Genomic DNA, 55,355 nt, shown 5'->3' on the forward strand with positions numbered 1-55,355 from the left:
ATGGCATCGATTTCGCGTCGGATGTCCTCCATGCCCGCACACTCTGCGGGTTGCAACTGATTAATGACTTCCATGTAGGTGACTCCGTTTGTTAAAAAAATGGTGAACCTTCGGAAGAGGAATCGCCGAGGCATCTTCCGTGCGTGATACAGCCCGAATACCATAACATCCGTTGTCCGCAGCACCAGGAGCAGTCTTTGACTAAGGCAGATCGGCGAACTATTTAAGCCACGTTACTTGATAAGATCGTAGGTAACTGTGTCAGCTCGTTGGGTGACTACTTCTGCCCGATTGTGCCCGTTGCGAATGCCTGCAATTGGGTTGTTGAATTATCTTTTAGAACGCCGCCGCATCGTTGATAGCTGCCTCATATGCATGCTTCTCAAATGTGAAGGGGCCAACACCGTCTATGATTTGAGGCTCTTCATAGCCGTTCTCGTAAGCAAAGGAATCCCACGTGAAACAGTCATCGTTTTGGCGAACATATACTGAGTAGGCGCCACACCCGATGTCGCCGCACTCGGGGCAGATGTAAAGGAGGATACGACCACTTTCTGTTTCAGCGTGTTCGCGTAAAAGTAGGCGAGAGTTAGATAGGCTGTTTGGCTCCGGGAAGCCCTTGACGAAACAGCCCATGAAATCTGAATGACCACCATCAGCTAAGACGAGAGCATTGAGCAACGAACGTTCGTCAATCAGAAAATCGATGGAGAATCGTTCGGCCACGGTGCAGCCATTTGAGGAGCTTCCCGGACGAAACAACTGTTGAAATGTGAGGGAACTAGTGTCCATCCTGCGAACCATTTAATGCACTGAATCTGCGGGGGATTACATACAACATTGAAGGGAGGGGCAAGGCAAATTTCATCGGGTGATTGACCGCTCTTGGCCGATTACAGCCTGTCGCGAAGGGCAGCAACCGACCCATGGCTGCCGGTCAGCAACCGCAGAATTCGGCCAGCAACCGCCTTGTCAGCTTTCATGCCGCTCAGAGCGACCGCCATACTCTCAACTGATCGTGCCGTAACCACAGAGCGGCCTCTCGGTGAGCAAATCATGACTTTGAAATAGGCCGCCTCTGGTCCAGAGGGCTGCGTCCGTTTCGCCCGCGAACTGCTCCAGTGATTCGAATCAATGCTATCTGGCTCTCCACTGAGCCGATGGACCTGCGTGCCGGTACCGAGACGGCATTGGGCCGGGTGATCGCATTCTTCGGTCGCAAGGAGGCGATCGGCAAGTGAATACAGTATTGGCGCAATTGCTAAAAGCCAACGCTGAATCGGACTTGTGCAGTGGTCTGGTTGGCTAGCGTCACCGATGAGTGTAATGCTGCTGTATGAAGTCGTGATCGACTTCGACCAGTCGAGGGTATCTGCTTTCGTCAAGCGTTTCGCGAAGTCGCCTAGAGTAGCTTGCCTGCTCAAAGGCAACTTGGCACCTGGCGCTGTCAAAGAATGACCGGAGATGGGCGAGTGCCTGATCAAATGCAGGGCTTTCAATACGCAGAAATAGACCTGTCAAATCTTGCTGGTCCGTGAGTTCTCGATACAAGTCGATTGCGAAAATACTGCCTCCGTTATTTTGAGCATGATACACATGCACGTCGCCGTAGCCGTTGTAAAGGTGGGCGAAATACAACTCGTGGAGTTCGATAATGTTGACGGGAATTTCAAGGGTGGTAAATACCGCCTGCAGGTCGGCGCTGGGAGCCTTCTGGTCACCTTCCCAGGTTACTAAATCTGACATCGAAACACAGATGTCGAATTCTTTGGCATAGATGGTTTTTTTGGACATTCTCATTCCATCGCTGAGTGTTGGAATTTTTAAGGGTGGAGCTTCATAAGGCATCGACTACGGGTTATGCCTGATATCGACCGGACGAAGCATCAGCTCATCACAGAAAGAACCAGCGGTCGCTATTCTATCTCCGCGAGAGGCCGGAAATGACCTATTGCTGCCTCACAAGAGGATCCCCTACGCTTGCAAAAATCGATCGGGCCGACATGGGCAAAGGGAACTGGACGCCTTGTCATCGATGATCTCCTCGCTGGCCAGACGTCCCACTATCGCCGCCAAAGTAATTCCGGGGTGCATTGCACAAACATAGACGCCACCTACTTTGGGTAGATAACCGATGATGGGGATGCCATCGGCAGGCATGGGCCTGAGTCCGACACAAGCCCATTCCGGAGCTATGGAAACAACACCATGGAGTTCGTTCTGGATTGTCTTGGCAGTTCGAAGCGCTATCGCTGCCGGCTGATTTTCCATGGCGTCGTCCAGGTAATCTTCTGCCGCCAGCAACGCACCATCCGAACTTTGCCTCACTTCCATTTCAGGGCTGGAGATGAGGGTGTGCACGAGGTTGGGTTGTGACTTGTAACGGATGAAAATGGCAGGCGAGGCCTCTATCGGCAGGGACACTCCAAGCATGTCTGTCAGCTTCGTGATGCCTGTCCCGGCTGCCAATACGACAATATCGGCATCGATGATGCCTATTGTTGTTTCGACTCCGGTCACCGTTGCACTCTGGGTTACAAAACCGAGCACTCGCGTCTGAGTGAGAATCTTCGCCCCATACGCCTGGGCACCTGCGATCAACGCATGCGTAGCTGCCACTGCGTCCAGCGCTCCTTCTTCAGCCGCATATAGAGCAGACTGGGGAGGGTTCTTGAGATTTGGTTCAAGGTCGAGAATCTGCGATCGAGACACCAGATTTGCCGAAGCCTGGTGACCTGGGATCGGCAGCGCTCCAATCGCCATCACGCTGTAAGACAAGGCACCTGTCCATCGTATCTCCAGACCAGGCAGCTGCGTTTCGAGTCGGCGGTACTCCTTGATGGCAGAACCGCGCAGTTGCGCAATTGGGTCAGGTTCGGGGTGTGAGGTATTGAGCCAAGCGAATGAGCTGCCAGTCACTCCCGAAGCTATATCTTCAGCCTCTACCAAGGTGACATTCGCGCCTTTACCGGCCAAGTGATACGCCAATGACGCGCCAACGATGCCTGCACCAATGACAACGATTCGTCTGCCCTGACCATTTCCCATATCAACCTCCGTTCTGTCGATGTGACGATGGTACGACAGCTGGATGATTTCATGACATGAGAACCTGATCGTTCAGGACGCTTTTGAGTGTCTGCTTTTGGTCGATAACAGGCTGATTCAAGAGACCACGTTGCTATCACACTTGCGACGGTCATCTTGTAAATACGGCAGTGGCAGCCTGAATTTTTTCGAAGCTTTCACCGCCTGTAGGAAACGCGTATCAGCTTTTTCAACAACCTTTGAGCGAGCATGTTTAAACGCCCTCAAGGTTACGTCCTGAAAGCTACAAAACCTTGCGCCGTTGCCTACGGCTGCACCAGAATCCGCCGGCTTGTGCGCTTTTGGGCTGCTCGGTAACTTGATTCCCGTCACTGCCCTTCAGTGATCGGGTTTAGCAGCCCGGGGTTACAAGCAAGCTGCACGAGCTCTTGTCAGTCAGGCATTCCCACGCCTGCACTTGATGGTGGTTGTGCGCAGGGCGCCTTCGGGCGCGCCGGCTTTGCTAGCTTCCCCGGTCTGCTAACCTGCGTACAGCTGCCTCCCTCTCGTTTAGCAGCAAGAAGGTTGGCGCTCAATTTGAGAAGCGAGCTTATGTTCAAAATTACACCCAACCCACCGGACACCGATCCAGTGTCCCCCTACGAACCCGATTCAAAAAAACTCAACGAAGCCGCCGAACGCGCCCTCGATTTCCACTTCCCATCAAGCGCGGATATCAAAGCCGCCCCGCGTACCTCCAGCAAACTGTTTTCCGTAGACCCGGAGGCCACAGCCGAAACCCTGGCGGTTTTTTTGGTCGAGACGTTGGCGTCGGTCGACGTGATGGTCCATCAGTTGGTGGATCATCTGGAGGGGGAGTCGCGCTATGCCTTGCTGGGCATTTCAAACAGCATCATGGTGGCGGAGATTACGGCGAACCGGGTGTTGGATAGGGTTGAGCCGTCTAAGTAGTTGCTGACCTGTGGTGAGGGAGCTTGCTTCCAATGGGTGGCGAGGCGGCCTTAACAGATGGGCCTGCTGCGCAGGCCAGCGGGAGCGAGCTCCCTCGCCACAGGTTGTTTGTTGTTTGTAATATTTGTGTTTGTAAAAACGGGACGCTTGGCGTCCCGTTTTTTAGGGGGGGTATCAGCCTCCGGCGCGTTTATTTAACGCCTCTGCCGCTGCAGCGATTCCAGCCTGGCGCCTGCGCGAGCCAGCAGTCAAGCAGCGGCAAGCCCGCCATCAATCAGGTAGATCGCAAAGGAGAACGTCACGATCGACAGCACGGTGCTGACCAGAATGGAGGTCGCGGCTTCGCTTTGATAGGCGCCGGTCTGGTTCGCAAACATCGCCGGGATCGTCGCCGATGGAAGGGCGCAAAGCAGGATCATCTGTTGTGCGTACAGGCCATGAGTGCCGAGCAGTACCGTGGCGCCGAACATTAACACCGGGTGAATGAGCAGCTTGAGCCCAAGGTTGCCCCAGACTTCACCGGACATTTTCAGTTTCTCCGACGACATGATCAGTCCCAGGCACAGCAGGGATACACCGGGCGTGGCCTTGCCGAGAAGGGTGAAAGACTCCGCTGCAAGCGCAGGCAACTCGACCTGCAGCACGGACAGTAGAATCCCCAGGGCCGGCGCCCACATCAGCGGACGACGTACCGCCCCTGAAAGGCTCGACAAAAACGCCTGGCCGCCACTGGCCTTTCCATCGGCGATGGTGAGCAACATGGTCGTCAGCGGGATCATCACCAAGCTCGCGACCAGGTTAAGTACCAGCACCGAGTAGATGCTGCCCGCGCCGAACATTGCACCCAGGATAGGGATGCCCATGAAGGCGGCGTCTGGATAACCGTTCACGAAGCCCTTGAGCGTTGCCACCTTGAGATCGCGAGTGCTGAACCAGCCGATTGCCAGCGCTATCGTGTACATGCCCATGATGCCGATGAACGTCGCCACGATGAACTTGAAGTCGAAGAGCTGTTCACGGGGCGTGCTCGCCATCCCGACAAAAAGCAGCGCCGGGAATATCCAGCCCAGCACCAGGCGGCTGATCAGCAGGCTGTCCGAATGGGTCAGCCGTCCGCGCTTGCCGGCGATATAGCCCAGCGCGATCACAAAGGCGACGGGCAAGATGGGTCCTACGATCCTGTCTAACATGTCATCAATCCTCGTATTTATTTTTATCAAGAATGTCGTCATGGCTGATCGAGGCCGACACGTCGGCGTCGATCAACGTTGCAATGAGCCAGCGGCTTATGGGGTCAAGGTTTGAAGCGGTAATCCCGGATGACGTCCTGGTCAGGCTCGATGCCGAGTCCCGGCCTTTGCGGTACGTCGATGCGTCCGTTACGCGGGATGATGGCGTCGCCATAGAGTTGCGCTTCGAGGTCGAAGTAACGCCATTCGACCAGTGACTTGGCGCCGCCCAGGGCTGCACTTCCATGCACCGCCGCCAGCAGGCCGGGGCCGTCATAAAAGGCGTGGACCATCACGGTGACGCCATGGGCGTTGGCCAGTGCATAGACTTTTTGCAGTTCGGTGATGCCGCCCATTTTGGCGGGGCTTGGCTGCACGAAATCCACCGCGCCGGCCTCAAGCAGGTGCTGGAAGTCCATGAGCGTCGAGGCATTTTCGCCAGCCGCAACCGGGATGCCGCCGTGCGCGCGCACCCTTGCCAGCCCTGAATAGTCTTCCGGCGGCCACACCGGTTCTTCGATCCAGCGCAGGTTCAACGGGCGAAGTTTCTCGGTCATGTCCAGCGCTTCGCGCACCGTCCACGGAGCGTTGACGTCGAGGGTGATTTCCACGCCGGGGCCAGCGGCTTCGCACGCAGCGCAGATGACGTCGATATCCACTTCGTGCAGCTTGAGGTGGCGGAAACCGCTGTTGACTGCGCGCTGCACATTGACGCGGATGAGTTCGGGGTCTGCATACCGGATCAGGCTTGCGTACGCCGCAAGAGACGTGGCCTCACTGCCGCCCAGCAACTGGTAAATCGGTTTTTCGGCGGCTTTGCCCGCGATATCCCACAGCGCGATGTCAATCGCCGAGAGGCCATAGATGAACGCGCCGCTGCGACCGAAAACGTGAAACTTCCTCTGCAGATCGCCCTGTAATTTCTCCCGTCGAGTGACATCGCTGCCAATCAGTTCAGGCGCAAGGATGGTGTCGATCACCACTTTTACCGCCGGGATTGCGGTGAAGCCGAAGGTTTCGCCCCAGCCAACGATCCCGTCGTCGGTGGTGATCTTGACCAAGAGAGAGTCGACCATTTGCAGGTCTTTCGGCCCCCAGACCCCGCCGGCCGACGGGCCGCCCGTGGTGAAGGGAATACGAAGCGGAATGGTTTCAATGCTGGCAATTTTCATAGGATTGCGCCTCAAGCGGGTTGCGAAGCTGACACGGCAATTTTTTATTCGTCCGTATCAGGTTGAGGGCAACGTACATCACATCCTGTTGTCCTTCAACAGAACAACAGCGGCATTTCAGCAGGCTTTAACCTATTTGTTAGGTAAGACATTGTTTTAATTGAAATAAGTGTTTGATGTGTTTTGCGAATTTCAGTTTCAACTGTCAGGAACAAGTCTTCTGATGTAGATTAAGTAGACAAGTGAGGGGAGAAAAAAGAATGAGTGAAATGAATGTGCAACCCGTAACCCGCCGACCTCATCTGGCCGAGCACATCGCCCGCTCGCTGAGCGATGAGATTGCTTCCGGGCGGCTGCGGCCGGGAGACCGTTTGCCCACTGAACAGTTTCTCTCGCAGAACTTCGGCGTCAGCCGCAACGTGGTGCGCGAGGGCATCGCCACGCTGCGGGCGCAGGGGCTGATTCAGTCTCGCCAGGGCGTAGGCGTCTTCGTCTCCGCCGCCTCCCAAGCGTCAGAGCCTTTGGCACCGCAGGCGAGTGCGCCGATTCTGGACGGTGACAACACCATCCGAAACATGTTTGAAGTGAGGGCCGTCCTGGAAAGCCAGGCCGCCGCACTCACCGCCTCGCACATGACCCCAGCCAAGTTGAAAGTCATTCAGGCCGCGGTCCTGCGCATGCAATACGAAGGCGAACCGACCCTGGAAACGGTCAACGCCGACCTCGATTTTCACAGGGCCGTTGCGGCAGCGTCGGGCAACGACTATCTCGAGACGATGATTCGCACAGTGCTCGAGCCAATGCGCGCACTGATCACCATGAACTTCGCGCGGCGCGGCCCGGTGTTCAGCAACATTCCTCACGCGGCGCGCGGGGAGCATGAAGAACTCGTGCAGGCTTTTATCGATCGAAATGCGACGGCCGCACGCCAGATCATGGGGGAACATATCGTCAACGCAGCCTCGCGATTCGGCTACGAGATCACATTTTTCTGATGGTTTGAGCCGAGCGGATCTTGTTTCGTTGTTCTACAACCTGGGCAGGTTGTTCCTTTGGCCTTCCGAGCATCTCGAACGCGTCTGTTCCATCAGGAGAGAAGGCGAGGGAATAGGGATGACTTGTCTCTGGTCAGGCACTCGGCACTCCCGTATCAGATGCAAACATCGGCAAGCGCTGCAACATCCAGTTCAGTAGCTCTTGAGCAGGGGCGGCCAACGGTCGGCCGGATTTCACCAACAGTTTTGCTTCAACCCCAAGAAACAACGGATGGTCGATCGACACCGCCGCCAGACTGCCGTTGGCGATTTCCCGATAGGCCGCGAATTCGCCGAGCAACGAAGCAAAACCGCCGTCCTCCACCATGCGCTTGAGTGCCGCGAGGGAGTTGCTGACGAGTACCGGGCGGATCTCGATTTTCTCGGCATACTCGAGCATCTTGATCGCATGACCGATACCGAACGTCGTGGGTGTCAGGACCAGTTGGCAGGCGAGGATATCCTCGACGGTTGCCGCCGCGCCCCGCGATGCCAACGGATGATCCGGGCGAACCAGCAGCATCACCGGTTGCGAAAACGTCGCGCGGTAGTCGATGTGCGGATGCGGCGGCGGATTGTACGCAAGGCCGATGTGCGCACGATTTTCGGCGACTTCGTTGAGAACATCGTCGACGGGCAGAATGTCCAGCCGCACATCGAGCTTGGGGTACTGCTTGCAGAACGGCGCGAGCACGTTGTCGACCAACGCGTCGACATAGCCCTCGCTGATGACGACGCGCACATGGCCTTGCTGCAGGCCCTTGATCGCTTGCAACTGATCTTCGAGTTTCTCCTGGTGCGATCGATAGCCGCGCCAGAACTCCAGCAAGTGCGCCGCGGCCTCGGTGGGCTGAACGCCGCGTGCCTGGCGCTCGAATAGTTTGGCGCCTATTTCCTCTTCCAGCAGCTTGATCTGGCGCGTGATCACTGAGGGCGACGTATTGATGCTGTCGGCCGCGCCACGGATCGATCCGTGAGTCAGCACCTCATGAAAATACCGAAGCCGTTGTTGATTGATTTCGCGCATGCCGGGAACTCTCTCCAGAGATGTTGCGTTGCCTGTAGAGCAACACTACACGAACTTAGTTGCTCTTGCTGGTCATGAGGTGCCGGTGCAACATTCTCTGACACGAACTCGGACCAACAAGAATAACGGGAGATTCGCATGTCAATTCTTCAGGCGCCGGCACGAAGTGATGCCATTTCAGCCCTATACCGCAAGCTCAACTGGCGGCTGCTGCCGCTGCTGTTCATCTGTTACGTATTTGCGTATCTGGACCGGATCAACGTCGGCTTTGCCAAACTGCAGATGCAAAATGACCTTGGGCTTTCCGATGCGGCCTATGGCGCGGGCGCCGGTATTTTCTTTCTGGGGTACGTATTGTTCGAGTTGCCGAGCAACCTGATGCTGCCGAAGGTCGGCGCGAGGAAAACCTTCAGCCGTATTCTGGTGTGTTGGGGCATCACCTCGGCCTGCATGTTGTTCGTGCGCAACGTGCCGATGTTTTACGCCATGCGCTTTCTGCTGGGTGTGTTCGAAGCCGGTTTTGCACCGGGCATGATTTATTACCTGTCCTGCTGGTACGGTCCCAAGCGTATGGCGCGGGCCATTGCGATCGTGTTTATCGCCGGCCCCATTGGCGGCATTGTGGGCGGCCCACTGTCTGCGTGGTTGATCACCACATTCGAAGGCGTTGGTGGTCTGGCCGGCTGGCAGTGGATGTTTTTGATTGAAGGCTTGCCGTGCGTTTTCCTCGGTGTGCTGACTTTTTTCATCCTTTCCAATCGACCCGCTGAGGCGCGCTGGCTGAGCCAGGAAGAAAAGGCCTTGCTGGCCAGTGAGCTGGGTGAATCGACCGGGCGCGTCCATTCGTTCCGTGCAGTGTTGCGCGACCCGAAAATCTACATTCTCGCCAGCGCCTATTTCTGCATCATCTTCTCGATCTACGCCATGAGTTTCTGGCTGCCGGCAATCCTCAAGGCCCAGGGCGTCAACGACACCATGCAACTGGGTTGGTACGCCGCGATTCCCTATGTCGCCGCCGCTTGCGGCATGTACTGGATAGGGCGCCGGTCCGACCGTGTCGGTGAAAGACGCTATCACTGCGCAGTGCCGGCGGGGATCGGCGCGATCCTGCTCCTTATGTACCCTTTTGCCGACGGCAACCTGACGGCCGCGCTGGCACTGCTGACCGTGGCAACCGCCATGATGTTCATGGCCTACACCGTGTTGTGGGCGATGCCCTCCGAACACATCAAGGGCGAGGCAGCGGCAGGGGGCATTGCCTTGATTAATACCATCGGTCTTTCCGGCGGCTTCTGGGGGCCGGCCATAATCGGCTGGGCAAAAACCGCAACCGGCAGCGCGAATCTTGGCATCGTTATCGTGGGTTGCGTATTTCTGTGCGCAGCATTGGTGATCCTGTCGACCAAGCCGAAAACGCGTGACGGCGCGATTCCGGAATACAGTGCGGGTTGATCTGTTGCCACCCGCGTCCTTTGTCATGTTCCGCAAGGAACCCTTTAAAAGAGAGAACTCAAATGCTTTTACACCTGTCGACCTGGGCCGAGATCGGCCAATTTCTTCAACGCAGCCGCACCATCGTGATCCCGATCGGTTCGAACGAACAACACGGTCCTACCGGTCTTCTGGGGACCGACTGGATGTGCCCGGAAATCATTGCCGGTGAAGCGCAAAAAAACGCAGACATCCTGATTGCACCGACCTTCAATATTGGCATGGCCCAGCACCATCTTGGGTTCCCTGGAACCATCTCGCTGCGTCCGTCGACCTTCATTGCGGCGATTGGCGATTGGGTGCGCTCGCTGGCCGCTCACGGGTTTGAAAAAATCCTCTTCCTCAATGGCCACGGTGGCAACGTTGCATCGATTGAGGCGGCGTTCTCTGAGCTCTACGCCGAAGCCAGCTTCGCTCGACGCCCAGCAGGGTTCGCGCTGAAGTTGTGCAATTGGTGGGACCTTGAGGGGGTAGGGGAGCTTGCGCGCGAGCAGTTTCCTACGGGGCACGGCGTTCATGCCACGCCGTCCGAGATTGCGGTCACACAATGGGCCTACCCGGATTCGATCAAATCGGCTGAATACTCGCCGCAGATCGCCCCTTGGGGCCCGATCCGCGAAGCGATGGACTTTCGCGCACGCCATCCCGATGGCCGCATGGGCTCGGACCCGGCGCTGGCGACGCCAGACAAAGGTCGTGAACTGGTCATGCTGGCAGCACAGAGCCTGGTGCGGGAGCTGGATGCTTTCAGCCGCGAATCAATGCCCGGCTGAACAATCACATCAAGTCTTTTCAATTGGCCAACGCCCGGTATTTCCAGGCGTTGGCACGTCCTGTTTGAGGAAATCACTACGATCGTTGATACAGAGGGTTATCCATGCCCCGGAGTTTTCACCGAGAAAATTTCAACCGCAGGCCTAGCACTTCAGCGACAGCAAGCCCCAACTATTCATTACCCAGTGTAATAATTGAAATTCAATTCAGGGGCTCTATCACTCTCTGCTCTAGTAATAAGATGGCGCCAACAAACCATTGCTACTGGAGAATCGCGTGAAAAAAACCATTATTGCCGCCCTGCTAACCGCTGCCGCTAACTATGCCAACGCCGGCACGGTATTGGTTGTACTGTCGGATCAGGCTCAACTGGACCTGAAAGACGGCAAGGTCATGCAAACAGGCTTCTTCCTGAACGAATTAATGCAACCGGTGCAGACCTTCATCGAGGCGGGTCAAACCGTCGTATTTGCCACCCCTAGCGGCAAGGCGCCAACCGCAGACCAGAAATCCAATGATGTGAGTTTCTGGGGCGGCGATGAAAAGGCCCGTCAAGAAAGTCTTGCGCTGCTGGACACGCTGAAGCTGACCTCGAAGAGCGGCTCGCCGGCAATCAGCTTCGCGCAGGTTCAGAAAATCGGCTACGACAAGTTCGATGCCGTATTCGTGCCTGGCGGTCATATCCCGATGCAGGATCTGCTGAAGGACAAGCAACTGGGCCAACTGCTGACCAACTTCCATGAAAAAGGCAAGATCACCGGCTTCACCTGCCATGGCACCATAGCCATGTTGTCGGCGATCCCGGATGCGCACGGTTTTGTCTCCGCACTGGAATCGGGCAAACAGCCGGCAGCGCCAGCCAATTGGATTTACAAGGGCTACAAAGTCACCGCCTTCACCGACGCGGAAGAGGAGCAGGCCAAAGGTTTCCTCGGCGGCGGCCATATGAAACTGTTCCCGCAGGATGGCCTGACGGCAGCCGGTGCTAACTTCTCCGAAGCCAAGCCATGGAGCGAGAACGTGATCGAAGATCGCGAAGTCATTTCCGGCCAGAACCCACAGTCGGCCAAGGCAGTCGCCGTGGCCATGCTGGCGAAACTGAAGTAATCCTGGGCGGCCGTTCCGGGCAAACCGGGCCGTAGGTGCTGGGGTCGATCTGCTTTGGCTCCAGCGCCACCGTCTATCCCGACACGCTGCACGCTAATGTGTCGGAAGACGATACCCGCACATTTCGTCCAAGCCCAAGGGCGGCTCGTAATGCCCTCGTTTAGAGATTTACCGCCCGATAGTTGTTGTTTCCGCCTTCCAATGCCCTGCATCAAAGGCGGTAACCGCATTCGGTTCAAAGCCCCCCATCCCATCCGCCGCGTTAATAGAAAGCCTCACCGCGTAGAGCATTCAGAACGAGCGAGAAGGCTGGAGTCGGCAAACGACGGCTTGGGTAGTACAGGTGATAACCCGGGAATAAAGGGCACCAGTCTTCCAGTACCCGCACCAAGCGGCCCTCTTCAATGTGCGGTGCAAATTCTTCCTCCGGTAAATAGGCAATGCCTAAGCCATTAACTGCCGCTGCCGGGACATGTGCGCTGGTATTCACAATGACCTGGCCCACGACACGCACGTTGATCTTTCGACCACGCTTTTCGAATTCCCAGGCGTCAACTCCGCCAAGGGTTGGATAGCGTATGTCGATGCATGTGTGATTCACCAGATCCTGCGGTTTCTTGGGCATGCTGTTGCGTGCGAAATACGAAGGCGATGCCACCGCAGCCATCCGTACTTCAGGTCCGATAGGCGCGGCGATCATATCTTTATCGACGGTGTCGCCGAATCTGATGCCCGCATCGAAGCGATCAGCAACGATGTCCCGGAAGCCATAGTTGATATCAAACTCAACCTTGATGTCAGGGTATTCGAGGAGCAAAGGCGTGAGTCGCGGAAGGAGAATTGTCTTCAGGACAAAATCACCGCAAGTAATGCGCACCGTGCCCGCCGGCTTGTCACGAAGCTCGGTCAAAGCATCCAGTTCGGCCTCGATCTCGTCAAAACGATGACCAATGGCTTGCATCAGGCGTTCCCCCGCGCTCGTCGGCGAAACGCTGCGAGTGGTACGCGTCAGTAGGCGAATTTTCAGGCGCTTTTCAAGCCCGGAAACTGTCTGGCTCAGGGCGGATTGCGTGACACCCAAGAGGGCGGCCGCTCGGGTGAAGCTGCCTTCCCTGGCGACCGTCACAAAGGCCAGAAGGTCGTTCAAATTATGTCGTGGCATCGGAGCCTGCCTATCGCAATTGATTAGCTGTGCTTATAACTTCAACAAGCTTTCATTAGATTATCAAGCATGACGTATTCCCGGAGAATGGGGGCAAGCCTCACCTGTAATTACAGGCATGGCTCATACCACTCGCTGATCCAGAGCCAATAATCCGGCCGGTCAGCCCCTATTCACTGATGGGAGCACCTCATGAGAACACTCGTTATCTTGCTCGGCCTTCTGATGGCGTCGCTCTCTGCACTGGGAGCCGACATGTCTAACGGAGCCGATAACTTTTACAAAAGTGAGAAGGTCACGATGAAGAAGGTGACCTTCAACAATCAGTACCAGATGAAAACTGCAGGGAATCTGTTTGTTCCTAAAGATTTGAAACCAGGCAGCAAAAGCGCAGCGATCATCGTTGGCCATCCAATGGGCGCGGTCAAAGAGCAGAGTTCGAACCTGTATGCCCAGAAACTGGCGGAGCAAGGTTTCGTGACCCTTGCCATCGATCTGTCGTTCTGGGGCGAAAGTGATGGGCAACCGCGCAACGCGGTCTCGTCAGAAATTTATGCTGAGGACTTCAGTGCCGCTGTTGATTACCTTGGCACACAGACGTTCATTGATCGGAACCGGATTGGTGTCCTGGGCATTTGCGGTAGCGGCAGCTTCGTCATCAGCGCTGCCAAGATCGACCCTCGGATGAAGGCCATTGCCACGGTCAGCATGTACGACATGGGCGCGGCCAATCGAAATGGCCTGAAGCATTCCGTCACTGTCGAGCAGAGGAAACAAGCGATCGCCGCTGCTGCCGAGCAGCGCTATGTCGAGTTCATCGGGGGCGAAACCCAGTACACCAGCGGAACTGTCCACGAGCTGACGGACAAGTCCAACGCTATCGAGCGCGAGTTCTACGATTTTTACCGCACGCCACGCGGTGAGTTCACCCCCCAAGGCCAGTCGCCGTTACTGACCACTCACCCGACGCTGGCCAGCAATACCAAGTTCATGAATTTCTATCCGTTCAACGATATCGAGACGATCTCGCCACGTCCGATGCTGTTTATCGCCGGTGAAAACGCTCACTCCCGTGAGTTCAGTGAAGAGGCCGATCGTCTGGCTGGTCAACCCAAAGAGCTTGTCATCATTCCAGGTGCGGGCCACGTGGATCTCTATGATCGGGTCGATCTTATCCCGTTTGCCAAGCTGACCTCGTTCTTCCAAACCAACCTTAAGTGACACTGATCGTTGGGCTATCAGCCCATGCGCTCTCAACAGGCATTGGCGCTTTACGTATTGAAGGAAATCAGATGAGCAGCATTGCCTTACCTATTCAAGCCGCGAGCCGACAGGTATGGGGCGCCGTCCTGGCGATGTCGCTGTGCGCCTTTGCGTTGGTGACATCGGAGTTTCTGCCGGTGAGCTTGCTCACACCGATTGCGACCGATCTCGCGCTGACAGAGGGGCAGGCCGGACAAGCGATTTCAGTTTCCGGCCTCTTCGCGGTCGCCACCAGCCTTTTCATTTCTTCAGTCATTCGCCGGCTCGACCGAAGACCCGTTTTGCTTTTCCTGACGGCCTTGATGATTGCCTCTGGCACGCTCGTCGCTTTTGCCCCGAACTACTCGACACTGATGGTGGGTCGAGCCATTTTGGGGATCGCCATTGGTGGCAGTTGGTCAATGTCGACCGCCGTCATGATACGGATTGCTCCCGAAAGTTTTGTACCTAAAGCCATCGCTTTGATTCAGGGCGGTACCGCACTCGCCACTGCAGTCGCAGCCCCCATTGGCAGTTTCATGGGCGGGCTGATCGGCTGGCGAGGTGCATTCTTCTGCGTGGTTCCGCTCGCCGCTCTGGCGCTCTGTTGGCAAGCATTCACGCTGCCGAAAATGCCTGGGCAAATTGAGTCTGGATCTGCACTTGATGTGTTTCGGCTGTTAGGTAGCGCCAACGTCTCGCTGGGTATGGCCGCAGTGGCATTTTTGTTTATGGGGCAGTTCGCGTTATTCACCTATCTGCGTCCGTTTCTAGAGTCGGTGACCCGCGTTGATGTGTCTGGACTGTCACTGCTATTGCTGATTATCGGAATGGCCGGATTGGTGGGCACCATGGTGATCGGCCCGGTGTTGAACAGAAGCCTTAATCGAGTGCTGATGATCATTCCACTGCTGATGTCGGGATTGCTGTGGCTCTACTCGTCTTCGGCAACTCGATGTGGGCGACAGCCGTTTTGCTGGGGGTGTGGGGCCTGATTGCTACGTGCGCGCCTGTGGGCTGGTTCACATGGCTATCACGCACGCTTCCCCGTGATGCCGAAACCGGAGGCGGTTTGATGGTGGCGGTTATTCAGTTGGCTATCACACTCGGCGCGACGCTGGGTGGGCTGCTTTATGACGGAGCTGGCTACCAGGCTACGTTCATCGCGAGTGGACTGTTTCTTCTGGTGGCTGCCGTGCTTGCACTGTTCGTATCACGATCGGATCTGCCCCCATTACGATGACAATGCCGCTGTTGCGTGAGGGGAAGTGTGAGAGGAAAAAAAGGAAAAAAGGAAAAAGAAAAAAAGGAGACGGATTTATTTTTCCATCGAACGCCCGGTAGATCCGGGCGTTGGCACATCTGCTTGAAGGCATCCCATCACTGAACGCTTTTCCCGTCGCTGCATTGATTTTTGTCAGAAATGCCAATGCCATCTGGTGTTAGCGTTTTGATGAAAAATGGCTACGGCCTTGCCCTGATATGGCTCATTACAACCGTGGTTGACTCAATGGTGCCCCAGAGAACAAAGGAGCGGACATGTCTCGCAACAAGCAGAGTCCTATCAAAGGTACGTTGAAGGACGCAAAAGGCATGGAGAACGATGAACCGATATTTCGCTCGCGCAAAGAACGACTGGAAGCAGGTGAGCGTTTATCCGAGAGCGTGCCGCACGCACTTCACGCCGTTTGGAAACCGAAGCGTAAACACCGCGACCCTATTGAAATCCTGGAAGCGTCTAACCGATATCGCCTGCCCAATCTGATTCCGGTTCGCTACGGGCGCATGTTACGCAGCCCGTTTACCTTTTTGCGTGGCTCTGCCGGGGTGATGGCGCATGACTTGGCTAATACGCCGAACACAGGCATTCAAGTCCAAGCCTGCGGGGATTGTCATCTTTTGAACTTCGGACTTTTTGCCACTCCTGAACGCAACCTGATTTTTGACATTAACGATTTCGACGAAACGCTTCCAGCCCCCTGGGAATGGGATGTAAAACGCCTCGCAATCAGTTTCGTCGTGGCTGCCCGTGACAACCGGCTCAGCGACAAAGACGCCCAGGCGATAGCGGTCCAGTGTGTTCGTGCTTACCGCGAGCGCCTGCGCAAACTGTCGAAGATGAGCCCGCTGGACGTCTGGTATGACCGCCTGGACGCTCAAACGATCATCGACATGGCCCCCAACGCGAAAATCAAAAAGAACCGAGTTCAGCTGATTGCCAAGGCCAAAGCACGCATCGGCGAATACCTTTATCCGACAATCAGCAGCGTAGTAGCGGGACGTCGACGCCTGCTCGATCAGCCACCGATACTGTTTCATATCTATGAAAAGGACTTTGCACAACGTGTGCAGGTGGCGCTGCAAGACTATCGATTATCGCTACCGCTTGAACGGCGTGTGCTGTTCGATCGTTACCGTCTCGAAGACTTTGTCGTCAAGGCTGTCGGGATCGGAAGCGTCGGCACCTATTGTTTTGTCGGCCTGTTCTTTTCTGCTGAAAATCACCCGTTGCTCCTTCAATTCAAGGAAGCCTGTCCTTCGGTGTTGGCTCCTTTTGCGGGCAAGAGTGACTTTGAGAATCAAGGTGAGCGCGTGGTCACCGGGCAACGCCTGATGCAGGCCTCCAGCGATATTTTCCTGGGCTGGACACAGGGGGAAAATGGCCGGCATTTCTTCGTACGGCAGTTGCGAGACATGAAAATGGCGGCCCCTGTCGAAGGCGCGACGGTCGATCAGATGAAGCTGTATGCCGAGTTGTGCGGTCTCACACTGGCCCGTGCCCACGCCAAATCCGGGGATGCTGCGCTCATCAGCGGCTATTTGGGCAAGTCGGACACCTTCGATCTGGCTATTGGCGAATTTGCCCAGAGCTACGCCAAGCAAAACGCGAAAGACCATGCCTCGTTGGTGGCCGCTGAAAAATCAGGGCGCATCAAAGTGTTGATAGAAGAAGACTTATGAAACCGATCCAGTGCGCAGTCATTACCTCGCGTGCTGAACCCGATTGCCCAGTGCAACAGAACAATACGTTGTGAGGCAAGGTCATGGATCACGATCTTTCAACGGCGAAGACCAGGCTATTGCCGGGCCGTACTCGTCAAGTAGCGCTCTTCTTCGTTGCCTGCTGCGTGACCGGGTGCACAACGATGGGACCGAACTCGATTCAGCGTGACCGTACAGATTACAGTGCAGTTATTGCCTCGACCTGGAAAGAACAGACACTGCTCAATATCGTCAAATTACGCTACGCAGATGCGCCCGTGTTCCTCGAGGTTTCCTCGGTCATTGCCTCCAGCGCGATGCAGAGCCAGGTCACCCTCGCAGCGAGTTGGTATTCTGGACTTCCCAGCGATGGAAACAGCCAGGCCATAGGGGCATCCGGGGTGTACACGGATCGTCCGACGATCAGCTACACCCCGCTTTCCGGGGAGAGATTCTCTCGTTATTTATTGCAGCCCCTATCGCCGGCTGCCGTGTTCTCCCTGATTCAGGCCGGCTATCCTATAGATCGCGTCCTGCAATTGACCACCAGCGCCGTTAATGGTGTCTATAACCGATCCACATCCCCCTCGCGTTTTCGAGCAGCAGATCCGCGTTTCTACGAGTTACTGGAGGCCTTCAGACGGATCCAGCGCTCTGAGTCGCTGGGGATGCGCATCAATCAACGAAGCAACGATGAAAGCATGCTCGTCCTGATCTCGCGGGACGTCTCCGACGACATCGAGAAAGATCGCCGAAAGGTGCGCGAACTCCTTCACTTGAGCCCCGATGCCAGCGAGCTGAATCTAAAGTTCGGCATGGTGCAGCAGGATGATACCGAGGTCGTGCTACTCACTCGTTCCATGTCGGAAATCTTCGTGGAGCTGGCCGCTACCATCGAGGTTCCACCTGCCCATGTGCAAGAAGGCCGTGCAAACCCGGCGCCTGCCGCGCCTGAGCATCCAAGCCCATGGGACGAACCATTAGTGCGCATTCACTCAAGCAGGGAGCGGCCAATCGATGCCTATGCAGCCGTTCGCTATCGCGACTATTGGTTCTGGATCGATGACCGTGACATGAAATCCAAATCGGAGTTCTTGTTTATTCTTGTCCTGTTTTCGCTGGCCGAAACGGGCGTGGCGCCACAAACGCCTGTGATCACCGTGCCCGCAAACTGAGCGACTAAGGGGGTAGCCTCAAGCCGCTTTTCCATAACGATGGTGTGCTCAGCCCCATGGAACTCGTCGCGGATGTTCTGATAACCCAACGCAGCGTAAAACTCCTCTGCTGTAATCGACGACGGTACCCGCACAGCGCCAACACACCTCGGGATTGCTGCCGGGGAACAGGCTCAGGCGGTAGTGGCTTTGTGGGCGTTGTCGAAGCTATCAGTGCCTGTAGGAAGTGAATGTCAGTTCATTAAACAACTCCTGATCTATCTGTTTTCATAAAACGGGACGCTTGGCGTCCCGTTTTTATGGTGGTGGTATCAGTCTCCGAAACGTTTGTTCAGCGCCTCTTCCGCCGCAGCGATTTCGGCCTGACGCCTGATGATCACGTCGCCCACCGGCGGCCCCTGGAAGCGGCGGGCTTCAAAACCGAACCAGACAATCGCCGTCAGCACCAGGAAGCCGATGGTGATGTACAGCGCCCAATCGTTCGGTGGCTGGATGCCGATGACGAAGATGATCACCATCGACAGGATCGAGAGGAGGGCGAACACGGTGAACCAGAATCGTCCCATGTTCCACGGTCCCATGGTTGGCCATCTCGAGGTCCCGTAGGTGAACAGGCCGAGCACGATAGGGATGATGAAGGAGAAGAACAGGAAGATCACCGTGCAAGACACGACGATGGTGTAGACCGGTGTTTCACCGATCGAGATCACCGACGAGCCCCAGACGAACAACACCGCGAGGGTAGCGCCGGTCCAGATTGCCGCCACCGGGCTGCGCAGGGTTGGCGAGACCGATGACAATGCTCTGGAGAAGGGCAGGCCTCCGTCGCGGGAGAAGGCGAAGATCATGCGCGAGACCGAGGTCACGGTCGCCAGTCCGCAGAGGAATTGCGAGATGAAAATGGCCACGTACAGCGCCGTTTTTACCGTCGGGTTCACTTGCGTGTCCATCGCCCAGAAAAACACGGTCCAGCCATGCTTCGCCGCTTCGTCCATGCTAGGCAGCATCAGCACGAACGAGCTGAGCATCACCCAGCCGAACAGCATCGACCAGACCACCGACATGACCATGCCCCGTGGCACGGACAGGGCGGCATTGCGGGTTTCTTCGGAGGTGTGCGCGGAGGCGTCATAACCGGTGATGGTGTAGATCGGCAAGAGCAGGCCGAGCATGAAGATCCAGCCGTTCGAGACCTGCGGCCAGACGTTGCCGCCTGCTTCGCCGGAGTAGTTGCTGAAGGTCCATAACCGGGCAAACTCATAACTGGGCGCCGAGATCAGGCAGACGATGGTCAGCGCCAGTGCAGTGGCGAAGATCAGATAGCCCGAGAAATCGGTGAGCTTCGCGGTCAGGCCAATCCCCAGGTGGTTAAACAAGGCCTGCAACCCCGTGAGCATCGCCAGGAAAATCATCCGTGTCGTGATGGTGTCTTCCATCCCCAATGCGGGTCCGAAAGCACCAAAAAAGAAGTAGTAAGTGCCGACGTTGATCGCGCCGAGTACGGTCACCAGCCCCAACAAGTTGAACCAGGCCGTCAGCCACCCGGTAAAGCGGTTCCCGAGAATCGAGCCCCAGTGATAGAGGCCGCCAGCGGTTGGGTAGGCTGATGAGATCTGCGCCATGGCCATGGCGAAGACTCCGGAGATCAGGCAACCGACCGGCCAGCCGATGCCGATGGACGCACCACCCGCGCCCGAGGTGCCCTGGGCGAGTGAGTTGATGCCACCCGAGAGGATGCAGATGATCGAAAAGGAAATGGCAAAGTTGGAGAAAACGCCCATTCGTCGCGAGAGTTGCTGGGCATAGCCCATGCTGTGCAGCACCTTGACGTCATCGTCGTGCGACGCGTTGGTGCCGGCTTGGCTTGCTGGCTTCATGTTGTGTGCCCCTTCAGGTTTTGATACGCATCCATCCGTGTCCCGGATGGGCTGGCTTTCAACCCCTTGTCGTACTGCTCCTTTTTCAACCGGTACACCCTGTCCATGCCCATGTCTGGACAGACAACTGCTCTAGATACGGCCGTGATAAGCCGCGTCGAAAATGCTTGCCGCGCCAGCCCGGGTCAATGGCAGCGGGTTACCACCGGCAGAGGGGTCGACAATGGCCATGTCCGCGATCAGGTCGGCCTGTTGGTCATCCACGCCCAACTCGACCAGCGTGTGCGGCACGCCGATGTCTTTGCGCAGTTTGAGGATGAAGGCCAGAAAGCTGTCGAAGCCGGGCGAGGGCAGGCGCAGATAAGCCGCCAGGCGCGTGATGCGTTCTTCGATGGCGGGGCGATTGAATTGCAGTACGTAGGGCATGAAGGTGGCGTTGGTCATGCCGTGATGGGTGTCGTACAGCGCGCCGACCGGATGCGAGAGGGCGTGCATGCCGCCCAGGCCTTTCTGGAATGCGGTGGCGCCCATCGCGGCGGCGGCGAGCATTTGCGCGCGCGCATCGAGATCGGACGGGGTGTGGACTGCCCGCACCAGCGCGTTGGCCACCAAGCGGATGCCTTCCACTGCGATGCCATCGGCCAGCGGGTGAAAACCAGGCGCGCAGTAGGCTTCCAGGCAGTGCGCCAAGGCGTCCATGCCGGTGCCGGCGGTGACTTTGGCCGGCATGCCGACGGTCAGGGCCGGGTCACTGATGACCACGCGCGGCATCATTTTCGGGTGGAAGATGATGCGTTTGGTGTGGGTGCGTTCATCGATAATCACCGCTGCGCGGCCTACTTCCGAACCGGTGCCCGCCGTCGTCGGCACCGCGATAACCGGAGCGATTTGGCTCTCGTTGGCGCGTGTCCAGTAGTCGCCGATGTCTTCGAAATCCCAGACCGGCCGGGTCTGGCCGCTCATGAAAGCGATGAGCTTGCCCATGTCCAGGCCGCTGCCGCCGCCAAAAGCCACCACGCCATCGTGTTTGCCGGCGCGCCAGGCATCGAGTCCGCCTGCGAGGTTGGCTTCGACAGGATTGGGCTTGAGGTCGCAAAACAGCGCGACGCCGAGGCCGGCGGCACGCAAGGAATCCAACGCCGCCGTGGTGATCGGCGCGCGCCCCAGGCCGCTGTCGGTGACCAGCAACGGTCGCTGGATACCCTGGCTGCGACAGACCTCGGCCAGCTCGCCGATGCGACCGACACCGAAGCGGATGCTCGTGGGGTAGTTCCAGTTTCCGGTCAGGCTCATGGCTCAGATCTCATGGCGCAAATGGAAGGATTTTGCTCGGGTCAGATGCTCGTAGCCCAGGCGCGATAGCGTCACGCCGCGACCGCTGTTCTTGACGCCGGTCCAGGCCAGGGACGGGTCCAGGTAATCGCAGCGGTTCATGAACACGGTGCCGGTGTCGATCGCGTTGCCCAAGCGTTCGGCGGCGGCGAGGTCCTGAGTCCAGACGGAAGCGCTGAGCCCGAACTCGCTGTCGTTCATCAAGGAAATGGCCTGGTCATTGCTGGTCACCGGCATGATGCCGACCACTGGACCAAAACTTTCTTCGCGCATCACCGACATGTGATGGCTGACATCGACCAGCACCTGGGGCGCGAGGTAGGCGCTGCCGGGTGCGTCGAGGGGAAAGGCCTTCGGATCGATCAGCGCTGTTGCGCCCTTGGCCAGCGCATCGGCGATCTGCCCGCGCACAAATTCAGCCGCGCCCGGATTGACCAGCGGACCGAGTGTGGTGGCTTCGTCCAATGGATTGCCCAGTACGTATTGATTCGTCAGCGCGACGAATCGCTCGACAAACGCCGGGTAGATTTTTTCATCGACATAGATGCGCTCGACGGCGCAGCAGCTTTGCCCGGAGTTGAAGAAGCTGCCGTCCACCAGGTTTTCCACCGCGTGGTCGAGGTTGGCGTCTGCGCGGACGTAGGCCGGGTCCTTGCCGCCGAGTTCCAGGCCCAGGCCGAGGAAGTGGCCTGACGCTGCGCTTTCCATCGTTCTGCCACCGCCGACCGAGCCGGTGAAGTTCACCTGCTGCACGCGGCCAGAGGCAATGATTGCGGCGGTCTGGTCATGATTGAGCAGCAGGTTATGGAACAGGCCTTCGGGTAGATTGGCGCGGCGAAACGCTTCGGCGAACCGTTCGCCCACCAGCAGCGTTTGTGAGGCGTGTTTGAGGATGACGCTGTTGCCGGCCATCAGTGCCGGAATGATCGTATTCACTGCCGTCAGATAGGGGTAATTCCAAGGAGCGACGACCAGCACCGTACCCATCGGCTCGCGCTTGATACAGCGGCGGAAACCGGTGACAGGCGTGGGTTCAATGGCTGCCAACGCTTCGGGTGCAATGGCGATCATATGCCGGGCGCGCTCTTCGAAACCGCGCAGTTCGCCCGCGCCAAAGCGCACGGGGCGGCCCATTTGCCAGGCCAGTTCCGGGACGATTTCGTCCTTCATGGCCAGCATCGCGTCAACGGCGGCACCGCAAAAGTCGGCGCGCTCGTTCAGCGGTCGGTGCTTCCATTGCGCCTGGGCCGCTGCGGCAGCCGCCAGCGCCTGCTCGATCTGCGCAGCATCGGCGCAGCGACGTTCGGCATAGACCCGGCCATCGACCGGTGAAATGAGTTGAATCGTTGCAGTCATGATGACGGTCTCAATAGCGCTCGAAACCGCGCTGCAATTCCCAGTCGGTGATGCGCCGGTCGTACTCTTTCTGCTCCCACTCGGCGGTGTGCACGTAGTGGTCGATCACTTCATCACCGAATGACTCGCGCAACATGGTGGAGCCCTGAAGGGCGGCGCAGGCTTCGCGCAGTGTCTTCGACACTTCAGGCAAGTGTTCGTCAACGTAGGCATCGCCTTCAAAGGGCGGCGTGAGGTTGAGCTTCTCGTCGATACCGGCCAGCCCCGCAGCGATCAACGCGGCAAAGGCCAGATAAGGGTTGAGGTCGGCGCCGCCGATGCGGCATTCGATGCGGATGGATTTGCTGCTTTCTGCACACAGACGAAAGCCCGCGGTGCGATTGTCGCGGCTCCAGACCGCCCGGGTCGGCGCAAAGGTGCCGGCCTGAAAGCGCTTGTAGGAGTTGATGTACGGCGCGAGAAAGCAGGTGATGTCGTTGGCGTATTTGAGCTGCCCGGCCACCCAGGCACGCATCAACTTCGACATGCCGAACTCGGCCTTGGCATCGAAAAACAGCGGCTTCTTGGCGTTTTTGTCCCACAGCGAATTGTGAATATGGCTGCTGGAACCGGCGGCGTCATACCGCCACTTGGCCATGAACGTGATCGCCTTGCCTTGCAACTGCGCGATCTCTTTGCAGGCGTGCTTGATGATGACGTGGTGGTCGGCCATGGTCAGCGCATCGGCGTAACGAATGTTGATCTCTTCCTGGCCCGGGCCCCATTCACCCTTGGAGTTTTCCACGGGAATGCCGGACGCTTGCAGATGCTTGCGAATCGCCCGCAGCACCGGCTCCTCGCGGGTGGTCTGGAGGATGTTGTAATCCTCGATGTAGTGGCCGGCGGTTTTTGGTTTGAGGTAGTTGCGCTTGTGGATGGCCTCGTAGCTCTCGTCGAACAGATAGAACTCCAGTTCCGAGGCGAACATGCCGGTGTAGCCGCGTTCGCGCAGTCGCTCGATCTGCTTTTTCAGAATCGCCCGCGGGCTGTGCGGCAGGTCCCGCCGATGGTGGTGATCGAGGACATCACACAGTACCAGCGCCGTGCATTCCAGCCAGGGCACCCGTCGCAAAGTGGACATGTCGGGTTTGAGGACGAAGTCGCCGTAGCCTTTGCTCCAACTGGCGGCGGCGTACCCCGGCACGGGTTCCATGTCAATGTCGTCGGCCAGCAGGTAATTGCAGCAGTGGGTTTCTTCGTGGCCGCTGTCGATGAAAAACTCGACCTGGAATCGCTTGCCGACCAGTCGGCCTTGCATGTCGACCATGCAAACCAGAACAGTATCAATCTCGCCGGAGGCGGCAGCACGTTTGAGTTGATCAAAACTGAGGAGGGGCTCGGTCATCACGTAGTCCTGCGTGAATAGGTTGGGCCTGTCTGAAATAGCTGTTGCAGACGCTCTCCAGAACAACCCCAAACCTGCAGACGCGAGCATCGTGTGCAATAAGCTGCTCTAAGCTTAGCTTACGGTTGCTGAACGCAAGTTTTGTTGATCGACGCCGGGTAGAGGGCATTGCCGTGCATGTCCTCGGTGCAGGCTAATTCACTGCCGACCAGAGTTGGCGGTACGCGGCCACCAGTTGGTCAAGGGTGAAGGCGAGATTTCGCCCGCTCGGGTTGGGCAGGACCCAGACCTGGGCATTACCAAAGGTGTGTGCCTGAAGCCCCCAGGCAATGGTTCGCTGGCCGGATAGCGCGCTGTACGCCGACTTGCCGAGAAACGCGACGTAGCGTGGCGCATAGCGAGCGATCTTCTGTTCAAAACTCGCGGCGGCGGCGGTGAATTCGTGCAGGGATAACTGATCCGCCCGCGCCGTGGGCCGATCAACCACGGCGGTTAATCCGCAGTGATAATTCAAAATTGTCCGGTCGTTTTCCGGGCGCACCTGTTCAGACGTGAAGCCTGCAAGATGTAGCGTGCGCCAGAAACGATTGCCTCTGCCGGCAAAGTGGTGACCTTCAGCGGCGGCCAACATGCCCGGGTTGATGCCGCAGAAAATCACCGACAGATGTTCAGCCAGAATGTCTTCGAGTCCTTCACGCACCGCAAATCACACCGACCGCATTGCGTGCCAGCTCCGTCAGTTCTTCTCGGGATTTGCCCGCCCGCGCGCGGATTGAAATGCTGTGCAGCAGGGAGGACGCGAGGACGGCGAGGGCGGCGGCGTCGACATCGCTTTTTAGCTCGCCGGAGTCGATGGCGGTTCGCAGGCGTGTTTCCAGATCGGCATCGAGCCTGCTGAGCCGGTCCGACAGCACTTCGCGTATTTCCGAATCCTCGACCGCTTCGGTGGTCGCCGTGCCGATCGCAAAGCAGCCGCGCGGTTGGCCGTCGCCGGAGAAGTAAATCGACAATTGCCCTTCGTAGAAGCGCATCAACGCATCGCGCAAGGTCAGGTTGCTGTCCGTCAGCGCTTCGTGCATCGCCGCCGCTGCAAATTCCCAATATTGCTCAAGCGCTTTTATGTAGAGCGCGTGTTTGTCGCCGAATGCCGCATAGAGGCTTGGGCGATTCATGCCTGCTGCGGTGGCGATGCTGTCCAGCGACGCGCCGGAATAACCGGTGCTCCAAAACACACCAAGCGCTTGCTGCAGCGCTGTCTGCGGGTCGTAAGCGCGTGGACGGCCGCGGCCTTTTGCTTCGGTAATCTTTTTTTGTGCCATGTCGTATAAAAACCTTGATGGAGGGTTTGTGTGGGGATATTCTTACACCATCGCACAAAATTAAGGAACCAGAAATTCCTTGGTTTACGGTTTGTTGAAGCGGAACTCGAACTGAGTGTTGCGGCGACGAAACAGGTGCGGCGGAGCGATCCTCCAGTCCGTGCTCGGGCTTGATTCCTCACAGCAACTATTGACGTCGGGGCCGCCGCATTGTTTGCCGGCCCGATGTCCCGGTGAAAGGTGTATTCGATCATGACTAAACAGTTCGACATCCCGGCTTCGCAGAGCTTCGAGCACCCCGCGCCGAACCTTGGCGATACGCCTATCAAAAAACCCTTCAAACAGAAACTGCGGCCATTGCTGATCATCGGTCTGCCGCTGATTGTCGCCGCGGTTGGCTATGCCCACCATCAAGCGGGCGCGGCGATTGTTTCGACCGATAACGCCTACGCCCGAGTGGCCAAGGCCTCGATCAATGCGCGGGTTTCCGGGCAAGTGGTCGAGATCGCCGTCGAGGACAATCAGCAGGTTCACAAGGGCCAGGTGCTGTTTCGCATTGATCCAAAACCGTTGCAGATCGCCGTCAACCGTGCAGAAGCGCAGTTGAGCGTGGCGCGCCTGCGTATCGATGGACTCAAGGCCAGTTATCGCCAGCAGCAGGCGGAGCTGCAATCGGCCAAAGAGTCGGCCGATTTCGACCAGCGGGAATTCGCCCGCAAGAAGGCGCTGGTTGCGACCGAATTCGTCTCCCGCGCCATTTACGAGCGCGCCGACACTGATCTCAAAGTGGCCCGGCAACGGATCGCGTCGGTTGAACAACAGATCGCCAGCACTGTGGTTGCCCTGAACGGCAACCCAAACATCGACGCCGATACCCACCCGACGGTGCGCGAAGCCAAGGCTCAGCTCGACGAAGCGCAGCTCTACCTGTCGTACGCGACGGTGTATGCGCCGGACGACGGCATCGTGGCCAAGGTCGACGATTTGCAGGTTGGCAACTTCGTCAACAACGGCGCGCCAGCCTTTGCCCTGCTGTCCGATCGCGAGATCTGGGTCGAGGCCAACTTCCGTGAAACCGACGTCACCCACATGCGTCCCGGCCAGACCGCGACCGTCAGTATCGATACCTATCCGGATCACGTTTTCAAAGCTCACGTGACCAGCATGAGCCCGGGTGCCGGATCGGACTTCGCCCTGCTGCCGCCGGAAAATGCCACCGGCAACTGGGTCAAGGTTGTGCAGCGCGTACCGGTGCGGCTCGAGCTCGATGAGGTCGATCCTGCGTTGCCGCTGTTCTCGGGCACCAGTGCCACGGTCAAGGTCGATACCGGCTACCGCACGCCCTGGTGGCATCCGCTCAAGGCGCTGTTGACCGCAGGTAACTTCTGATGAACGCCAACCTTGCCGGACCCCAAGGTGCGGGAACGATAAGGTTCGCCGCGCTGCTCGCGACTTACATGCAGTCGGCGAACCTGCCGCTTCCGAATGCCGTACTCAGGTTGATTCAGGGCAGCCTGTCGATGACCGACGACCAGGCCGGGTGGATTTTCACCTCGTACCTGGCGGCGAGCGCCATCACCATGCCGGTTGCGCAATGGCTCGCCGGGCGATTCGGCCTGAAACTGGTTTATCAAACCGCGCTGGCCTTTTTCGTCCTTGGCTTGCTGCTCTCCACCCAGGCAACCACGCCACTGGAATTCATCGGCGCGCGCATTATCCAAGGCCTGGCGAGTGGCGTGCTGGCACCGTTGTCGATGGCGATTTCGCTGGAGACATTGCCCCTGGAGAAGCGCGCAAAATTTGGCGCGACCTGGACCGCCATCGTGCTGTTCGGCATCGTCAGCGGCCCGAGCCTCGGCGGCTGGATCGGCGAGCATTTCGACTGGCGCCCGATCTTCTACATCAGCCTTCCATTGTCGGCATTCATCTTCCTGGTGATGGCGCTGTTGCTGAACGAGAAGAAAGCCGAGAAGCGCCCGACGTTCGATTTCTTCGGCTTCGGCAGCTTCACGCTGGGGTTGATCAGCCTGCAAATGCTGCTCGATCGCGGTGAACGCCTGGACTGGTTTGCTTCGACCGAGATCTGGCTGGAGGCGATCGGCTTTGCGCTGGGGCTGTACCTGTTCGCCGTGCATGTGTTGACCGCGAAGGTGCATTTCCTCAACAAGCGCTTGTTCAGCGACCGCAACTTCGTGCTGTCGACGATCATCTTTTTCGCCGTCGGTTTCGTGCTGCTGTCGACCATGGCGCTGACCTCGCCAATGCTCGACGAGATTCTCGGCTACCCGCCGGACACCACCGGTTCCCTGACCATTCCGCGTGGCATCGGGCTGGTCGGTGCGTTCCTGCTGATGGGCCGTGTGCCTGAGCGTTTCGACCGTCGGCTGTTCGTGGCGGCAGGGGTTGGCGTGGTGATTTATGCCAACTGGCTGATGCTCGGTTATTCGCCGTTGATGGACTGGTCGCCCGTGGCGGTGGCCGGTGCGATCCAGGGGATTGGCATCGGCATCTTGATGCCGTCGCTGACCAACGTTGCGTTCAGCACGCTCGATCCGACGCTACGTCCTGAAGGCACCGGTCTGTTCAATCTGTCCCGTGTGTACGGCAGCACTTTGGGCGTGGCGATTGTGCAGTTGTATTTCTTCAACAACACGCAAGCGATGCACGTGGCGCTGGTGAGCAACCTGACGCCGTACCGCGTCGGGCCGATGTCCCTGCAAGCCCTGGCGGAGCTCAACCACATGGTCACCCACCAGGCAGCGTTTATCGCGGTGGTCGATCAATTCAAGATTTTGATGGTGGCGATGCTGGTGGTGAGCCCACTGGTTGTCTTTCTTCGCAAGCCCGTTCCGACCAACTAGTTTTCGTGGAGTTTGCCCAATGAAATCCAATGCGCACTTCCTCAACAGACAGCTGTTCAAAACCACCTTCGGTGCGGTATCGGCGCTGGTATTCCTGACCGCTTGCACCGTCGGCCCTGACTACCAAATGCCGCCGCCGAGCCTGTCGCAACACTACGACCAGCAGGCCGAGCAACGCCTCGGTCAGGGCGGCAACACGCCCGGTGAACAGCATATCGACCTGGGTAAAAAGGTCCGCGGTGACTGGTGGACAGCTTTCCAGTCGCACAAGCTCAACAGCGTGGTGCGTCGCGCCATCGAGGGCAATCTTGAACTCGTGGCAGCGGACGCAACAATCCGGCAAGCCGCGTCTTCGGTAGCTGCCGCGGAAGGTGCGTTGTATCCGCAAGTCGATTTTGGCGCGACGGCAGGCCGCCAGCGGGTACACAACGCCAAGGAGCCTGCCACCTCCAACTTCTATGCAATCGGGCCGCGGGTTGGCTTTGACCTTGACGTGTTCGGCGGCAACAAGCGCGTGATCGAACAGCAAGAAGCGTTTACCGCGCTGCAGAAGCATCGTTATGAAGCGGCGTACCTGACCCTGACCGGCGACGTTGCCAGCCAGGCATTGTTGGTGGCTTCCGCCAACGCGCAGATCGCGGCCGTCGAGAAGCTGCTGGCCAATGACGCCAAGAACCTCGACCTCGTGCGCATGGCCCACACCAACGGCACCACCACGCAGATCGACGTTTCGTTGGCCGAAACCCGGCTCGCCCAGGACCGCACGCTGCTGCCGCCCCTCGCTCAGCAGCGCGATGCGGCACGCCACGCGTTGTCGATTCTGGCGGGCAAAGGCCCGGGTGACTGGAGCGCGCCGGACTTTGATTTTGCCGAGTTCGTATTGCCGGCGAACGTGCCCGTCAGCGTGCCCTCGGAAATGGCCCACGGCCGGCCGGACGTTCTGCAAGCCGAGGCCGAATTGCACATGGCCAGCGCGGCCGTCGGCATCGCCACCGCCAATCTTTACCCGCGCGTCACGTTGTCCGCGTCGTTGGCCCAGGCCGCCTCAGGCAATGGCGGCGCTGCACTCTGGGGGTTCGCGGCGGGGATCGCGGGGCCGCTGTTCGATGGCGGAACGCTCAAGGCTGAACGTCAGGCGGCCGTCGACGGCTACAAGGCGACGCTCGCTGGCTACCAGCAGACCGTCATTCAGTCGTTCGGCCAGGTCGCGGACTCGCTGCAGGCCATCAACCATGACGCCGAGCAAAACCTGGCGCAGGAAGACGCGTTACGCGCCGCCGACACCAGTTTGCGCTTGAACCAGCAAGCCTATGCGCAAGGCGAGAACAGCATCCTTCAGGTGCTGGAAGCGGAGCGTGCCTATGAGCAGGCGTTGCTCGGTCAGATCCGCGTGAAGACCGCGCAATACCTCGACACCGTGCGGCTGTACGTGGCGCTCGGCGGTAATTCCGTCGGCGCGTTCGAGCAGCGCGTTGCCAGCCGCGAAGCCCCGAAACCTTCGTATCAATAGCCCCAGAGATTGGAGTACAGACATGACTTACGAGCACTTTAACGATGACCTTCGTGACACGAAATTTCCGTTGAATCACGGCTCCGGCGCAATGCCGGCCGTGGGATTCGGCACCCTGTTTCGCGACCTCAGCGTCACCACCCAGGCGGTCAAGGACGCGCTGGAAGCAGGCTTTCGCCATTTCGATTGCGCCGAGCGTTATCGAAATGAAGAACAGGTGGGCGTGGCCTTCAAGGAAATGCTGGACGCCGGAAAAGTCCGCCGCGAAGACCTGTTCGTCACCACCAAACTGTGGAACACCAACCACCGTCCCGAGCGCGTCGCACCGGCGTTCGAGGCCAGTTGCCGACGCCTCCAAGTTGATTACATCGACTGCTACCTGATCCACACGCCGTTTGCCTTTCAACCCGGCGACAACCAGGACCCGAGAGATGAAGAGGGCCACGTTATCTACGACGACGGCGTCACGCTGATCGAGACCTGGCGGGCGCTGGAGCGCCTGGTGGATGAAGGCCGCTGCAAGTCGATCGGCTTGTCGGACATTACCCTGGAAAAACTGCGAGAAATCGTCGAAGTGGCGCGGATCAAACCGGCCGTGGTGCAAGTTGAAGCTCACCCGTACCTGCCAGAATGGGAACTGCTCGAATTCTGCAAAGAGCATGGGATTATCGTGCTTGCGTTTGCGCCACTGGGCCACGGCATGGAGCCCAATGTCCTGGAAGAACCGGTGATCACCCAGATTGCCCAGCGCGTGCAGAAAACCCCGGCGCAAGTGGCGTTGGCCTGGTCGGTACAGCGGGGCGTGGCGTTCCTGACCACGTCTGCGACGCCGAGTCATATCCGGGAAAACTTCGATATTTCGACCTTGCCGCAACGGGCCATGGTTGAAATTCAGCACGACATCACCACCCGGATTCGATTCAACTCGGTGGTGGAAACCGGTGTCCCAGGATTTATTCCGCGCAAGAAGTAACCCATGATGACGGGGCGGCCTGACAAGGCCGCCCCTTTTTCCATCCCCCGAGGTGAAGTCGATGGACGTGTTCCAGACCCTGCGTTGTTTCGTGGCTGTGGCCCAGAGTGGCAGCTTCACCGCGGCGGCTGAGGTATTGGACACCACCACGACCAACGTTTCCAAAGCCGTTTCCAGCCTGGAAGCCAGGCTTCGCACCCGCCTGATCAACCGCACGACCCGCCGTCTGGCGCTGACCGAAGCCGGCCTGCGTTACCTGGAACGCTGCGAGAGGATTCTTGACGAGGTGCGGGAGGCCGACGAGGAAGCCGTCACCGCGAACACCCAGCCTGTGGGGCGGCTGAAAATCCATGCGATGTCCGCCGTTGGCAATCATTACGTGATCGACGCCATTGCCAGATACAGAGAGCTGCACCCTACGGTCATGTTTGATTTGACCCTGACTAATCGACTGCCGGATTTGCTGGAGGAGGGCTACGACATGTCGATCGTGCTGGCCCGGGACTTGCCCGATTCAGGCTTCGTGGCGCAGCGGCTCGGCGTCACGTACAGCATTCTCTGCGCGTCGCCGGCGTACTTGAAAAAACGCGGACATCCGGATTCCCCGGCCGCGCTCGCTGCACATGACTGTCTGAAAATCGTGAACACCGTCATGCCGGTTGAAAACTGGGTATTGGACGGGCCCGAAGGCGTGGAAACCGTCAACGTGGCGTTGTCACCGTTTCATATCAACACCGCCGATGGCATGACCGTCGCAATCACCAATGGGATGGGGATTGGTATCCAGCCCATTGCATCGGCGGTCAATGGCTTGCGGGCCGGCACGTTGGTGCGTGTATTGCCCGGCCATCACCTTGAAGCGCTGAATCTGTATGCGATCTATCCGTCACGAAAGTTCGTCGATGCAAAAATAAAGACCTGGGTAGCGTTTCTCAAACACTCCATTCCGGTCGTGTTGGCCGCGGATGAAAACATCGTCGGCTCAGCGAAAAAAAGTTGATTCACACAGGCTGCAGGCATGGAGTGTCGACCCTCCATCATCCTGGCAGCGTTCAACCATTTGAACATCCGGTACCCATCACCTGGTACTGAAGGACATGGCGTTGACCGTTGGAATCTTCATAGGTCATTTGCGCCGGGACGGGGCCGCACTCGTTCGCAATGTCGGTCACGGCAATGACTTTCTTGATGTCCAGTTGGGTGCTGTAGGTGTAGCGTTCAACCGGCGTCTTACCGGCTTCGGCCGTTGACTGGCTGTCGTTTGCAAAGGACTGTGCGGCGATACCGCCCAGCGCCAGGAAAAGCGCCACTTTCAGGATTTTCATTTTATTCACCGTCTCGTCTGGGTTGCTCCGGTGTCGCCATTGGCTTACCGGGTACAGACGATGCTAGGGCGTTACCCCTCTCTCAAACAGCGGCCCGCTGGACAAACACTGTTGCTGGATTACGCATGAATGGCCGGCGTCGAAAAGCCTGCGACGCATGCTGGCACGTCGCGCTGGCGGTGTTGCCTGCCAGCGTACAGAGGCCTGAATCAACGACTTACAAAGTGAATGCGCCGGTCACCGGCAGGTCTTGAGTCGTCTCCTATACTGATCCGCGTTGATCGGTTCAACACAGATCCCGAATGCCGTTGGAACAGCGACTGGCGTTGCGACGGCCTCCCTACGAACTCACAGTCAGGAGAACGATATGACCATCCGCATTGGCGACGAAGCACCGGACTTTACCGTCGAAAGCACCGAGGGCACGCTGCATTTCCATGAGTGGATTGGCGACAAGTGGGCGATCCTGTTCTCGCATCCCAAGGACTTCACCCCGGTGTGCACCACTGAGCTCGGTTACATGGCAGGGCTCAAGCCAGAGTTCGATAAACGCAACACCAAGATCGTCGGGCTCAGCGTCGACCCCGTCAGCAATCATGCGAGCTGGGCCAAGGACATCGAAGAAACCCAGGGGCATGCGGTCAACTACCCCATGATCGGCGACGAAAACCTGGTGGTGGCCAAGCTCTACGACATGATCCATCCGAATGCCAGCGGCGGCGCACGCACCGCCGTGGACAACGCCACGGTGCGTTCCGTGTTCATCATCGGGCCGGACAAGAAGGTCAAGGCGATGCTCATCTACCCGATGAGTGCCGGGCGCAACTTTGATGAGGTATTGCGTCTGCTCGATGCGCTGCAACTAAACGCCAAGCACACCGTTGCCACGCCGGTGAACTGGCGTCCGGGTGAGGATGTGATCATTCCGACTTCCGTCTCTGACGAGGACGCGAAGAAGAAATACCCGGATGGTTTCAAAACGGTGAAACCTTATTTGCGCACGGTGGCGCAACCCAAGTAACCCCTAGGGAGACCCCAGGCATGGCCGTCCAAGTCTTGCGCGTCGAGGCAACGCACATCGACAAAATCGCCCCCCTCTTCGACGCTTATCGAGGCTTCTACGGCCAGCCCTCGAACCTGCCGCAATCCCGGGAGTTCATCGCCGAACGCATTGACCGGGATGAGTCCGTGATCTTTTTCGCATCGGACCTTTCCGGTGATGCGCTGGGGTTCGTCCAACTGTACCCGACATTTTCCTCCATCGACGCCCACCGCACCTGGTTGCTCAGCGACCTGTTCACCAAACCCGAATCCAGGGGGCAGGGCGTGGGCCGGTTGCTGATGAACGCTGCCCGAGCCTTTGCGCTGTCGACTGGCGCCAAGGGCATGGTGCTGGAAACGGCCACGGATAATGTGGGGGCGCAACGGTTGTATGAATCGTTGGGTTACGTGCGCGACACGGGGTATTACACCTACTGCCTTGATTTGAAGCAGGGCTGACCAAGGCAGCCGCTACAGGGCTCCGTGTTTAGCCGGCCGGAACCTGTTATCCAGCACTCGATTCACCTCTTCCATCAACGCCGAGGCAACTTCCATCGCTCGCGCAATTGCTCATATTCCCCCTCAGGCATCTGCACCAACACCGGAGACTCACGGGGATTCAGCCACTCGAACAACCGCGAAATATCCCCCTGATCCATTGCCGTACACCCCAACGTAGGCGAGGCAGGTCCCCGCCAGATATGGAAAAAGATGCACGAACCTGCACCCGGTGACGCTGGCGTGTTGTGCTCGATAAAGATCCCTTTGCGATACCCAGTCTCTTCGCGCATCTGCTCGGAACTGTTCCAGTCCTTGGCTATCGCCGCGCCGTCGACCAATTCGTTGTAACGTTCGGATTTTCTGTCATCCACGCACTCTGTGGTCGAGGTCAGCGCAAGATAAGGCAGCTTTGTCTCGGCCGTCGCGTCATAACCAAACGCAGTCCCGAGTCTGAAGATCCCGGCAGGTGCTTTCCCATCACCTTCACGTTTGACCGGCCCTTCACCAGCCTCAACGTTGCCCAACCCTTTACCCCACGCCATCCCGTTCTTGCCGACCACCACCGCAAAGCCGTCGCCGACTTTTCGAAAGCTGGCCCCGTCTCGTTCATAGCGCTGGGCGATGCCCTGAATGTCGTCCCAGTTTTTTGTGGTGACCACAATCAATTGGTGACTGCTGTCCAGTACCTCGCTGGTACTCAGCGGCGTGATGGGAAAATCCATCACGTTCTTCGGCGCTCCGTCTCCACCGAAAGTGAAGTGCCACCATTCTTTCGAGTAACCGGCGAAACCCTCTTTCTCCATGGCGCTGCTGAGCCGCTGACGGTTTTCCTTCGCCGTCGCATTGATCGTCGGGTTGGCGGTGTGCGCACGCTCATCGAAGCAATCGTACCCGGTGCCCATGTCGAGTGCGCCGTCGCGCCAGCGCTGGGCATAAGGCGCGGTGCAATCGACTTGCGCGGCCTCGGGTATCCAGGTGTCGGCGGGCAGAGCCTTGGGGCCGATGAGCGTCAGGTCCACGGTTGAGCCTCTGGAGTGATTCGACACCCGCGCCACATACCCCAGCCGCCAGAAGTCCTGCTTGTCGACGCGCGGATAGAACTCGGCTTTTCGCGGGTTCCCCGGCTCCTTCGCGAAGCGGCCCATATCGGCCACCGCACGGCTGGGTCGATAGCAGTCGAACACCTTCAAGCCGTAGCCTTGCTTTTGAAGTGCCCGTTGCACCCGGGCGAGGGCCTGGGCGGTGTCCAGCGACAGCAGGCACTCGGCGGAATCGTATCCGTCGAGCGAGTGTCCGGTGAAGTTGTGGGCGCTGGCGTAGCGGATATCTTGCTCGATGGTGGGGTCAATCGTGCGCAGATAAACCATGTTGTCGGGTCTGGGCCCGGCATTGGCGATGCCTGGCAGGATGGCGCTCAGCAACAGCAGTGACCGCAGCCACGTGCGGACGGGCTGGCGGGGGAATTGAACCGGCAAGGGTAGCGAGGAGGGCATACGAACCTTCAGGTTTAAGCGCATGAAGTGGTTGTCGAGTCCGGAGGACGCTTCAAATGATCTTAAACCATGACCGCCAGTGTCTGGCTGATTCATATCTGGGTGCAGGCATTACGATGGAAAACGCAAAGGCGCCCGCGATGCTGTCGCGGGCGCCACGTTCAGGTGGGTCTTCAGGCGACCGGAATCATCGGGTCGGCCGCTGCCAGAGCGGTGGCACGATCAGCGGCTGGCGGGTAGATCCACTGAGTGTTGATCTGCGTCTTGAGCTCCTTGGCCTCGTCCTTGACCAGTTTGAGCTGGCGATCCCAGCCTTCGGTGAACACTGCGCCCCACGCGCCCAGGTCGAGGCAGGTCACGTACTTCGGTTGACGGTAAGGGGTCGGCGCAACACCCAGCAGATCCGCGGCGACGTTGTTCCCGGCATGACGGCCCAAGGCGATCGCGTGCTGGCACGACATGGCGGCGAAGTTGCCAAGGTCGTCGGTCGCGGCATAGGCGACGTCGCCGGCAGCATAGACATGCGTCTGGCCCAATACCTTCAGGTTCTCATCGACGTGCAAGCGCCCTTGTGGGTCGCGATCGCTGGTCAGGTGTTCGGTCAGCGGGCTGGCGCGGAAACCGACGGTCCAGATCACCGTCTGGGCTTCGATGTGGCGGCCATCGGCGAGGGTCACGCCGTTGGCGTCCACTGCAGCGACAGTGGCGTTGACCACCCATTCGACGCCCAGGTGTTCGGACGCTTCGATGATGGAGGGACGAATGCCATCACCCATCGTCGCGCCGATCTGCGGCGCACGGTCGACAATGATCACGCGCACATCCTGATCGTCGCCGAGCACAGCCCGCAGGCGTGCCGGCATCTCGGTGCCGGTCTCTATGCCGGTAAAACCGCCACCGGCGACCACCACGGTGTTACGCGCAACGCTGGCAGGGCGGTCTTTCAGGGATTTGAGGTGGTCTTCAAGGCGCACGGCGGCTTCGATCTGATCCACGTCGAAGGCGTGCTCGGCAAGACCTGGCACCTTCGGCCGGACCAGCTGGCTGCCTGCGGCCAATATCAGACGGTCGTAGCTCAACGTGCTCTCGTGGCCCGCCTCATCGCGGTAGCCGACGGTTTTGGTCTGCTCGTCGATACGCTCGGCCATGCCTTTGACGAAACGCACACCCACCGAATCGAACAGCGCGTCGAGGGGGGCGAACATCTTGTGCACGTCGGTTTCGTAGAAGCGCGGACGTATACGCAATTCCGCCTGAGGCGCCAGCAGAGTGATGTCCACGTCCTTACGGTCGTGCATGTCCAGCAGACGAGCGGCGCTCAATGCACTCCAGACACCACCGAACCCCGCACCGATAACCAGAATTTGCTGTTTCATGATTTGTTCCTGAAAAGAAGTGGTCAATAGTCTTGAAGTTGTTCTTCAAGTTGGCGGGACGGCCGTCGTCCGCTGTGAGTGCATGGTATTGGCGGAACTTTTCTGGCGCACTGCTACGTCGGTTCAGAAAAGTCATACCTCAGTGGCAGGGATCTATACAAAGGTATTAACAGGGGCGCGGAGCAACACATTCAGGAATGTTCTCAGTGGTGTGAAGGTCTGCGAAGTGGCGCTAGTCTGTAAGGTGGTGACACTGGACTGGACGACAGCCTGACCGCAGTGCGGCCTATAAAAAAACCAACGTGTGCTCACCCTCAGATGAACAAAAGCATGCAGTTATCCTGGGACGACGGTGAGCGTATTTTCTGTCGGGAGCTACGCGCGAACGCCGGCAGCGACAGCCCTGTGCTCATCGCGCGGCCTGCGGCGGAACAACCTCTCCCAGCCTGCCTTGGCCGACTCGCACATGAGTTTGGCCTGAAGGACGAACTCGATCGCACGTGGGCGTGCAGCCGCTTGAGATGTTGCGTGCCACGGTGCAATTCACGCTGCCCGGCCCCCGGATTAATACTTAGGTTTAGGGGAGGTATATTCATAGGTCGTTCAGACTAATCGTATGTACAAATGAAACTCCGCAACCCTGTCGATAGAGTCAATGCAAGGGTTACGGAGGAAGTTGTCATGAGTGCTTTTACCGCCAAGTTCGTCGAACGCTGTTTATCGCTTCGTTCAACTGCACGTGTTTGCCTGACCATCATGACAACGGAGATGTCCAGTCAGTTAAGCGCCCTGTTGCCCGGCAATCACCCCTTCGCCGAAACCTACCTATCGTCCGGCGTTGTGTTGAAACTGATCGACGTCCAGGAGGCCGCGGACAGGGTGCCTGTCGGTGCGCATCTGGTGGGGCCACGCACGTTCTATATGCATCACGGCATCTATCTAGGCGGTGGAAAAGTGGCTCACTATTCCGGGTTCAGCAGTTCATTCAAACCCGGCCCCGTCGAAGTCATCGATCTTGAACGTTTCGCCCACGGCAAACCGGTCTGGATGTATCAGGAGCCAGGCGACTTTCCCTGCCATGAAATCGCCAACCGGGCGCGCTCCAGGATCGGCGAGAATCAATATCGGATTTTCTCCAATAACTGCGAGCACTTTTGCAGTTGGTGCACCCGTGGCAAAAGTTACAGCGCCCAGGTCAATGCCTGGTTGCACAGCCCACGTTCTTTGTTCTCTTTTATTTCGGCGCTGGAGCACAACTTTATTGCCTAGTGCGGGTTAGGCCCGAGCGCGACCCTACAAAAACGTCGCGCCTCGGAAATCGGCCTCAGGTGCTGCTACACTTTTTTGCTACCCATTCTCATTGAGGACCGCCCATGAGCGGCAATCCTTCCTCCAGTAAGCAAGGCAATCAAGGTTCGATGGTGTACGTGGTGGATGACGATGCGTCCATTCGTGACGCCTTGGCTAATCTGTTGCGCTCTGCCGGGATCCAGGTCCAGACATTCGCTTCCACGGCCGAGTATCTTCAGCATCCGAAGACCGGGGGCGCCAGTTGCCTGGTCCTTGATGTACGACTGCAAGGGAGCAGTGGCCTGGACTTCCAGCGTCAGTTGGTGGAATCAAACGCGAACATCCCCATTATTTTTATCACCGGTCATGGCGACATCGAGATGTCGGTCAAGGCGATGAAAGCAGGGGCCGTGGACTTTCTGGCCAAGCCGTTCCGTGAACAGGACCTGCTGGACGCGGTGTCAGGCGCACTTCAGGCCGATATCCGGCGCCGGGAAGTCGAGCAACAGCGATCAGACCTGCACAGCAACTACCAATCGCTGACGGCCCGGGAAAAAGAGGTGATGGCCCTTGCCGCCAAAGGCCTGATGAACAAGCAGATTGCCGGGCAGATGAACCTGAGCGAGATCACCGTGAAAATCCACCGCGCCCATGCCATGAAAAAAATGCACGCCAAGTCATTTGCGGACCTGGTGCGCATGGCCGAGTCCTTGGGGATTGGCCACGATCAATGACTCAAGAGGCCCGCTAGCCCGATCCATTTCGTGCTTCTGAGTCAATTCCTGCATGTCGTAGACGCTCAAGCTGCAATAGCTGAAAAAGAGGCATTTTGCTGGCCCCGAAGCGTCACGGTTGTCGCCAAAATCCACTTCATTTTCAGGTGGTTAGGCGGAATGCAATTGCGAAGTGTATTTGTCACGATGATCTCGTTTGCCCTGGCCAGCGTTGCAGCCTCTGCCCAAGCCAAGGAACTGGCGTCCAATGACCGGTATATGTGCAGCTGGGGGGCGGGCACGGCGGCGAGGGCCCAGGAACTCAAGCTGGCCGGGGTCTCCCTGTATGCCGCCCGGCAGAAGCTACAGGCCTACAAATTCAGCAAGGCGTGGATGCGCATGATGGCGATGGGCATCACCGAACAGACTTACGACAGCAAGTCGCGGTTCAAGCCAGCGGATGTCCGGCAGAATTTTTATGAAGAGTGCGTGCGCTACAAACTGGCGCGCAAGTAAAACTGAGGTGTAGGACCCACCGCAATTCCCTGTGGGAGCGAGCCTGCTCGCGATAGCGGTGTGTCAATCAACATTGATATCAGCTGATCCACCGCATTCGCGAGCAGGCTCGCTCCCACAGGGTTATGCGGTGATGGTTTGATTTGCCGCTCAGTTCAGACACTGCGCGCCGGCCTTGGCCACTTGTGCATCCTGCTCGGCCTTGACGCCGGACACGCCTACCGCGCCGATCACCTGGCCATCGACGATGATTGGTACGCCACCTTCCAGGGACGTCAGCAACGGCGCGGACAAAAACGCGTAGCGTCCACCGTTGACCATCTCTTCATAGCCTTTCGATTCCCGTCGGCCAAGGGCTGAGGTGCGGGCCTTTTCGGTCGCGATGTAGGCGCCGATCGGGGCGCAACCGTCGAGGCGCTCCAGGGCCAAAGGATGGCCTCCGTCGTCGACAATCACGATGGTCACGGCCCATTGATTATTCTGTGCTTCGTTGCGTGCGGCGCTGAGAATCCGGCTGACTTCGGTCTGGCTGAGGACGGCTTTGCTTTTCATGGGGATACTCCGGGGTTCGATGAGGGCAACGCGGCTTCGACCAGTTCGATCCAGTGGCGCACAGGGGTTCGGCCCGCACCGTCAAGGTGGGACTGACAGCCGATATTAGCCGTGACAATGACTTCGGGATGACCGCTTTCCAGCGCATTGAGCTTGTTGTCGCGCAGTTGCCGGGACAGCTCCGGTTGGGTCAGCGAATAGGTGCCCGCCGAGCCGCAACACAGGTGACCGTCGGGAACGAACGTGAGGTTGAAACCCAGGCGCGTCAGCAGCGCCTCAACCGCACCGCCGAGTTTCTGTGCGTGCTGCAAGGTGCAGGGGCAATGGAAGGCCAGGCGCTGGTCGCTGTGGATGCCGAGCTGGTCCAGCGGCTCCTCGCGCAACACTTCAACCAGATCCTTGGCCAGTGCGCTGACCTTTATGGCCTTCTCGGCGTACGCCGGATCGGTGCTGAGCAGGTGGCCGTAGTCTTTGATGAAGGCACCGCAACCGCTGGCGGTTTGCACGATGGCCTCGGCGCCTTGTTCAATGCTCGGCCACCACGCGTCGATATTGCGGCGCGCGCGATCAAGGCCGGCCGCCTGGGCGTCCAGGTGATAATCGACCGCGCCGCAGCAACCGGCCTCGCGCGCCGGTGTCACGCTGATCCCCAGTCGATCCAGGACACGCGCGGTGGCCGCGTTGGTGTTCGGCGACAGACTCGGCTGCACGCACCCTTCGAGCATCAGCACCTGTCGGGTGTGGCGGGCGGTCGGACGTTGTTTGGCCGGATACACACGGCGCGGCAGCTTGGCTCGCAACGTGTTGGGCAGCAGCGCACGGAACACCTGACCGCTGCTGAGCAGTGCTTTGAACAACCCCGGGTTGGGTACGACGCTGCGCAAGCCTTCGCGCAACAAGCGTTGGTCGAGCGAACGCGGCACCGCCGCATCGACCACCGCGCGGCCGATGTCGAGCAAGTTGTGATAGTCGACGCCCGAAGGGCAGGTGGTTTCGCAGTTACGGCAAGACAGGCAGCGATCCAGATGCTGTTGGGTCTTCTGGGTGACCTCATTGCCTTCCAGCACCTGTTTGATCAGGTAGATGCGCCCGCGCGGCCCGTCCAGTTCATCGCCGAGCAGTTGATAGGTGGGGCAGGTGGCGTTGCAGAAACCGCAGTGCACACACGTGCGCAGGATGCTTTCGGCTTCTTCGGCGCGGGGCAGTTGGCGGGCCTGTTCGCTCAAGGTGGTCTGCATGGGTCAAAGCTCCGCGTACAGGCGACCGGGGTTGAAGATGCCCCGTGGATCGAGTTGGTTCTTCAAGTTGCGGTGATAGCGCATCAGCGCGTCCGGCAACGGTTGGAAGGGGCTGTCGATCAGGCCGTGGCTGTAGCAGGTCACGTGCCCGCCGACTTCAGCGACGACCTTGCGGATGAACGCCGCTTCGGCATCGGATTTGAGCCAGCGCTGGGCGCCGCCCCAGTCGATCATTTGCAGGCCGGGCAGGGACAGTCGAGGCGTGTTGTGCGGGACCGACAGGCGCCACAGCGGCTGGTCTTCATCAAAGAAGCTCAGTCGATGCTCGTTGAGATCCGCCCAATACGAAGCGTCCAGCACTTCGCCACCCAAGCGGTCATGCGCCGCTGCCACCGAGCCTTCGCCACCTTCAAGCCGCAAGTGCAGGCGCTGACCGTCGTGGCACGCGGCACTGATCGGCAGCGGTTGCTGCCCCCATTCGGCGAGGCGCAGCAAGGCACGATCGCTGTCCATTTCCAGGCTGATGCTTAACGCTTGCCGAGGTTTCGGCAGCACTTTCAGCGAGACTTCAGTGATCACACCCAGTGCGCCATAACTGCCGGCCATCAAGCGTGACAAATCGTAGCCGGCAACGTTTTTCATGACTTCGCCGCCGAAGCGCAAATGCTTGCCGTGGCCGGTGATGACCCGTGTCCCGAGCACAAAGTCCCTGACCGAGCCTGACCATGGGCGCCGCGGCCCGGACAGTCCACTGGCAATCATCCCGCCCACGGTGGCGCCGTCTCCGAAGGAGGGTGGTTCGCACGGCAGCATCTGCTGCGCCGCATCCAGCACGTCGGCCAGTTCTGCCAACGGCGTGCCGCAGCGTGCGGTGATCACCAATTCGGTCGGGTCGTAGCTGACGATGCCTCGGTGGCTGCGGGTGTCGAGCACCTCGCCCGCCGCGATACGGCCCAGAAACGCTTTGCTGTTGGCGCCCTGGATCCGCAGGGGCGTGGCGTTTTGCAGGGCCTGATTAACCTGGTCCAGTAGCGCGCCGCTGTCATCGATGTCGTGTTCGCTGCGCATCAAAATCGCTCCAGATCAGGGAAGGGCATCTGACCCAGGTGAACGTGCATCGCGCCGAATTCGGCGCAGCGATGCAGCGTCGGGATGTTCTTGCCAGGGTTGAGCAGGCCGCCCGGATCGAACGCGGCTTTGACGGCATGAAACAGGGTCAGCTCGTCGCTGTTGAACTGCGCGCACATCTGATTGATTTTCTCGCGGCCGACCCCGTGTTCACCGGTGATGCTGCCGCCGACTTTCACGCACAATTCGAGGATCTTGCCGCCCAGGGCTTCGGCGCGGTCGAGTTCGCCGGGTTGGTTGGCGTCGAACAGAATCAGCGGGTGCATGTTGCCGTCACCGGCATGGAAAACGTTGGCCACCCGCAGGTCGTATTCAGCCGACAGCGCGGCAATCGCCTGCAGCACGCCGGGCAGCTCGCGGCGCGGGATCGTCCCGTCCATGCAGTAATAATCCGGCGAGAGGCGGCCCACTGCCGGGAACGCATTCTTGCGCCCGGCCCAGAAGCGCACGCGTTCCGCCTCATCCCTGGCCTGGCGGACTTCGGTGGCGCCGGCCTGTTTCAGCACCTGGCGCACACGGTCGCAGTCATCGTGGACGTCGGCTTCGACGCCATCGAGCTCGCACAGCAGAATGGCTTCGGCGTCGACCGGATAACCGGCGTGAATAAAATCTTCTGCGGCGCGAATGGCCAGGTTGTCCATCATTTCCAGACCGCCCGGAATGATGCCGGCGGCAATAATGTCGCCGACTGCACGACCCGCCTTTTCGACGGAATCGAACGCCGCCAGCAGCACCTTGGCCGTCTGCGGTTTCGGCAGCAGTTTGACCGTGACTTCGGTGATCACCCCCAGCATGCCTTCGGAACCGGTAAACAACGCCAGCAGGTCAAACCCGGGCGAGTCGAGCGCTTCGGAACCCAGGCTCAGGTGTTCGCCATCGACGGTGAGGATGTCGACCTTGAGCAGGTTATGCACGGTCAGGCCGTATTTCAGGCAATGCACGCCACCGGCGTTTTCGGCCACGTTGCCGCCGATTGAACAGGCGATCTGCGAGGAGGGGTCCGGCGCGTAATACAAGCCGAACGGTGCGGCGGCCTGGGAAATCGCCAGGTTGCGCACGCCCGGTTGAACCCGCGCCGTGCGTGCGGCGGGGTCGATGTGCAAGATGTTGTTGAAACGCGCCATCACCAGCAGTACGCCTTTTTCGAGCGGTAGAGCACCGCCGGACAAACCGGTGCCGGCGCCGCGAGCAACCACCGGGACGTGAAACTCATGGCAGAGCTTGAGCACACCCTGGACTTCGTCGATATGGCGCGGCAGCACCACCAGCATCGGCGTAGTGCGGTAAGCGGACAGTCCGTCGCATTCATACGGCTTGAGTTCTTCGCGCTGATGCAGGACTTCCAGGTCCGGCAGGCGAGCGCTCAGTGCCTGGAGCAGGGCGGCTCTGTCGGCATCAGGCAGAACGCCGTCGACGCGTTCATCGTAGAGGATGTTCATAGGCGGTTCACGACCCTCCGTTTGTTTTTATTAGAGGTCTGTTTGCGGTGAAAGCTCACTTGCATCATTGGCCTGACGCGACCTACTGTCCATGTGTTGTTTGAGTGGTCGAACCAGTTCTTCAGGGGTTGTTTCTCCGCTTTTTAGAAAAATAACTGCCTATACATAAACTTAGGGTTGTATTCGAACGTGACGGGTTTTGCCGGTGAGGCTGGTCATACCAGTGGGAGGTTCGATGGAGAGTGCGAAAGTGACCCGTAATCCTCAAGTCGCAGACGTGGTCTGTGAGCGCATAGAACGCCTGATCGTCGACGGGGTCCTCAAGACCGGGCAATTGTTGCCTTCGGAACGGCGCCTGACCGAAAAACTCGGCGTCTCGCGCACGGCGCTGCGCGAGGGCCTGAAGTTGTTGCGCGCCCGGGGGATTATCAAGACGGAACAGGGCAAGGGATCCTTTGTCGCTGATCTGTCGGGCCACGGCGCCGCATCGCCGCTGATGCATTTGTTCAGCTCACAACCGCGCACACTTTACGATTTGTTCGAGGTGCGCAGCCTGCTTGAGGGAGAGTCCGCTCGCCTGGCCGCCTTGCGCGGGACCGAGGCGGATTTTGTCCTCATCACCCGCAGCTATGAAGCGCTGCTCGATGCCCGCACGCGGTCGATGGAAGCGAGCGAACACGCCCGGCTCGATCATGCCTTTCATTTGGCGATCTGCGAGGCTTCGCACAACCCGGTGCTGGTGCAAACCTTGCGCTCGCTGACGGACTTGCTGCTCAACACCGTGTTTGCCTCGGTCAACAACCTCTACCACCGCGCACCGCAAAAACGCCAGATCGACCGTCAGCACGCCCGGCTCTACAACGCCGTGACCGGCCGCATGCCGGAGCAGGCGCGCAAGGCGGCCATCGCGCACATCCAGAGCATCTGCGAGAACCTCAGGGAAATCGAAAGCGAGGAGCAGCGTCTGGTCCGGGCCACGCTGCGCCTGGAAGGGTGGGCGTGAGGCCTGCCGTTTTTTGAGTGATGGCCTTTTACTATTGCTGGCAACGCTCTAGAATTCGCGGCCGCCCTCTGGCGCGGAGGCGCAATGCCATCATTTAAAGGAGTTGTCATGCAATTTGGGAAAATTCTAGGGTTGGCCTTGGTGCTCGGGCTAAGTGGTTGCGCCAGCTTTACCAAAGACGAAGTCGCTCCGGTCAATTTGCCGTCGATGGCCAGTTATTCGAACAAACCGAATGTCTACGTAGACTTCGATTTCTATCAAGGCGAGCCGAAAAGCGCTTCAGCCGTTGAAATGCCGCAAGCACGCGACATGCTAAAGCCGGAGCTGCAAAAAGTGCTGACCGATTCCGGTCTGTTCGGTCGCGTCACACTGGACGAGTTCCAGAAGCAGCCGGGTGATTACAACCTGCGCTTGAAGGTTTACAACCATCCACCGGGCGGTGGTCAGATGGTCATGGCCTTTATCAGTGGCCTGACGTTTACCGTCATCCCGACACTGGCGACCGACCAATACACCATGAGCCTGGAGACGCTGGATTCCCAAGGGCAGACTCTGACCAACGCGAGCAACCATGACGGAATCAATACCTGGATGGGCATCTGGTTTGTGCCGTTGATGGCCAACACCCCGAAAGAGGCAATCAGCGATACCTTCAGCCGCCAGGTCAATGCTCTGCTCAAGCAAGTCGTCGAGAGCAAAAGCCTGAAATACTCGGCACTCGATGCACAGGTGCCGCGGGCCTGACAAAAAAAAGAGCCGCCCAAGCGGCTCTTTTTTTGCCCTTACTTGAGGGCTTGAATGAACTGCGGGTCGCTGTACAACGTCTTCAGCAAATCACGAACCATCGGGTTGTAGGCATTGGCCGCATTGGGGATCGCAATGGCGCCGAAAAAGCTGCTGTCCCACTGGCGGCTGACATCCTTGGTCGCGTCGTAAACCACCTCGTTGCCCTTGAGCAATGTAAAGCGCGCAGCAAGCTGGCCCGTGCCAGTGCCCATGCCTGCGGTCAGTTCATTCTTGACGACCAGCACATCCAGATGTCGCTGAGCTTGCGGGTTCAGCAGGCCCGCCCGACCCAGTTCTTCGGTAATCGCGTCCTGTATATGTTGCGTGATACTGCCGCTCGGCGAGCTGATCGGGTTGGCCCGGACTGTCAGTGAGCCCTGACCGGCATCCGCCTTGACCTGAGCATTGCTGATCGATTGCAGGGGTGGGGTTTGCTTGAGCTGTTGGACGTTTTCAAAGCTCGGCTCATAACGGGTCATGGTCACGCCACAACCTTGCAGCAGCAGGGCGAACAGAGGGACCAACAATAGAAGTTTTTTCACGGCGTTTCCTTACGTGAGTGTTACCGGGGGCAGGATTATCGACTGATGGCATATGGCTAGCAACTCGCTTTTAAACGTCGCTCAGAGAAGCGTTGCGCACAGGGCAAGTTGTTTCCCTTAAGTTGATTGGGCTGTCGATTACCCCTGGAAACGGCACGACTGTCGTAAAAACGACCTGTTTACGCTGAACGCGAACCCTGTTCACTTTTCTGTTGAACGAGTGTTCAGCTTCGACTATGTTCGTTCCACCTCCCCGGCTGGTTGCGCGGGCTTGCGTTTCTTCTTTTCGAACGAGGCACTGGCATGCGGTTTTCACCCTTTGTTGAGCGGATTTCTGGCGACGGTGTAGCCGCCTGGGATATTCACAATGCGGCATTTGAAGCCCAGCGCCGCGGTGAGGATGTGATTATTCTCAGTGTCGGCGACCCGGATTTCCCCACCCCCGACTTCATCACCGATGCCGCGATTCATGCGCTGCGTGAGGGTGACACCCATTACACCGAGATCGCCGGTCGCCAGGCTTTGCGGGAAGCCATCGCCGCTCGGTACAGCGTGCTGTTTGACCGTGAGGTGACGGCGCCAAACGTCATCATTTCGGCGGGGGCACAGAACGCGCTGTTCATCACCTCGATGTGCCTGCTCAATACCGGCGACGAAGTGATTGCCCTGGACCCGATGTACGTGACCTATGAGGCAACGCTCAAGGCGTCCGGCGCCACGCTGGTGCGCGTGCCGTGCTCGGCGGATTCAGGTTTCCGGCTCGATGCCGCCGTACTGGCCAAGGCCATCACCCCGCGCACCCGGGCGCTGTTCTTCTCCAATCCGAATAATCCGACCGGTGTGGTGCTCAACCGTGAAGAGCTGCAAGCCATCGCCGACCTCGCCATCCAGTACGACCTGTGGGTCGTGGTGGACGAGGTCTATGAAAGCCTGACCTTCGAACGCGAGCACCTCAGCCTGGCCGCGTTGCCGGGCATGGCCGAGCGCTGCGTGGTGATCGGCAGCCTGTCGAAATCCCACGCGATGACCGGCTGGCGTACCGGTTGGATCGTTGCCGATGAAGCCCTCGTGGCTCACGCCGAAACCCTGGTGTTGAGCATGCTTTACGGTTTACCGGGCTTTGTCATGGAGGCTGCGCTCAAGGCAGTTCAAGCCCATGAAGAGGTGACCCACGGCATGCGCGACATCTATCGCCGTCGTCGCGATCTGGTGGTAACCAGCCTGTCGGATTGCCCGGGAATTTCCGTGCTCACTCCAGATGCCGGCATGTTCGTGCTGGTGGACGTGCGTGACACCGGCCTGACCTCTCTGGAGTTCGCCTGGCGGCTGTTGCGCGAGGCGCGTGTCTCGGTGCTGGATGCGGCGGCGTTCGGCGAGCCGGCCCAAGGCTTTGTGCGGCTCTCGTTCACTCTGGGTGAAGAACGACTGGCCCAGGCCTGCCAGCGCATTCGCGACTTTGTGCGGGTGTTGAAAGGCGAAGCGCCGCGGCCGGTGATCAGCCGTGTGACCTGCGAAGCGGCGGTTGAGCCGGTCAAGCCCAAAACCATGATCGAAGTCGATGGCCTGCACAAACGCTTTGGCAATATCGAGGTCCTCAAAGGCGTTTCCCTTACTGCTCGCGAAGGTGATGTGATCTCACTGATCGGTGCCAGCGGCTCGGGCAAAAGCACCTTGCTGCGCTGCATCAATATGCTCGAAGTGCCGGACCAGGGGCGCATTCTGGTGGACGGCGAAAGCATTCACCTGAACTTCGATCGTCCCGGCACGCCGCTGGTGAAAGACGCCAGGCAACTGGTGCGTATCCGTTCGAGCCTGGGCATGGTGTTCCAGAACTTCAACCTCTGGCCCCATCGCACGGTGCTGGAAAACCTCATCGAGGCGCCGACCCAGGTCCTGCGTGAAAGCCGTGCGGAGGCCACTGAACGGGCCGAAGCCTTGCTCGAACGCGTGGGGCTGGCGGCCAAGCGCAACGAGTACCCGGCGTTTCTCTCCGGGGGACAGCAGCAGCGGGTGGCCATCGCCCGGGCCCTGGCCATGCGGCCCAAGGTCATGCTGTTCGATGAACCCACCTCGGCACTCGACCCGGAACTGGTCGGCGAAGTGCTGCGGGTGATCCGCTCCCTCGCGGAAGAAGGCCGGACCATGATCCTGGTGACCCATGAAATGGCTTTCGCCCGCGATGTCTCTTCCCAAGTCGCCTACCTGCACCAAGGGCTGATCGAGGAAACCGGTTCGCCGGACGACGTGTTTGTACACCCACGCAGCGAGCGTTGCCGACAATTCGTCAACGCTCATCAGACTCGCTGAAAACATCATAAAAAGACGGGGAAAAATCATGGGAAATCGACGTTTGGCAAACTGGATGACGGGCGTGGCCTGCGTATTGCTGGCCGGGATGAGCGCGGCACAAGCACAACCGATCCGTTTCGCGGTCGCGGCTGAGCCCTATCCGCCATACACCGAGAAGCAGGCCAACGGTGAATGGAAAGGCTTTGAAGTCGACCTGATCCACAAGCTGTGCAGCGAAATGAAAGCCGAGTGCGAGATCAAGGAAGTGGCGTGGGACGGGATCATTCCATCGTTGCTGGCGAAGAAGATCGACGTGATTTTCTCGTCGATGTCGGTGACTGAGGAGCGCGAAAAACAGATCGCTTTCAGCAAGGCGTATTACGACTCCGTGATTGCGATTGTCGGGCCGAAGGGCTCGTCGGTGAAAACGTATCCGGATGACCTCAAGGGCAAGATCATCGGTGTGCAGAACTCGACGGTGAGCGCCAGTTACCTCAAGCAGTACTACGAAAAAATCGCTGACGTGAAGTATTACGACACCCAGGACTCGGCCAACGCCGACCTGATTGCCGGTCGCATCGACCTGATGATGGCGGACGGCACGGCGATGGCAGCCTTCGTGCAGACCCCGGATGCCCGCAACAGCAACCTGGAATACCTGGGTGCCGTGCCGTATGACCCGATTTTCGGCAAAGGCGTGGGCGCTGGTCTGCGCAAGGATGACGCCGAACTCAAGGCCCGACTCGACAAAGCCATCACCTCTTTGCTGGTCAGCAAAGACTATGACGACCTGTCCCAGCACTATTTCGGTACCAGCGTGAAACCCGCGTTCTGACGGCCACGCGCAAAACAACTCCATGGAATGAAATTTTCCTGAGGGAACACCCATCCCCGTAGGAGCGAGGCTTGCCCGCGAAGGGGCCCTTGAAGCCGCCAAAAGCTTCGCGGGCAAGCCTCGCTCCCACAAGAGGGCGGTGGTGCGTCCAGGCCACCGATTGGAGACTGAAATGCCAGCCATGTTCGAATTGATCAACTTCAGCGAAACAGGATGGGGCGGTGCGCTGTTGAAGGGGCTTTGGATGACCCTGCAAATCTCGGCCGGGGCTTTTGTGGTCGGGCTGTTCATCGGTCTGGTGGTGGCCTGCCTGAAGCTCGGCGCGCCAAAGCCGATTGCGGCGCTGATGCGTGGTTACACGACCTTGTTCCGGGCGATTCCGGAGTTGCTGTTGATCCTGCTGCTGTACTACGTCGGCTCAATGCTCCTCAATTCGCTGATGACGCAGATGGGCTACGGCGTCGTCAATGTCAGCGGTCCGTTGGCCGCCATCGTGGTGCTGGGGCTGGTGCAGGGCGCCTACGCCTCGGAGATTTTCCGCGCGGCGATCCAGGCGATCCCCTTCGGCCAGATTGAAGCGGCGAAGGCCTTCGGCCTGAGCGGTTTCGGTCTGTTCCGACGCGTCACGCTGCCGATCATGGCGCCGTATGCGATGGCCGGCATGGCTAACCTGTGGATCAACCTGATCAAGGACAGCGCCTTGATCAGTGTGGTTGGCACCAACGAGTTGTTGTACACCGCCAAGCAAGGGGCGGGTTCGACGCGTCATTACTTGTTGTTCTACCTCACGGCCGCGGCGTTGTATTACGCGGTGACGTTGGTGTCCAACTACCTGTCTGGACGGCTCGAGCGGCGTATTCGTCGCTGGATGCCTTTGGCTGAGTGAATGAAATGATTCCAGCGTGGATAGTTGAATACGCGGCGCTGTTAGGCCGGGGACTGCAAACGACCATCACCATCCTGTTAATTTCCAGTGTGCTCGGTTTTGCGCTGGCGGTGCTGGTGGCGCTGGCGCGAATCTCGAAAAACAAGGGGATCGCCAAGGCCAGCCAGTTCTACACCAGCGTGTTGCGCGGTACGCCGTTGCTGATCCAGATCTACATCTTCTACTACGGGCTCGGCAGCGTGTTTGCGCAGTTCCCGCTGATACGCGGCAGTTTTCTCTGGCCGTATTTGCGCGACGGTTACTGGTACATCGTGTTCGCCCTGGTGTTGTCGGTGGGCGCGTATGTCGGCGAAGTGATTCGCGGCGGGCTGCTGGCGGTGCCAAAAGGCGAGATGGAAGCGGCCTCGGCGTTTGGCATGACACCGCGCCAATCGCTGCTGCGGGTGCGATTGCCTCGGGCGCTGCGGTTGCTGTTGCCGACACTGGCCGGGGAAACCGTGATGTTGCTGAAATCCACGGCGCTGGCCTCGACGATTGCGATTGTCGATCTGCTGGGTGCCGCGAACGTGGTGCGGGCGCAGACCTTGCAGGTTTATGAACCGTTGTTGCTGGTGGCCGGGGTCTACGTCTGCCTGACGTTCCTGATCGAGGCGCTGTTTGCCTTTGCCGAACGGCGCGGGACGCCTGTGCGCAGGTCGCTGTAATGAGCACCTCGCAGGTCGTCGACCGTTCGCTGCAGGGCATCGGCCTGTGCACCTTGGGGTACATGTTTCTGACGTTGCAGGACGCGGTCATCAAGTGGCTGGTGACCGATTATTCGGTGGTCACCATCCTGTTCTGGCGCAGCCTGGTGGTGGTCGTCGCGTGCCTGTTGGCCGGGCGTCTGCGCCTGGTCCAGCGGGCCTGGCGTTCGCCGAGCCGGCGCTTGCTGGTGGTGCGCGGTTTGTTGTCGATCGTGGCCTGGCTGCTGTATTACACGGCCGCGCGGGACCTGTCGCTGGCGGAAATGACCACCCTGTATTTTTCCGCGCCGATCATGGTCACGGTGCTGGCGGCGGTGATTCTCAAGGAGCGGGCCAGCGGCTGGCAGTGGTTTTCCCTGATCCTGGGGTTTGTCGGGGTGATCATCGCTTGTCGTCCAAGCAACATCGCCGATCCGTGGCCCATCGTGCTGACGCTGCTGGCGGCGATGTGCTGGGCGTTCACTTACATCCAGTTGCGTCAGGTGGATGACCAGACGTCAGTGCTGGAGCAGATGCTGATCACCAACGTGGTGTTCGTGCTGTGCATGACCGTCGCGTTGCCCTGGACGTTCACCCCGGCACCGACGCCGGCGTGGCTGGGCATGCTGGTTGCCGGTCTGGTGGGTGGTATCGGTCAGTTCCTGCTGTTTGCCAGTTTTCAACGGGCCACTGCCACCTTGCTCGCGCCGTTCGAGTACACCGGGTTGATCTGGGCGTTCCTGCTGTCGAGTCTGATCTGGGGCACATTGATGGATGTGTCGCTGATGATCGGTGCCGGCCTGATTGCGGTCAGCGGCACCCTGGCGATGATCTTCGGGCGCCACCCCTCACAGGATGTCGTCGGTGCTGAATGCTCCGTGACGCAGCCCCTTTATCCAGCAGCGACAGATGTGGAGGCCGTTGGCGGGGCTGAAGGTTTCGGGGTTGAGACACCACTCGATCCAGAGTCCGTCGAGCATCGCCGATAAACCGATGGCGGCCAGGCGTGTGTCGTGGATCACGAAACCTTCGCTGGCGGCCATGTCATCGAGCAACTGGCGCAGCAGATCGAGGTAGGCGCGGTAGCTTTTTTCGTGGGACTGGCTGACGTGTTCGGAGTGCCGAATCAGGCTCCAGAACACCACCCAGACGCCAAGCAATTGCGGGTCCATGACCCTTGGCGAAAAAGAACCGACGAGAAACGCGTCCATTTTTTGCGCCGGGGTGGCGGCCTGCTGGATTTCCTGGCGCAGGGCGGTGGTCAGTTCGCTGGCGATCTTCTGGTACGTGTCGGCAATCAACGCATCGATGCTGCCGAAATGGTGATTGAGCAGGCCGACGGACACCCCGGCTTCGGTGGCAATACGGCGCACGGAAATGCCCGCGTGGCCGTCGCGGACCAGGCAACGCAACGTGGCGGCCACCAGCATCTCGCGACGCTCATCGGGCTCCGCGCGACGGTTTTTTGGAGAGGGGGTTGTCACACGGGAATCCTTGGGTGCAGTGCCAGGTTGGCGAGCTTAGTTGAACATGCGTTCAATCTCCAGTGTCGGCCGCAGTGATGCACCGGTTTTTAACGTTCATGACGGGGGAGGACAAGCAGATGGCGCAGGATATTTCGTTCAGTGTTCGCAACAACAACGGTGATCCGGTGCAGGTCGGCGCGTGGCGTTTCGGGGGCGACGGCAGCGGGCCGAAGGTGCATTTGCAGGCGGGGGTGCACGCCGACGAAATCGCCGGGATGCTGGTGTTGCATCTGTTGATGCAACGGCTTCTAGTCGTCGAGGCCGAGGGCCGGCTCAAGGGCAGTGTGACGGTGGTGCCGCAGGCCAATCCCCTGGGTATCGGGCAGTTTCGCCAGGGGCGGATTCTCGGTCGCTTTCACGATGCGACCGGGCATAACTTCAACCGCGCGTTCGACCAGTCAGCCGCGATGGAGCAACCTTCGACCAACGTCCAGGAGTGGCAGAAAAGCCTGGTGCAACTGGCGTCCACGGCGCAGGTGATGCTCGACCTGCACACCGATGACGAAGCCTTGCCCTACCTCTACGTGCACCGCAGTTTCTGGCCCCGTGCCCGCGAATTGGCGGCGGCGATGAAGATGGACGTGGCGATCATCTGGGATGACGGCGGCGACGGCTCCTTCGAAGAAACCATCATCGCACCGTGGCTGCGTGATGGCGTCACCGCGCAACGCATGGCCGCGACCCTGGAGCTGCGTGGGCAGGGCGATGTCAGCGATCGGTTGGCCGAGCAGGACGCCGCGGGACTGTACGCCTGGCTGTGCAGTTGCGGGGTCATCGACGAGGCGTTGTCACCCGGTGACTGGCCCGTCGAAGTGATGGAAATGGGCCAGATGGAAACCATCCTCGCGCCGCAACCCGGGGTGTTGATCTTTGAAAAGGAACTCGGTGACTTCGTCGAGGAAGGGCAGCGCTTTGCGCGGATTCTGCGACGGCCCGGTGATCCGTCTTCCGAAGTGGTGCTGGTGGCCGAGCAGGCGGGGCGGATGGTCACACGCTATCGGGACCGGCTCGTGTCGCAGGGCATGGTGGTGGCGAAATTCACCGGGAGCCGGATTTCGCGCAACTGGAGTGGCGGGTTGCTGGACCCGAACTAGGCGCAGAGCATTCGTTCAGCCTGTTGGCCACCTCCGCTGAAGATAAGCGGGGTGGCCTTCACGCTAGTTCCCATCCGCCACTTTGCGTTCTATCTCATCTATCTTTCGTTGGAGCGCCTCGGCTTCATCCTCTTCGGGATGCGTTTCTGAATCGAGCTCTTCGGCGTCCTTGTCTTTCCGATCCCGTTCGATGTCACTGTCATCGCTGTTCATCGCGTGTACCTCCGTTGACTTACACATTGGATGCAGGGGCGCAGAGGGAGTTCGAGATTTTTTTTGCCGGGGTTCAAGCGCACATGCAATCCCGGCTTCGGCCTGTAAACTGTCCGCGCTCAAGGCATCGACCGCCTCGTTATTCCTTCAAGAAAGAGATCCTCCATGGCAAACCAAGACATCACGTTCACCCCTGATCCCGACGCGGATTCCATCTCCTCCGACGTCGCCGGTTTCGGCGGCATGCTGGTCTCCACCCAAATCCCCACCCGCGCCGACGGCAGCCTGGAACTGGGCGATATCACCCTGCAGAGCGAGTGCACGCTGCAGGCGCTGAAGGTCGCGCTGGAGCGTGCCGGCAGTTCCATGGACCGGGTGCTGCACCTGACCATCTACCTCACCGACATGGCCGACCGCGCCGCGTTCAACGAGGTTTATAAACGCTTCTTCGCCAAACCGTGGCCGGTTCGTGCCGCCGTTGGTGTGGCCGCCTTGGCGGTCGAAGGCATGCGCGTGGAAGTCACAGCGATGGCCGCCAAAGCCTGACGGTGCGGGTCAGGTGTGATGAAAATCCGCCTGACCCGGTTTCAAAAACAACGACCTTGCATGCCTCTTCGCGATACCCCTTATCCCTCTACGAATTTAGCTTCGCCTCTCACAGAAAAGCAGATCATCACTCCGTTGGAACTCCCCATCACCCCCCTTCGTCATCTGCAGTGAGGGAGGCTGCACTCATTGCGAACTCCCGGAACGCTTGATTACAGACAGAAGGCGAGGGATGACATGAATACTTCAGACAGCACCACCGGGAGTCAGCCAGACAAGCCCGATTCCCCAGGGCCGGAGCCAGGCTTTGAGCACTTGAAGGAGGACGTGACGGAGGCACTTGAGGGTGCACGACAACAGGCGGACGCTCAGTTCGGGCAATACCGCGACACCGCCGCCGATCAGATCGAGGCTTTGGCCAAGGGCGCGAAATCGGTTGTCTCCGAACTCGAAAGCAAGGACACCCTCGGCATGTCCGACTACCTGGCCGACATGGCGGAATCCATGAGTGGCCTGGCCGGAAACTTGCGCGGCAAAAGTGCCGAACAGCTGCTGCATGACGGGGCCGAGCTGGCCCGCAGCAATCCAGGGCTGTTCATTGCCGGCAGCATCGCGCTGGGTTTCGGCCTGTCGCGATTCCTGAAGGCCGGCAGTTCTCCGGCGGCCACCTTCACCGATGCCAACAACCCGGCAGCCGGCCACTCGATGCCTCCGCCAGGCGGTTTTGGTGCGCAACGCCCCTATGAAACCTCCGTCGCGTCACGCACTGACAACACGCCGGCCCCACCGAGCGAGCAAGACCACCCTTCGAACTTCGCGACGACCTCCACACCGGGTTCGACAAACGTCAATGGAGCACTGTGATGAACAGAGAAGATCCAGATTTTCCAGGCTCAAGACCGGTGCACGCGCCGGACCATGACGCTTCGGTCGTCGGTCTGTTACGTCAGTTATCCCGTGAAGTGCCCGCGCTGTTCACCAAGGAACTGGCGCTGGCCAAAGCCGAACTTCAAGCCAGTCTCACAACACTCAAAGCCGGCATCGCCGGGGTTGCGGGAGGGGCGATTGTCCTGTTGGCGGGGTTCATCATTCTGTTGATGTCCGCAGTCTATGGCCTCAGCACCGTGATGGCGCCGTGGCTGGCGGCGCTGATTGTTGGCGTGGTGGTGATGATCGTCGGGTTCGCCATGCTGCAGTCCGGGAAAAAACAATTCGAGCCGTCCCACTTCAAGCCTGATCGCACGCTGGATGCCTTGAACAAAGACCAGGAAGCGCTGCGGAGGAAAGTCTCATGA

General features: G+C 59.0%; 53 protein-coding genes and 4 pseudogenes (2 of these 57 only partly in view). 32 read left to right on the forward strand and 25 right to left on the reverse strand.

Translation table 11 applies throughout. The features are described from left to right. From RHP74_RS10840 to RHP74_RS10855, 4 genes are all read right to left on the reverse strand, one after another. On the reverse strand, positions 1-74 hold the 5' portion of the coding sequence (locus tag RHP74_RS10840) for an isochorismate lyase (RefSeq protein ID WP_311099333.1). The gene continues 247 nt to the left of window position 1, outside the view; 74 of the gene's 321 nt are visible here — the first part of the coding sequence; it begins with the start codon at positions 72-74; its stop codon lies off the left edge, out of view. Positions 75-336: 262 nt separating this feature from the next. Beyond that, positions 337-726 (reverse strand): hypothetical protein, encoded by a 390-nt coding sequence (locus RHP74_RS10845; protein WP_256664584.1) that lies wholly within the window; start codon positions 724-726, stop codon positions 337-339. Positions 727-1,311: 585 nt separating this feature from the next. Further along, on the reverse strand, positions 1,312-1,794 hold the full coding sequence (locus tag RHP74_RS10850; protein ID WP_033040639.1) for a hypothetical protein: 483 nt from the start codon (positions 1,792-1,794) through the stop codon (positions 1,312-1,314). Positions 1,795-1,974: 180 nt separating this feature from the next. Beyond that, positions 1,975-3,048, reverse strand: a complete 1,074-nt coding sequence (locus RHP74_RS10855) for an FAD-binding oxidoreductase (RefSeq protein WP_169857438.1) — start codon at positions 3,046-3,048, stop codon at positions 1,975-1,977. 591 nt (positions 3,049-3,639) lie between these two features. Between RHP74_RS10855 and RHP74_RS10860 the strand changes: the two genes are divergently transcribed. Beyond that, positions 3,640-3,999, forward strand: a complete 360-nt coding sequence (locus RHP74_RS10860) for a DUF6124 family protein (protein ID WP_145310810.1) — start codon at positions 3,640-3,642, stop codon at positions 3,997-3,999. Positions 4,000-4,247: 248 nt separating this feature from the next. Here RHP74_RS10860 and RHP74_RS10865 read toward each other — a convergent pair whose 3' ends face one another. Together RHP74_RS10865 and RHP74_RS10870 are read right to left on the reverse strand one after the other, a co-directional pair. Next, complete coding sequence (locus RHP74_RS10865; RefSeq protein WP_224795470.1) at positions 4,248-5,231, reverse strand: AEC family transporter; 984 nt, start codon at positions 5,229-5,231, stop codon at positions 4,248-4,250. Between the two features lie 62 nt (positions 5,232-5,293). Beyond that, positions 5,294-6,400 (reverse strand): mandelate racemase/muconate lactonizing enzyme family protein, encoded by a 1,107-nt coding sequence (locus RHP74_RS10870; RefSeq protein ID WP_311099343.1) that lies wholly within the window; start codon positions 6,398-6,400, stop codon positions 5,294-5,296. Positions 6,401-6,660: 260 nt separating this feature from the next. On the opposite strand from RHP74_RS10870, the gene RHP74_RS10875 reads away from it, so the two are divergent. Continuing rightward, positions 6,661-7,395: a FadR/GntR family transcriptional regulator gene (locus RHP74_RS10875; RefSeq protein WP_102593327.1), complete on the forward strand. Its 735-nt coding sequence runs from the start codon at positions 6,661-6,663 to the stop codon at positions 7,393-7,395. A gap of 133 nt (positions 7,396-7,528) precedes the next feature. Here the strand turns inward: RHP74_RS10875 and RHP74_RS10880 are convergent, their stop codons facing one another. Further along, positions 7,529-8,461, reverse strand: coding sequence for a LysR family transcriptional regulator (locus RHP74_RS10880; protein ID WP_304817462.1), 933 nt, complete (start codon positions 8,459-8,461; stop codon positions 7,529-7,531). A gap of 138 nt (positions 8,462-8,599) precedes the next feature. Between RHP74_RS10880 and RHP74_RS10885 the strand changes: the two genes are divergently transcribed. From RHP74_RS10885 to RHP74_RS10895, 3 genes are all read left to right on the forward strand, one after another. Then, a complete protein-coding gene (locus tag RHP74_RS10885; RefSeq protein WP_311099344.1) occupies positions 8,600-9,913 on the forward strand; it encodes an MFS transporter in 1,314 nt (437 codons plus the stop codon). Positions 9,914-9,975: 62 nt separating this feature from the next. Then, positions 9,976-10,725 carry a creatininase family protein gene (locus RHP74_RS10890; protein ID WP_033038802.1) on the forward strand — a complete coding sequence of 250 codons (750 nt, stop codon included), beginning with the start codon at positions 9,976-9,978 and terminating at the stop codon, positions 10,723-10,725. A gap of 277 nt (positions 10,726-11,002) precedes the next feature. Further along, positions 11,003-11,833, forward strand: a complete 831-nt coding sequence (locus tag RHP74_RS10895; protein WP_010458998.1) for a type 1 glutamine amidotransferase domain-containing protein — start codon at positions 11,003-11,005, stop codon at positions 11,831-11,833. Between the two features lie 262 nt (positions 11,834-12,095). On the opposite strand, the gene RHP74_RS10900 is transcribed toward RHP74_RS10895, so the two are convergent. Next, positions 12,096-12,995, reverse strand: a complete 900-nt coding sequence (locus RHP74_RS10900) for a LysR family transcriptional regulator (RefSeq protein WP_010459000.1) — start codon at positions 12,993-12,995, stop codon at positions 12,096-12,098. A gap of 192 nt (positions 12,996-13,187) precedes the next feature. Between RHP74_RS10900 and RHP74_RS10905 the strand changes: the two genes are divergently transcribed. From RHP74_RS10905 to RHP74_RS10920, 4 genes and pseudogenes are all read left to right on the forward strand, one after another. Next, positions 13,188-14,216 (forward strand): alpha/beta hydrolase, encoded by a 1,029-nt coding sequence (locus RHP74_RS10905; RefSeq protein ID WP_311099347.1) that lies wholly within the window; start codon positions 13,188-13,190, stop codon positions 14,214-14,216. A gap of 71 nt (positions 14,217-14,287) precedes the next feature. After that, positions 14,288-15,480: pseudogene (locus tag RHP74_RS10910) on the forward strand (MFS transporter). A gap of 542 nt (positions 15,481-16,022) precedes the next feature. After that, positions 16,023-17,198 (forward strand): DUF2252 domain-containing protein, encoded by a 1,176-nt coding sequence (locus tag RHP74_RS10915; protein ID WP_311100455.1) that lies wholly within the window; start codon positions 16,023-16,025, stop codon positions 17,196-17,198. Between the two features lie 83 nt (positions 17,199-17,281). After that, positions 17,282-18,394, forward strand: a complete 1,113-nt coding sequence (locus tag RHP74_RS10920) for a hypothetical protein (RefSeq protein WP_010459008.1) — start codon at positions 17,282-17,284, stop codon at positions 18,392-18,394. Between the two features lie 20 nt (positions 18,395-18,414). Here RHP74_RS10920 and RHP74_RS10925 read toward each other — a convergent pair. From RHP74_RS10925 to RHP74_RS10955, 7 genes and pseudogenes are all read right to left on the reverse strand, one after another. Further along, positions 18,415-18,537 (reverse strand): annotated as a pseudogene (locus RHP74_RS10925) (GNAT family N-acetyltransferase); the annotation flags it as partial. 168 nt (positions 18,538-18,705) lie between these two features. Then, a complete protein-coding gene (locus RHP74_RS10930) occupies positions 18,706-20,271 on the reverse strand; it encodes an amino acid permease (RefSeq protein ID WP_311099350.1) in 1,566 nt (521 codons plus the stop codon). 132 nt (positions 20,272-20,403) lie between these two features. Beyond that, positions 20,404-21,564 (reverse strand): iron-containing alcohol dehydrogenase, encoded by a 1,161-nt coding sequence (locus tag RHP74_RS10935; RefSeq protein ID WP_083377136.1) that lies wholly within the window; start codon positions 21,562-21,564, stop codon positions 20,404-20,406. 3 nt (positions 21,565-21,567) lie between these two features. Beyond that, a complete protein-coding gene (locus tag RHP74_RS10940) occupies positions 21,568-22,959 on the reverse strand; it encodes an aldehyde dehydrogenase family protein (protein ID WP_311099351.1) in 1,392 nt (463 codons plus the stop codon). Between the two features lie 10 nt (positions 22,960-22,969). Then, positions 22,970-24,343 carry a glutamine synthetase family protein gene (locus tag RHP74_RS10945; RefSeq protein ID WP_311099353.1) on the reverse strand — a complete coding sequence of 458 codons (1,374 nt, stop codon included), beginning with the start codon at positions 24,341-24,343 and terminating at the stop codon, positions 22,970-22,972. Between the two features lie 193 nt (positions 24,344-24,536). Then, entirely contained in the window at positions 24,537-25,043 is a 507-nt protein-coding gene (mug, locus tag RHP74_RS10950) for a G/U mismatch-specific DNA glycosylase (protein ID WP_311099354.1), read from the reverse strand. Next, positions 25,036-25,662: a TetR/AcrR family transcriptional regulator gene (locus RHP74_RS10955; protein WP_311099356.1), complete on the reverse strand. Its 627-nt coding sequence runs from the start codon at positions 25,660-25,662 to the stop codon at positions 25,036-25,038. The genes mug and RHP74_RS10955 overlap by 8 nt, the downstream gene beginning before the upstream one ends. Before the next feature lie 252 nt (positions 25,663-25,914). Between RHP74_RS10955 and RHP74_RS10960 the strand changes: the two genes are divergently transcribed. The 5 genes from RHP74_RS10960 (at position 25,915) to RHP74_RS10980 (ending at position 32,006) form a co-directional block, all read left to right on the forward strand. Next, a complete protein-coding gene (locus RHP74_RS10960) occupies positions 25,915-27,051 on the forward strand; it encodes an HlyD family secretion protein (protein ID WP_311099358.1) in 1,137 nt (378 codons plus the stop codon). After that, positions 27,051-28,523: a DHA2 family efflux MFS transporter permease subunit gene (locus RHP74_RS10965; RefSeq protein ID WP_311099360.1), complete on the forward strand. Its 1,473-nt coding sequence runs from the start codon at positions 27,051-27,053 to the stop codon at positions 28,521-28,523. The genes RHP74_RS10960 and RHP74_RS10965 overlap by 1 nt, the downstream gene beginning before the upstream one ends. A gap of 19 nt (positions 28,524-28,542) precedes the next feature. Next, on the forward strand, positions 28,543-30,033 hold the full coding sequence (locus RHP74_RS10970; RefSeq protein ID WP_311099361.1) for an efflux transporter outer membrane subunit: 1,491 nt from the start codon (positions 28,543-28,545) through the stop codon (positions 30,031-30,033). Positions 30,034-30,055: 22 nt separating this feature from the next. Next, positions 30,056-31,006 carry an aldo/keto reductase gene (locus RHP74_RS10975; protein ID WP_311099362.1) on the forward strand — a complete coding sequence of 317 codons (951 nt, stop codon included), beginning with the start codon at positions 30,056-30,058 and terminating at the stop codon, positions 31,004-31,006. A 61-nt stretch (positions 31,007-31,067) separates the two neighbouring features. Continuing rightward, positions 31,068-32,006 (forward strand): LysR family transcriptional regulator, encoded by a 939-nt coding sequence (locus RHP74_RS10980; protein WP_311099363.1) that lies wholly within the window; start codon positions 31,068-31,070, stop codon positions 32,004-32,006. 52 nt (positions 32,007-32,058) lie between these two features. Here RHP74_RS10980 and RHP74_RS10985 read toward each other — a convergent pair whose 3' ends face one another. Further along, complete coding sequence (locus RHP74_RS10985) at positions 32,059-32,331, reverse strand: DUF2790 domain-containing protein (RefSeq protein WP_083377129.1); 273 nt, start codon at positions 32,329-32,331, stop codon at positions 32,059-32,061. A gap of 367 nt (positions 32,332-32,698) precedes the next feature. Between RHP74_RS10985 and RHP74_RS10990 the strand changes: the two genes are divergently transcribed. Continuing rightward, entirely contained in the window at positions 32,699-33,352 is a 654-nt protein-coding gene (locus RHP74_RS10990) for a peroxiredoxin (RefSeq protein ID WP_010459028.1), read from the forward strand. Between the two features lie 20 nt (positions 33,353-33,372). Next, on the forward strand, positions 33,373-33,831 hold the full coding sequence (locus tag RHP74_RS10995; RefSeq protein WP_311099366.1) for a GNAT family N-acetyltransferase: 459 nt from the start codon (positions 33,373-33,375) through the stop codon (positions 33,829-33,831). A 74-nt stretch (positions 33,832-33,905) separates the two neighbouring features. On the opposite strand, the gene RHP74_RS11000 is transcribed toward RHP74_RS10995, so the two are convergent. Both RHP74_RS11000 and RHP74_RS11005 read right to left on the reverse strand, forming a co-directional pair. Next, positions 33,906-35,366 (reverse strand): M15 family metallopeptidase, encoded by a 1,461-nt coding sequence (locus tag RHP74_RS11000; RefSeq protein WP_311100457.1) that lies wholly within the window; start codon positions 35,364-35,366, stop codon positions 33,906-33,908. 173 nt (positions 35,367-35,539) lie between these two features. Continuing rightward, complete coding sequence (locus RHP74_RS11005; RefSeq protein ID WP_311099368.1) at positions 35,540-36,742, reverse strand: NAD(P)/FAD-dependent oxidoreductase; 1,203 nt, start codon at positions 36,740-36,742, stop codon at positions 35,540-35,542. Positions 36,743-37,072: 330 nt separating this feature from the next. Between RHP74_RS11005 and RHP74_RS31385 the strand changes: the two are divergent. The 4 genes and pseudogenes from RHP74_RS31385 to RHP74_RS11020 all read left to right on the forward strand — a co-directional run. Continuing rightward, positions 37,073-37,293 (forward strand): annotated as a pseudogene (locus RHP74_RS31385) (serine/threonine-protein kinase PknK); the annotation flags it as partial. A 130-nt stretch (positions 37,294-37,423) separates the two neighbouring features. Further along, positions 37,424-38,011, forward strand: coding sequence for a lecithin retinol acyltransferase family protein (locus tag RHP74_RS11010; protein WP_311099370.1), 588 nt, complete (start codon positions 37,424-37,426; stop codon positions 38,009-38,011). A 104-nt stretch (positions 38,012-38,115) separates the two neighbouring features. Further along, the gene (locus RHP74_RS11015) at positions 38,116-38,766 is read left to right on the forward strand and encodes a response regulator transcription factor (protein WP_010459044.1); all 651 of its coding nucleotides are present in this window, start codon (positions 38,116-38,118) and stop codon (positions 38,764-38,766) included. Positions 38,767-38,925: 159 nt separating this feature from the next. Beyond that, positions 38,926-39,261: a hypothetical protein gene (locus tag RHP74_RS11020; protein ID WP_010459046.1), complete on the forward strand. Its 336-nt coding sequence runs from the start codon at positions 38,926-38,928 to the stop codon at positions 39,259-39,261. 150 nt (positions 39,262-39,411) lie between these two features. On the opposite strand, the gene RHP74_RS11025 is transcribed toward RHP74_RS11020, so the two are convergent. From RHP74_RS11025 to glcD, 4 genes are read right to left on the reverse strand one after another with little or no spacing between them, the layout of a single operon-like run. Continuing rightward, positions 39,412-39,813, reverse strand: coding sequence for a heme-binding protein (locus RHP74_RS11025; RefSeq protein ID WP_010459048.1), 402 nt, complete (start codon positions 39,811-39,813; stop codon positions 39,412-39,414). Then, positions 39,810-41,051 carry a glycolate oxidase subunit GlcF gene (gene glcF / locus RHP74_RS11030; RefSeq protein WP_221109089.1) on the reverse strand — a complete coding sequence of 414 codons (1,242 nt, stop codon included), beginning with the start codon at positions 41,049-41,051 and terminating at the stop codon, positions 39,810-39,812. Before glcF ends, RHP74_RS11025 begins: the two co-directional genes overlap by 4 nt. A 3-nt stretch (positions 41,052-41,054) precedes the next feature. Beyond that, entirely contained in the window at positions 41,055-42,119 is a 1,065-nt protein-coding gene (gene glcE, locus RHP74_RS11035; protein WP_311099373.1) for a glycolate oxidase subunit GlcE, read from the reverse strand. Beyond that, positions 42,119-43,618: a glycolate oxidase subunit GlcD gene (gene glcD / locus RHP74_RS11040; RefSeq protein WP_311099375.1), complete on the reverse strand. Its 1,500-nt coding sequence runs from the start codon at positions 43,616-43,618 to the stop codon at positions 42,119-42,121. Before glcD ends, glcE begins: the two co-directional genes overlap by 1 nt. Positions 43,619-43,853: 235 nt before the next feature. Here glcD and glcC point away from each other — a divergent pair, with 235 nt between their 5' ends. Continuing rightward, a complete protein-coding gene (gene glcC, locus RHP74_RS11045) occupies positions 43,854-44,621 on the forward strand; it encodes a transcriptional regulator GlcC (protein WP_077748786.1) in 768 nt (255 codons plus the stop codon). Positions 44,622-44,729: 108 nt separating this feature from the next. Further along, positions 44,730-45,365: a hypothetical protein gene (locus tag RHP74_RS11050; protein WP_010459059.1), complete on the forward strand. Its 636-nt coding sequence runs from the start codon at positions 44,730-44,732 to the stop codon at positions 45,363-45,365. 38 nt (positions 45,366-45,403) lie between these two features. Here RHP74_RS11050 and RHP74_RS11055 read toward each other — a convergent pair whose 3' ends face one another. Continuing rightward, complete coding sequence (locus tag RHP74_RS11055) at positions 45,404-45,949, reverse strand: hypothetical protein (protein ID WP_102593347.1); 546 nt, start codon at positions 45,947-45,949, stop codon at positions 45,404-45,406. 303 nt (positions 45,950-46,252) lie between these two features. Between RHP74_RS11055 and RHP74_RS11060 the strand changes: the two genes are divergently transcribed. From RHP74_RS11060 to RHP74_RS11080, 5 genes are all read left to right on the forward strand, one after another. Next, positions 46,253-48,256 carry an aminotransferase class I/II-fold pyridoxal phosphate-dependent enzyme gene (locus tag RHP74_RS11060; RefSeq protein ID WP_077748789.1) on the forward strand — a complete coding sequence of 668 codons (2,004 nt, stop codon included), beginning with the start codon at positions 46,253-46,255 and terminating at the stop codon, positions 48,254-48,256. A 28-nt stretch (positions 48,257-48,284) separates the two neighbouring features. Continuing rightward, positions 48,285-49,073, forward strand: a complete 789-nt coding sequence (locus RHP74_RS11065; protein WP_311099377.1) for a transporter substrate-binding domain-containing protein — start codon at positions 48,285-48,287, stop codon at positions 49,071-49,073. Between the two features lie 172 nt (positions 49,074-49,245). Further along, positions 49,246-49,959 (forward strand): ABC transporter permease, encoded by a 714-nt coding sequence (locus tag RHP74_RS11070; protein ID WP_010459070.1) that lies wholly within the window; start codon positions 49,246-49,248, stop codon positions 49,957-49,959. 5 nt (positions 49,960-49,964) lie between these two features. Continuing rightward, on the forward strand, positions 49,965-50,663 hold the full coding sequence (locus RHP74_RS11075) for an ABC transporter permease (RefSeq protein WP_145310765.1): 699 nt from the start codon (positions 49,965-49,967) through the stop codon (positions 50,661-50,663). Beyond that, positions 50,663-51,670, forward strand: a complete 1,008-nt coding sequence (locus RHP74_RS11080) for a DMT family transporter (protein ID WP_145310762.1) — start codon at positions 50,663-50,665, stop codon at positions 51,668-51,670. Before RHP74_RS11075 ends, RHP74_RS11080 begins: the two co-directional genes overlap by 1 nt. On the opposite strand, the pseudogene RHP74_RS11085 reads toward RHP74_RS11080, so the two are convergent. Beyond that, positions 51,626-52,111, reverse strand: a pseudogene (locus RHP74_RS11085) (TetR family transcriptional regulator C-terminal domain-containing protein); the annotation flags it as partial. The gene RHP74_RS11080 and the pseudogene RHP74_RS11085 sit on opposite strands and share 45 nt — an antisense overlap. 173 nt (positions 52,112-52,284) lie before the next feature. Between RHP74_RS11085 and RHP74_RS11090 the strand changes: the two are divergent. After that, entirely contained in the window at positions 52,285-53,301 is a 1,017-nt protein-coding gene (locus tag RHP74_RS11090) for a succinylglutamate desuccinylase/aspartoacylase family protein (RefSeq protein WP_169857332.1), read from the forward strand. Between the two features lie 63 nt (positions 53,302-53,364). Here the strand turns inward: RHP74_RS11090 and RHP74_RS11095 are convergent, their stop codons facing one another. Continuing rightward, entirely contained in the window at positions 53,365-53,514 is a 150-nt protein-coding gene (locus RHP74_RS11095; RefSeq protein WP_162179681.1) for a hypothetical protein, read from the reverse strand. 165 nt (positions 53,515-53,679) lie between these two features. On the opposite strand from RHP74_RS11095, the gene RHP74_RS11100 reads away from it, so the two are divergent. Further along, positions 53,680-54,060 (forward strand): RidA family protein, encoded by a 381-nt coding sequence (locus RHP74_RS11100; RefSeq protein WP_010459079.1) that lies wholly within the window; start codon positions 53,680-53,682, stop codon positions 54,058-54,060. Positions 54,061-54,297: 237 nt separating this feature from the next. Next, on the forward strand, positions 54,298-54,924 hold the full coding sequence (locus tag RHP74_RS11105; RefSeq protein WP_083377122.1) for a hypothetical protein: 627 nt from the start codon (positions 54,298-54,300) through the stop codon (positions 54,922-54,924). After that, positions 54,924-55,355, forward strand: a complete 432-nt coding sequence (locus RHP74_RS11110) for a phage holin family protein (RefSeq protein WP_083377121.1) — start codon at positions 54,924-54,926, stop codon at positions 55,353-55,355. Before RHP74_RS11105 ends, RHP74_RS11110 begins: the two co-directional genes overlap by 1 nt. Beyond that, a protein-coding gene (locus RHP74_RS11115) for a DUF3618 domain-containing protein (RefSeq protein WP_077748796.1) crosses the window boundary here: on the forward strand, positions 55,352-55,355 show its start. 821 nt of this gene lie beyond the right edge of the window; only the first 4 of its 825 coding nucleotides appear in the window; its start codon is at positions 55,352-55,354; the stop codon falls past the right edge of the window. Before RHP74_RS11110 ends, RHP74_RS11115 begins: the two co-directional genes overlap by 4 nt.

It is taken from the genome of Pseudomonas sp. SG20052 (assembly GCF_031766055.1).
GTDB classification, from domain to species: Bacteria; Pseudomonadota; Gammaproteobacteria; order Pseudomonadales; family Pseudomonadaceae; genus Aquipseudomonas; species Aquipseudomonas mandelii.

What these genes read in the sequence shown, in the direction of transcription:
- RHP74_RS11020 (WP_010459046.1), top strand. Translation starts at nt 38,926, where the DNA reads ATGCAATTGCGAAGTGTATTTGTCACGATGATCTCGTTTGCCCTGGCC.
- RHP74_RS10875 (WP_102593327.1), top strand. Translation starts at nt 6,661, where the DNA reads ATGAGTGAAATGAATGTGCAACCCGTAACCCGCCGACCTCATCTGGCC.
- RHP74_RS11075 (WP_145310765.1), top strand. Translation starts at nt 49,965, where the DNA reads ATGATTCCAGCGTGGATAGTTGAATACGCGGCGCTGTTAGGCCGGGGA.
- RHP74_RS10860 (WP_145310810.1), top strand. Translation starts at nt 3,640, where the DNA reads ATGTTCAAAATTACACCCAACCCACCGGACACCGATCCAGTGTCCCCC.
- RHP74_RS11025 (WP_010459048.1), bottom strand. Translation starts at nt 39,813, where the DNA reads ATGAAAAGCAAAGCCGTCCTCAGCCAGACCGAAGTCAGCCGGATTCTC.
- RHP74_RS11000 (WP_311100457.1), bottom strand. Translation starts at nt 35,366, where the DNA reads ATGCCCTCCTCGCTACCCTTGCCGGTTCAATTCCCCCGCCAGCCCGTC.
- RHP74_RS10980 (WP_311099363.1), top strand. Translation starts at nt 31,068, where the DNA reads ATGGACGTGTTCCAGACCCTGCGTTGTTTCGTGGCTGTGGCCCAGAGT.
- RHP74_RS11110 (WP_083377121.1), top strand. Translation starts at nt 54,924, where the DNA reads ATGAACAGAGAAGATCCAGATTTTCCAGGCTCAAGACCGGTGCACGCG.
- RHP74_RS10985 (WP_083377129.1), bottom strand. Translation starts at nt 32,331, where the DNA reads ATGAAAATCCTGAAAGTGGCGCTTTTCCTGGCGCTGGGCGGTATCGCC.
- RHP74_RS10870 (WP_311099343.1), bottom strand. Translation starts at nt 6,400, where the DNA reads ATGAAAATTGCCAGCATTGAAACCATTCCGCTTCGTATTCCCTTCACC.
- RHP74_RS11105 (WP_083377122.1), top strand. Translation starts at nt 54,298, where the DNA reads ATGAATACTTCAGACAGCACCACCGGGAGTCAGCCAGACAAGCCCGAT.
- RHP74_RS10945 (WP_311099353.1), bottom strand. Translation starts at nt 24,343, where the DNA reads ATGACCGAGCCCCTCCTCAGTTTTGATCAACTCAAACGTGCTGCCGCC.
- RHP74_RS11100 (WP_010459079.1), top strand. Translation starts at nt 53,680, where the DNA reads ATGGCAAACCAAGACATCACGTTCACCCCTGATCCCGACGCGGATTCC.
- RHP74_RS10865 (WP_224795470.1), bottom strand. Translation starts at nt 5,231, where the DNA reads ATGACGACATTCTTGATAAAAATAAATACGAGGATTGATGACATGTTA.
- RHP74_RS10885 (WP_311099344.1), top strand. Translation starts at nt 8,600, where the DNA reads ATGTCAATTCTTCAGGCGCCGGCACGAAGTGATGCCATTTCAGCCCTA.
- glcD (WP_311099375.1), bottom strand. Translation starts at nt 43,618, where the DNA reads ATGAACATCCTCTACGATGAACGCGTCGACGGCGTTCTGCCTGATGCC.
- RHP74_RS11060 (WP_077748789.1), top strand. Translation starts at nt 46,253, where the DNA reads ATGCGGTTTTCACCCTTTGTTGAGCGGATTTCTGGCGACGGTGTAGCC.
- RHP74_RS10920 (WP_010459008.1), top strand. Translation starts at nt 17,282, where the DNA reads ATGGATCACGATCTTTCAACGGCGAAGACCAGGCTATTGCCGGGCCGT.
- RHP74_RS10905 (WP_311099347.1), top strand. Translation starts at nt 13,188, where the DNA reads ATGAGAACACTCGTTATCTTGCTCGGCCTTCTGATGGCGTCGCTCTCT.
- RHP74_RS10960 (WP_311099358.1), top strand. Translation starts at nt 25,915, where the DNA reads ATGACTAAACAGTTCGACATCCCGGCTTCGCAGAGCTTCGAGCACCCC.
- RHP74_RS10900 (WP_010459000.1), bottom strand. Translation starts at nt 12,995, where the DNA reads ATGCCACGACATAATTTGAACGACCTTCTGGCCTTTGTGACGGTCGCC.
- RHP74_RS11095 (WP_162179681.1), bottom strand. Translation starts at nt 53,514, where the DNA reads ATGAACAGCGATGACAGTGACATCGAACGGGATCGGAAAGACAAGGAC.
- RHP74_RS10855 (WP_169857438.1), bottom strand. Translation starts at nt 3,048, where the DNA reads ATGGGAAATGGTCAGGGCAGACGAATCGTTGTCATTGGTGCAGGCATC.
- RHP74_RS11080 (WP_145310762.1), top strand. Translation starts at nt 50,663, where the DNA reads ATGAGCACCTCGCAGGTCGTCGACCGTTCGCTGCAGGGCATCGGCCTG.
- RHP74_RS10975 (WP_311099362.1), top strand. Translation starts at nt 30,056, where the DNA reads ATGACTTACGAGCACTTTAACGATGACCTTCGTGACACGAAATTTCCG.
- RHP74_RS11090 (WP_169857332.1), top strand. Translation starts at nt 52,285, where the DNA reads ATGGCGCAGGATATTTCGTTCAGTGTTCGCAACAACAACGGTGATCCG.
- RHP74_RS11065 (WP_311099377.1), top strand. Translation starts at nt 48,285, where the DNA reads ATGGGAAATCGACGTTTGGCAAACTGGATGACGGGCGTGGCCTGCGTA.
- RHP74_RS10995 (WP_311099366.1), top strand. Translation starts at nt 33,373, where the DNA reads ATGGCCGTCCAAGTCTTGCGCGTCGAGGCAACGCACATCGACAAAATC.
- RHP74_RS11015 (WP_010459044.1), top strand. Translation starts at nt 38,116, where the DNA reads ATGAGCGGCAATCCTTCCTCCAGTAAGCAAGGCAATCAAGGTTCGATG.
- RHP74_RS10930 (WP_311099350.1), bottom strand. Translation starts at nt 20,271, where the DNA reads ATGAAGCCAGCAAGCCAAGCCGGCACCAACGCGTCGCACGACGATGAC.
- RHP74_RS10880 (WP_304817462.1), bottom strand. Translation starts at nt 8,461, where the DNA reads ATGCGCGAAATCAATCAACAACGGCTTCGGTATTTTCATGAGGTGCTG.
- RHP74_RS10990 (WP_010459028.1), top strand. Translation starts at nt 32,699, where the DNA reads ATGACCATCCGCATTGGCGACGAAGCACCGGACTTTACCGTCGAAAGC.
- glcE (WP_311099373.1), bottom strand. Translation starts at nt 42,119, where the DNA reads ATGCGCAGCGAACACGACATCGATGACAGCGGCGCGCTACTGGACCAG.
- RHP74_RS10890 (WP_033038802.1), top strand. Translation starts at nt 9,976, where the DNA reads ATGCTTTTACACCTGTCGACCTGGGCCGAGATCGGCCAATTTCTTCAA.
- RHP74_RS10955 (WP_311099356.1), bottom strand. Translation starts at nt 25,662, where the DNA reads ATGGCACAAAAAAAGATTACCGAAGCAAAAGGCCGCGGCCGTCCACGC.
- RHP74_RS11005 (WP_311099368.1), bottom strand. Translation starts at nt 36,742, where the DNA reads ATGAAACAGCAAATTCTGGTTATCGGTGCGGGGTTCGGTGGTGTCTGG.
- RHP74_RS10965 (WP_311099360.1), top strand. Translation starts at nt 27,051, where the DNA reads ATGAACGCCAACCTTGCCGGACCCCAAGGTGCGGGAACGATAAGGTTC.
- RHP74_RS11070 (WP_010459070.1), top strand. Translation starts at nt 49,246, where the DNA reads ATGCCAGCCATGTTCGAATTGATCAACTTCAGCGAAACAGGATGGGGC.
- RHP74_RS10915 (WP_311100455.1), top strand. Translation starts at nt 16,023, where the DNA reads ATGTTACGCAGCCCGTTTACCTTTTTGCGTGGCTCTGCCGGGGTGATG.
- RHP74_RS10940 (WP_311099351.1), bottom strand. Translation starts at nt 22,959, where the DNA reads ATGACTGCAACGATTCAACTCATTTCACCGGTCGATGGCCGGGTCTAT.
- glcF (WP_221109089.1), bottom strand. Translation starts at nt 41,051, where the DNA reads ATGCAGACCACCTTGAGCGAACAGGCCCGCCAACTGCCCCGCGCCGAA.
- RHP74_RS10850 (WP_033040639.1), bottom strand. Translation starts at nt 1,794, where the DNA reads ATGTCCAAAAAAACCATCTATGCCAAAGAATTCGACATCTGTGTTTCG.
- RHP74_RS11010 (WP_311099370.1), top strand. Translation starts at nt 37,424, where the DNA reads ATGAGTGCTTTTACCGCCAAGTTCGTCGAACGCTGTTTATCGCTTCGT.
- RHP74_RS10935 (WP_083377136.1), bottom strand. Translation starts at nt 21,564, where the DNA reads ATGAGCCTGACCGGAAACTGGAACTACCCCACGAGCATCCGCTTCGGT.
- glcC (WP_077748786.1), top strand. Translation starts at nt 43,854, where the DNA reads ATGGAGAGTGCGAAAGTGACCCGTAATCCTCAAGTCGCAGACGTGGTC.
- RHP74_RS10970 (WP_311099361.1), top strand. Translation starts at nt 28,543, where the DNA reads ATGAAATCCAATGCGCACTTCCTCAACAGACAGCTGTTCAAAACCACC.
- RHP74_RS11050 (WP_010459059.1), top strand. Translation starts at nt 44,730, where the DNA reads ATGCAATTTGGGAAAATTCTAGGGTTGGCCTTGGTGCTCGGGCTAAGT.